This window comes from Alloalcanivorax xenomutans (assembly GCF_032810065.1).
Lineage (GTDB): Bacteria > Pseudomonadota > Gammaproteobacteria > Pseudomonadales > Alcanivoracaceae > Alloalcanivorax > Alloalcanivorax xenomutans.
The window spans coordinates 2,403,909-2,459,883 of record NZ_CP136538.1 but is presented as its reverse complement, the minus strand read 5'-3'; the positions used below and the strand labels follow the sequence as shown (position 1 = coordinate 2,459,883).

The window sequence follows — 55,975 nt, the reverse complement described above, 5'->3', positions numbered from 1 at the left end:
TGCTGGCTCAGGTGCCGGATATGGGGGCCGTTGATGCCCGTACCGCGGTGGAAGCGGCGGCCGTCGCCTTCAAGGACTGGCGCCGCCGTTCGGCCCGGGAACGCATGCTGATTCTGCGCCGCTGGTACCAGGAGATCGTTGATAATGCCGACGACCTGGCTTTGCTGCTTACCCTGGAGCAGGGCAAACCATTGGCGGAAGCCCGGGCGGAGGTGCTTTCCGGCGCCAATTTCGTCGATTGGTTCGCGGCGGAAGCGATGCGGGTGATGGGGGACATTCTGCCGCCGGCGGACAACAGCCGCCGTGAATGGGCAACGCGCCACCCTGTCGGTGTGGTGGCGGCGATTACCCCATGGAATTTCCCGTCCTCCATGGTTACCCGCAAAGTGGCGCCGGCTCTCGCGGCTGGCTGTACCGTGGTGCTCAAGCCCGCCGAGGACACGCCGCTGTCGGCATTGGCCTTGGCCACGCTGGCGGAGCGGGCCGGGGTGCCGGCGGGCGTTTTCAATGTGGTTACCGCTGCCCATGGCGCGGAAGTGGGCGGAGAGCTGACTTCCAATCCGCAGGTGCGCAAGCTGTCGTTTACCGGCTCCACCGCGGTGGGCAAATTGCTGATGGCCCAGTGCGCGGCCACGGTGAAGAAAGTGAGCCTGGAGCTGGGCGGCAACGCGCCGTTCCTGGTATTTGAAGACGCGGATCTGGACGAGGCGGTGCGTGGCGCCATCGCCATCAAATTCTATAACACTGGTCAGACCTGCATCTGCGCCAATCGCATCATGGTGCACGAGCGCGTCTACGATGCTTTCCTGGAACGGCTTGCCCGGGCGGTGGGAACCCTGGCGTTGGGCGAGGGGACCAGGGAGGGCGTGACCCAGGGGCCACTGATCAACCCGGCGGCGTTTGAAAAAGTTTCGGCTTTGGTGGACGACGCGGTTTCATCGGGCGCCACGGTGGTGACCGGCGGTGGTGGTGATGCCGGTCTGGGAGGAACCTTCTATCAGTTGACCGTGCTGGGTGACGTGACTCCGGCAATGAAGGTGTTCAATACCGAAATCTTCGGCCCGGTGGCGCCTGTATATCGGTTCAGTGACGAAGAGGAGGTGATCCGGCTCGCCAACGAAACCCCTTATGGCCTGGCGGCTTATGCCTACACCCGGGATCTGGGGCGGATTTTCCGGCTTAATGAGCAGCTCGAATACGGCATGGTCGGCGTGAACACGCCGCGTTTCGTGTCAGAGACGGTTCCCTTCGGTGGCGTCAAGGAATCGGGTATTGGCCGTGAAGGCTCGGTGTATGGCATCGATGAATTCCTGGAAATCCGTTACTTGTGTCTGGCCGGGTTGTAGAGGCGTGGCGGCTTGCCCGCCACTGTTTCTTCCGCCTCCCGGGGCGCTGTGCTAACCTCGAAAAACCCTCATTTCTTTTGGAGAAAACGCTTGTCAGCGGATAAAAAACGGGGCGCGAAGCAGACCTCGAACGGCGAGCAGTTGGCGGAAGCCGTGGTTGATGGCGTTCAGGATACGACACTGATTGAGACGCGCCGCAATCAGATTTGCGATGCCGCTCTGGAGCTGTTTCTGGAGAAGGGATTCGCCTCCACCACGATTCGCGATATTTGTGCCCGCTCCGGTGTCAATCAGGCCAGTATTTACGATTACATCGCCAATAAAAACGACATTCTGCGGCGGTTGCTGAACAAGCTGTGGTTCCGTCCGGATGTGCCGACCCTGGCCGAACGCCTGGATCATAGCGGCGACACGCCGTTCGCGGACACGGTGGCGGACTATCTGCACGACACCTGGACCAAGAAGCGCCGGGGGACTCTGCTGATCTACCGTTCGGTGCCGTACCTGCAGGAAGATGACCGGCGTGCCATGCGCGCTCGTGACCGGGCGGTAATTGAAGGGCTGGCGGCGCGTCTGCGGCAACGGGCGCGATTGTCCGAGGGGGATCCCCGCGCGGAAGTGCTGGCGAACCTGATTATTTTTCTCGGTGCTTTCGCGCCCATGCGGGATTGGCTCAACAAGGATGTGGATGACGAGGTCATCCTGCGTACGGTGTCCGCGGGGGTGACGGCCATGCTGGACCAGTTGGCGCGGGAGAATCCGGCGGGCAATCCGTCTGGCAAGGACAGCGCCTGACGCGGACACCAATCAACGCAGCACCGCTTGCAGCGGCCCGCCGCCCGGACAAGCTCCCACAGCGGCTTCGTAGCATGATCTGTGGGAGCCAGCCTGCTGGCGAATGGCGTGCGTGGCTCCTTCCGTGCCCGCGGCAAGAACGCCGCGGACGCTTTGGTTCTGGCTGTGGTGAATTACGCGGTCTGGGCCTGTCGACGATTATCGTTCCAGACCAGCGCGGCCAGCGCCGCCGAGGCGAGCCCACCGATAATGGTGGTCATCAGTCCTGGGAAGCTGAAAGCGAAACCCGCCGCGATCAACGGAAAGCGCAACCAGGGACGCACCCGGCCCGCACCCAGCAGATAGCCTTCCAGGCCCCCCGAGATCAGCATGATGCCGACGATAATCGAAGGTAGCACGTAGATCAGCGGCGTCAGATCGCCCTGCAGGACCAGTGCCGGTTGAAACAGGAAGAACAGGGGCACGAAGTAGATCACCACGCCCAGGCGCATGGCGGTGAAGGAGGTCTGCATCGGTTTGCCGCCGGCGATGGTGGCGGCAAGGAACGCGGCGGCACCCACCGGCGGTGTGATCACCGACAGCATGGCGTAGTAGACGATGAAGAAGTGCACCGCGATGGTGTTGAGGCCGCCAACGTCGATGATCGCCGGCGCCAGCGTCACCGCCAGGAAGATATAGGCAACGATGGCCAGGCCAGCCATGCCCATGACGAAGCAGGCCAGAACACCAAAGAAAATAATCAGAAAAATATTGCCGCCACCGAGACTGACCAGGCCCGAGGTGAGAGCGCCGGTGACGCCGGTGATGGTGAGCGCGCTGACCACGAAGGCGATCGGTAGAATGATGGCGGCGGTTTGCGTCACCAGGATGCCGATCTGCCTCAGGGTTTCATACAGCCGTCTGGGTGTCATGCGGGTCTCCTTCTGCAGGAAGGAGAGCGCCACCATGAGTACGCAGGCGTACCAGGGCGCATAGTATTCCCAGCGCATGTAGAGCAGGCCCCAGATCAGAAACACCAATACCGAAATAAACGGCCAGCCCCGTTTCAGCACGTCCCGGGCCGATGGCAATTGCTCGCGGGGTACGCCTTTCAGACCGGTCCGGGCGGCATAGGCGTCCACCTGTAACAGCAGGCCGAAATAGAACAGCAGAGAGGGAATGATCGCCGCCACCATGACGGTGGCGTAGTCCACGCCGATGGTAATTGCCATGACGAAGGCGATGGCTCCCATGACCGGAGGCATGAGCACGCCGCCAGTGGACGCGCAGGCTTCGATGGCGCCGGCATAGTGGGCGGGATAACCGACCTTTTTCATGGTCGGGATGGTGATCGATCCGGTGCCGGCGATGTTGGAGAAGATGGAGCCGGAGAGGCTGCCAAAGAAGGCGCTGGCGACCACGGACACCTTGGCCGGCCCGCCACGGTAGCGGCCAAAACCCGCGTTGGCCAGATCGATAAAGAAAGCGCCACCACCAGTGGCGATGAGCACACCGGCGAACACCAGGAAACCGAGAATGATTTCCGCCACGATCTTGGTGGTGATGCCCATCATGCCTTCGGCACGGAAGATGTGCGCCTCGATCATGCGATCAAAATCGTAGGGAATGCCCATCAACAGACCGGGAAGCCGGTCGGCGATCAATGGATACGATCCCAGCAACACCACCACCAGCAGGAATGGCAGGCCACCACTGCGTCGGGCTACTTCCAGCATCAACAGCCACATTACCGTGCCCATCGGTATGTGATTCCAGCCGGACTGCACCATGTCCCAGGCGTGGGTGGAAAAGAACACGCTGATGCCCAGTGCCACGGCGGCGGCGATCAGATCATAGAACGGGACCTTGTTTTGCCCGCGCCGGGCGGGCAGGGCAATGAAGGCGGCGGCGACGAACAGGCCTATGAACAGCCAGTAATACTGGCCTTCCAACAGGCGCTCGCCATTCCAGGTGATACCAAAGATGTACACCAGGCCGATGGCCAGGCCACCGACGACAAGCAGTACGAACAACAGACTTTGCCAGGAATACAAATCACCGAGGCGCGTGGCCTCGGAGGGCGGAGTGGCGTCTTCCGGCGGGGAAGTGGTCTGATTCATGAGGTTCGGCTCGCGTAAGGAGATGGACGGAAATGGCCGGTTCGGCGCCGGGCGAAGGATCGCCGCGACGCCGGGGCGCCATTACAGGCGGGAACGGAAGCCTTCGAGGCCCTGGGTGTGTTTGTCCAGGATGTCGAGGAAAGCCTGGTTCTGGAAGTCGGCTTTCACACCGGCCTTGGCGGCTTCTTCCATCGCCGCCTGGCGTGCCTTGACCCACTGATCCATTTTGGTTTTGGCGGCCTCGTTCCAGGCGTCGTCCTGTTCGGTCCAGGCGCCAATTTCACGCAGGTATTTCACCGTGCCTTCATGTATTGGCAAGGGGGTGCGGTCCAGATAGGCGCGGAACTGCTCCAGCGACATACGCGCGGCCATGGGATGAGAGCCCTTATAAGCGTCGTAGGATTCATGGAACCATTTGGCCATGTGGTAGGCGAAGTCCTCATCCGCGTCCGCCGGTACCGAGTAGACGAAGTTGGAGGTGGCACCGTCCACGCCACGGGCGGTGGAGACCCCCAGTTCGATCTTGGTGGGGATCAGCATGGGGCGATGTTGCAGATAACCGTCCCAGCCTTCCTGGTTGTCCTGGTTCAAGGGCAGCCAGCGGATACCACCGGGTGCACCTTCCATCTCCGACAACACGGAACTGACCGGGGCGCAGTACGCCACATCCGCTTTGCCTTCCACGACGGAGCGGCAGTTTTCCGCGTAGCTGCTGGCTGGCACGTATTTAATGGTCTTTTCCGCTTCCTCCTCGGAGAGGCCGATGAAAGCGGGCAGGGCACCGGTCACGGCGGCGATCATCGGCGGTGAAAACATCCCTTTGGCCACGCGATAGCCGCCTTTCTTGAGATCCTGCAGGGATTTCAGTTCAGAGTCACCGGCGACCACATAACCCCAGGGGGTATCGTTGTGGTGCCAGAGAACCCGTTGCGGTACCGGTTTGGTAGTCGCATAGCCGCCAATGCCTTCGATCTGAAAACGCATTTCGGCGGCGGACACGGAACTGATGGCGATATCCCGCCGGTCGGTGAGCCGTCGATAACGCATGGACTCGTTATCTTCCGGTACGGCGCGAACCACGGTGCCGGTTTGCTTTTGCAGAATCGGGGTCCAACCATTGGTGGAAGCGAAGCTGGCGGAAGACGTGCCCGCCGTGCCGATCACCAGCAGCCGGGGCCATTCGAAATCGCTGCCTTCGGCGGCGAAAGCCGCGCCGGATATCAGTAAAGCGGTGGACAGGGCAGGGGCGAGCACCCTGCTCAGGGTACGCTGTTTCATCGGTGACTCCTTATTGTTCTCTAATGGTTCACTTTTTAATGATCGAGTGCATTTTATTGAGCTATTTGTATATGGCGCCCGGCGGTTTGTGAGAGCTCTCCCGAGATGGCCGTCGCCGGTTGTTTGCCAGGGCTGTGTGCTCCTATGAATACCTTGTTTTAAAAGGGCTTTTTTACGCGGGCCCGGATTCGGGTTGTCCGCCTGACGTATGTCAGGTTAAACCGCCGATAATCGAAATTTCAAGCGATAAAAGCCCTGTTTTATTAAAAACCTACTAAAAAGAAGGTCGACTTTGTTTACCTGTTTTAAAAAATCGCCGGGAGCGATTTTTGACGTCGCGGTAGCGACGGCCCGAAGGGTGACACGCTTTTTTAAACCACCGGCCATCCCGGGGCCTGACTTGGGATCTCCCTGTGGAGGGCTATGGGCTTTCCGGAGAAAAAGGCGGCGGGAGACAGGGAGATGAAGATATAGCGGAAGATGCCGGATAAAGTCCGGCATGACGTGGTTGCTCTGACTTCATCTCCCCAAGGCCGGTAGCGGGCCTTGGGGGTGGCGTGGTGCGTGCCAGCGAGTTGGCACGCGGAGCGTGATGGTCGGTTACTGAATCAGCCGAGCGAGCGTGCTATCCGGGCGCCGACTTCCGCCACCCGGCGGGCCCGGGCGCCATCCCGGACCGGATCGGCGCTGGCGCTGCTGACATTGCCCTGGGCGGCGCGGGCCGCCACCCCTTGAATAATGGCGGCGCTACGGAAGCAGGAAAACGCCATGAAAATCGGCCATTCCGGAATGCCGTCCCGCCCGGTGCGTTCGCAATAGCGGTCCAGCAATTGTTGTTCCGGCGGCAGACCGGCTTCAAGCAGATCCCGGGCATCCGGCTCGCTGCCTGAGGTGTGGTAGGGCATGCACAGATAGGCGAGGTCCGCCAACGGGTGGCCCAGTGTGGACAATTCCCAGTCCAGCACCGCGATCACGCGAGGCTCTTCAGGGTGCAGGATCATGTTTCCAAGCCGGAAATCGCCGTGCACGATGGCGGTCTCGTTGCTCACATCGGTATGTTCCAGCAGCCAGTCCCGCAGCCAGTCCATCTGTGAATAGTCGAAGTCCGCTGGCAGCGCTTCCTTGGCGCCTTCGTACTGTCCCGCCCAGCGCGCGGTCTGACGTTTGAGATACCCTTCCGGCCGTCCGAAACGCTCAAGGCCGGCGGCCTTCCAGTCCACGCTATGCAGCTGCGCCAGAGTGTCGATCAGGGCATGAGCAATGGCCGGGCGCTCTTCCCGGGCCACCGGGTCCATGGAGGGCGGTGGAATGATACGGCCTTCCACGAACTCCATGACGAAGAACTCGGCGCCGATTACTTCCGGATCCTCGCAGTAGGCCAGCATGCGCGGCACCGGCACCCCGGTATCGGCCAGCGCATGCATGACCGCGTGCTCGCGATCCACCGCGTGGGCCTTGGGCAGCAGTTTGCCGGGGGGTTTCTTGCGCAATACGTAGCGTTTGCCGCTGGCGCTGGTGATCAGGTAAGTCGGGTTGGACATGCCGCCCTGGAATTGCTCGACAGTCAGGCCCTGGGCGGCCTCCGGCAAGGCGTCGCGCAGCCAGTTTGCCAGCGCCTCGGCGTCGATGCGGTGGGCGGGCAGGGGCGCGACCAGCTGCGGGCCCGCGGTGGTGGCGTTGTTATTCATATCCCTTTCCTTCCAATAGGGAGCCTTTGAATCGATAAGGCATCGAACGGCGATCGGGATTGAACGCCTGTGTCTCGATACCAAACGGCACCGTGCCGCCGGTCCGGCAACCACGGCTGACGTTTGTCAGGATGAGATACTAGAAACGGACGGCGCCTGGGTCAATGCATTCGGATGATTCTTCGGCCGGGTACAAGGGTCGCGCTTGACATCACCTTCGCATCCGCCGTAGCGTTTCCCTGACAAACGTCAGTCCGCGACCTTCGGGCCGCGGGATGCGGAAGGGCCCCTCCGGGAGAGCAGAGAGAGAACAACAAAATGTCAGGATGGGACAATAACCAGACCGTCGCCCAGGGGGCCCCGGGTACCGATACGCCGGCGCTGACTCTGGAGCAGGCGGTGGACCGTATCACCAGCACGGACCCACGTTTCGCCGTTACCGAAGCGGACATTCGCGGACAACGGTATCCGGTTTTCGCCAACGCGCCGGCGCACTTGCGCGAGGTGCTGCAATCGGTGGAGACGGTTTACGGCGACCGCGATGTGCTGGTCTATGGCGACGAACGCTGGGACTACCCGCGTCTGGTCAACGAGGTCAATCGGCTCGCCAGGGCCCTCAGTGAGCTTGGTGTGCGGCCCGGTGATCGAGTGGCGTTGGCCATGCGCAACTATCCGGAATTTCCATTGTTGCTATTGGCGATCACCGCCGTTGGCGCGGTGGTGGTGCCGATGAACGCCTGGTGGTCCGGTGAGGAGCTGGCGTTCGCGCTGGAGGATTGTGGCGCCCGGGTGGTGTTCGCCGACCACGACCGTTACCAGCGTATCGAGCCGTTCTCGAAACGCTTGGGGCTGTCGCTGTTCGCGGTTCGTGATGTGGAGGGTGAACACAACTATTCGGATCTGTTGGCGCGGGTACCGGAGGCGTCCTGGCCGACGGTGTCGATCGATACCGACGATGATTTCGCGGTGTTGTATTCGTCAGGTTCCACCGGCCGTCCCAAAGGAGTGGTGCTGACTCATCGGGGACTGGTGTCGGCGGTCTATTCATTGATCATGCTGCGGTTACTGCCGGCGTTGATGGATCCGGAGCAGCCGGCGCCGACGCGGCCGCCCTGTTCCCTGGTGGTGACGCCGCTGTTCCATGTCACCGCTCTGAATTCGAATCTGATTCAGGGGCTGGCCGCCGGTGCCACCCTGAACCTGATGTACAAATGGGATCCCGAGGAGGCGATTCGCATCATCAACGCCGAGCAGGTGACCCGTTTCGTCGGCGTGCCGACCCAGTCCGCGGAATTGATGGAGGCCGCCCGGCGTCTGAATCAACCGTTGCCGTCGCTGGAATTCATCGGCGGTGGTGGCGCCAAACGTCCGGCCGCCCAGGTGGGACGTTTGGCCAGTGCTTTTCCCGCGGCCAGCATTGCTTCCGGCTGGGGCATGACCGAGACCAACGCGCTCGGCATCATTATTTCCGGTGACCCCTATGTGGAGAACCCGGAAGCGGCCGGCCGCCTGACGCCGCCGTTGCAGGAGATGCGCATCGTCGATGAGCAGGATCGGCCGCTGCCGCCGGGCGAGGTGGGTGAGTTGCTGGTACGCAGCGCCGCCAACATGCGTTGTTATCTGAATCAGCCGGAAGCCACCGCCGCGGCCATGCGTGATGGCTGGCTGTACACCGGTGACATGGCCCGCGCCAATGAAGACGGGCTGGTCTATATCGTCGACCGCAAAAAAGACATCATCATTCGCGGCGGTGAGAATATCGCCTGCCTGGAAGTGGAAGACGCCTTGTATCAGCACCCCGAGGTCGCCGAAGCCTGCGTGTTCTCGGTACCGGACGAGCGCCTGGGCGAGATCGTCGGCGCCATGGTGGTATTGAAACAGGAGGGCTCAGTGGACGAGGCGGAATTGAAAGCCTGCGTCGCCGAACACCTTGCCCATTTCAAGGTGCCGGAACGGTTCTGGTGGCAGAGCGGTCCGTTGGCCCGTGGCGCCACCGACAAGATCGACCGGCGCGCGATTCGCGCCGCGTGCCTGTCCATGCAGGATAGCGGCCACTCCGATACCGATAAGTCTGATACCAACAAAAGTACGGCGGCGACCGCCGCTCAAGGAAACTGACATGGCTTATGAATTTGTCAAAACCGAACGCCGGGGCCCGATTCTGATCGTCACCATGAACCGGCCGGAAGTGTATAACGCCGTGCACGCGCCCATGCACAATGAGATGTCCCGAGTATGGGACGACTTCGCCGCCGACGATGATTTGTGGGTGGCGGTACTCACCGGGGCCGGCGACAAGGCGTTTTCCGCCGGTAACGATCTCAAGTACACCGCCCAGGGCGGCAAGGGCACGCCACCGCCCACGGGGTTCGCCGGCCTGTCGACGCGCTTCGATCTGGAAAAACCGTTGATCGCCGCGGTGAACGGGTTTGCCATGGGCGGAGGATTCGAAACCGCCTTGTGCTGTGACATTCTGCTTGCCGCCGACACCGCTCGCTTCGCTTTGCCGGAAGTCAAGGTCGGTTTGTTCGCCGCCGCCGGCGGTGTACAGCGCCTGAGTCGGCAGATCGGCCGTAAACAGGCGGTGGAGATGATGCTGTCCGGCCGTCAGGCGAGCGCCGCCGAGGGCAAGGAGCTGGGCTTCGTCAATGCGGTCTATCCGCAAAATGAACTGATGGACGCGGCCCTGGCCAAGGCCGAGGAAATCTGTGCCGTATCGCCGTCATCGGTGAAGGCGACCAAACGGGTTCTCAATCATCTGGATGAACTGGAACGTCTGCGGGAAAGTCTGGTGTACAGTCGCGAGGTGATCGAGGATTTGCGTCATACCGAGGACTTCAAGGAAGGCGTCAACGCCTTCGTGGAAAAGCGCCCGCCGCAGTGGAAGAACCGCTGAATTACATCGAGGAGTAAAACCATGGGTAACGATACCAATCTGAACAATCTCGCCATGTCCGAAGAGGCGCAGCCGCTGCTGGACGCGGTGAAAAAACATATTCGTGAGAATGTTGATCCGATCACCGAGGAATACCACCGTCTCGGCGAAGGCCGCGCCGAGCGTTTCAGCTATGCGCCGGGGCAGCTGGAGTTGCTGGAAGAAGCGAAAAGCAAAGCCAAGGCCAATGGTCTGTGGAACTTCTTCCTGCCGAACGCGGAAACCGGGGAAGGCCTGTCCAACCTGGATTACGCCTACATTGCTTTCGAACTGGGCAAAAACCCGCTGGCGTCCCAGACCCTGAACTGTTCCGCCCCGGATACCGGCAACATGGAAGTGCTCGAGCGCGTGGGCACTCCGGAGCAAAAAGAAAAATGGCTCAAGCCGTTGCTCAATGGCGAGATTCGCTCCTGTTTCGGCATGACCGAACCGAAAGTGGCGTCTTCCGATGCCCGCAACATCGAAACCAGTGCGGTTCTGGACGGTGATGAGTGGGTCATCAACGGTGAGAAATACTACATTTCCGGCGCCGGCGATCCGCGCTGCAAGATCATGATCTGTATGGTCAAAACCAGCCCCGACGCGCCGACGTTCCGTCAGCAGTCGCAGATCCTGGTGCCCATGGACACTCCCGGGGTGAACATCGTCGGACCGATGTGCGTGTTCGGCCATGACCACGCGCCGCACGGCCATATGCACATCAAACTGGAAAACGTGCGGGTGCCGAAGGAAAACATCCTGTGGGGCGAAGGCCGTGGCTTTGAGATCTCCCAGGTCCGTCTCGGCCCGGGTCGGATCCACCACTGCATGCGCTCCATCGGTTCGGCGGAGAAGGCCCTGGATCTGATGATGGAACGTGGCCTGAACCGCGAGGCGTTCGGCAAGAAGATCATTGATCTGGGCAAGAACATGGAAACCATTTCCCGCGCCCGCATCGAAATCGAGGCAATGCGCATGATGGTGCTCAAGGCGGCCAAGGCAATGGACGTGATGGGTAACAAGGAAGCGCGTATCTGGGTATCCATGGCCAAGGCGATGGTGCCGGAGAAATGCTGCCAGATCATCGATCAGGCCATGCAGATCCATGGTGCCACCGGTATCAGCCAATGGTCTCCGCTGTCCGAAATGTATATGCAGCAGCGCACTCTGCGTTTCGCCGATGGCCCGGATGAAGTGCATCACAACGTCATCGCCCGTAACGAGGTTACCCGCTACAACCAATCCGGGGGTTGATGCCATGGTCGATACCTCTCTGTTCGACCTGAGCGGCAAGGTGGCGCTGATGACCGGCGCCTCCAAGGGCATGGGCAAGGCGATGGCGCAAGCCCTCGCTGCCCACGGTGCCACCGTGGTGATCTCCGCGCGCAAGCAGGAGACTCTCGACCAGGCCGCCGCTGATATCAATCAGGCGGTGGGCGCGGAACGGGTGCACCCGGTGGCGGCCAACGCCGGCCGCAAGGAAGAACTGGAAGCGCTGGTGGAGAAAACCCACCAGCTTGCCGGGCCGGTGGACATTCTGGTCGGCAATGCCGGCGTCAATATTTTCTACGGCAAGATTTCCGAGATTCCCGACGACGCCTACGAAAAGACCATGAAAACCAACGTGCAGGCCAACCTCTGGCTGGCGCGTCTGGTGGCACCGGACATGGTCGCCAAGGGCAACGGTTCGATGATGTTCACCGCCAGCGTCGGCGCCTACAAACCTTCCGATACGCTGGGTTTGTACGGCACCTCGAAACTGGCGCTGATCGGCCTGGTGCGTAACCTGGCGCTGGAATATGGACCGCAAGGTATTCGCGCCAACGCCATTTGTCCGGGCCTGGTGCGCACCGATTTCGCCAAGGCGCTGTGGGACAACCCGGAAGCGGAAGCCCGCGCCAATTCGCAAATTCCTCTGCGCCGTTTGGGTGAGCCGGAGGATTTCAGTGGTCTGTCGGTGTTCCTCGCCTCCGATGCCAGCCGTTATATGACAGGGCAGGCGTTGACCGTCTGTGGCGGTACGCATATGTGGGCCTGAGGGTGAGTGGACCCGATTCCGGTCGGGTCCTTTCCAGATAACAAACAGCGAGCAAAGGCATGGAAATTAAAGACCGGATAGTCGTGGTCACCGGCGCCGCCGGTGGTATCGGCCGCGCGCTGGCGGAGTGTTTCGCCGAGGCCGGCGCCAAGCGTGTCATCTGCGCCGACCTGGACGGCGAAGGCGCCCAGGCCACCGCCGACGCCATCGGCGGTATCGGCCGGCGGGTCAATGTCGCCGAGGAAAGTGAGATCCAGGCATTGATCGACGAGGTGGAAGCCAACGAAGGGCCGATCGATCTGTTCTGCTCCAACGCTGGCATCTCCACCCGTGGCGGGCCGGAAGTGAGCAACGACGTATGGCAGAGAATCTGGGACATCAATGTCATGGCCCACGTCTACGCGGCGCGGCACCTGGTGCCGAGAATGACCGCCCGTGGCGGCGGCTATTTGCTTAACACCGCTTCCGCCGCCGGGCTGCTGTCCCAGGTGGGATCCGCTCCCTACGCGGTGACCAAACACGCCGCCGTGGGGCTGGCCGAATGGCTGGCGCTGACCTATGGCGATGACGGCATCAAGGTATCGGTGCTGTGCCCGCAGGCGGTGCGCACCGCCATGACCAAGGGCAAGGAAGATGGCGTCGCCAGTATCAATGGCATGATGGAGCCGGAACCGGTGGCGCGGGCTTGCCTGAAAGCGATCCAGGAGGAGACCTTCCTGGTTCTGCCGCACCCGGAAGTGCTGGAATACATGCGCAACAAAACCGCGGACTATGACCGCTGGATCGGTGGTATGCGCAAGCTGAACCGTCGCTTCAACAATCCGGCATAAACCGGACCAGGATGGGCGGCCGGGCCATGGCCTGGCCGCTTCCCGCCTCTCGTGATTCTGATTCGCCTGTCGGGGAATCATCGCGCATGGCCAGCTGCCTCTTCTGTCTTGGACAAAAAAGAGGCGCATCTTCATGTAACGTTTACTCCCGCCGTGCATCACTATAGTGTCGAAATCATGAACCGGACCATTCCGGGTCCCGGTGGTGTTTCGACTCCATCAGCGAATCAGGAGAAGATGACATGGCTAAAACCAATAAACTCAATCCTTTGGCGGCCACCGTTGGCGCTGCTTTTGTCGCATCGGCGATGTCCCTGCCGGTGACCGCGCAGGCGGTTGAAAATCCCTTCGCCGCCTCCGATCTCGGAGCCGGCTATCAACTTGCTGACAATCACGGAGAGAAAGGCGCTGAAGGGCGTTGCGGCGGTAAAAAAGCCGAGGGCAGCTGTGGCGGCAAGAAAGCGGAAGGCAGCTGTGGCGGTGACAAGAAAGCCGAAGGCAAGTGTGGCGAGGACAAGGAAAAAGGCGCCGAAGGTAAGTGTGGCGAAGGCAAGTGCGGCGGCGCCGCCTGATCTCCAACCCCTGCCTGACTGAGTGCCGTGATGAAAGCCCTTACTCCGGTCGAAGGGACCGGCCTGGGATTACGGCGGGCCCTGATGGGCCCGCTTTCCCAATGCGAGACCGTGCCGTTCCAGTTCATGGAGGTGGCGCCGGAAAACTGGATCCCCATGGGCGGTCGCCTGGGCCGGGAATTCCGTCGTTTCACCGAACGCTTCCCGTTCGTCTGCCACGGTCTGAGCCTGTCCCTGGGTGGACCCCATCCGCTGGATTTCGAGCTGCTGGCCGCGATCAAACGGTTTCTCGATGAACATCAAATCCGCTGTTATACCGAACATTTGAGCTACTGCAATGACGGTGGCCATCTTTATGATCTGATGCCGATACCGTTTACCGGTGAGGCGGTGCGTTACGTCGCCGATCGTATCCGGCGGGTGCAGGACTTTCTTGAACGCCCGATTGGTATTGAACACGTCAGTTATTACACGCCCCCCGGCGGTCCCGCGGAAATGACTGAGCTGGAGTTCATTCGCGCGGTGCTCGAGGAGGCCGATTGCGGTCTGTTGCTGGACGTCAACAACGCCTATGTGAACGGCATCAATCACGGTTACGACCCGTACAGCTTCATCGATGGCCTGCCCGGCGAGCGGATCTGCTATGTGCATATCGCCGGTCACTACGACGAGGCCGAGGATCTCAAGGTGGATACCCACGGCAGCGCCGTGATCGAGCCGGTGTGGTCATTGCTGGAACACGCTTATCGACGCTTTGGGGTGCTGCCGACGTTGCTGGAGCGGGATTTCAACTTTCCCGACAACGATACCCTGTTCGCGGAGTTGAGCCGTATCGGCGATACCCAGCGGCAGGTGGAAGATCAGGCCCGGAAGCCGGACAGGAGCTCCGCATGAGCGAGCCGGATTTTGTTGCCGTGCAGCGGCGTTTTGCCGCCCATCTGCGCGACCCGGACCGGCACGCGGCACCGGAGGGGCTGGAGGATCGCCGGCTCGCGGTATACCGCGACCTCTTTTTCAATAATGTGCAGGGCATCCTGAGCCAGGGCTTTCCGGTCCTGCACGGCGTCTTGCCGGAAGACCGCTGGCGGGCTCTGGTGCGCGCTTTTTTTCATCGCCACCGCAGCCATTCCCCCTATTTTCTGCAAATCCCCGGCGAATTCGTTGCTTTCCTGGCCGGGGAGTATCAGCCCGATCCCCAGGACCCGCCTTATCTGGCGGAACTGGCCCATTACGAGTGGATGGAGGTGGTCCTCGATACCGCCACCGAGGAGATTCCCCAGCGAGGCTATGATCCCGATGGCGATCTGCTCGCGGGGGTGCCGGTGCTCAATCCTCTGCATGTACTGCAGGGATATCGCTTCCCGGTCCACCGGATTGGTCCGGATTATCGTCCTGACCGGCCCCTGGCGGAACCGGTGTGGCTGCTTATTCACCGGGATCGGGACGATCGGGTCCGCTTCACCGAACTGAACCCGGCCACCGCCCGCATGCTGCAATTGATGGCGGCCAGCCCTGAAGAGCAGGGCGAGGCTGTGTTGACAAGACTGGCGGAAGAGTTGAACTTTGCCGACCAGAGTGCGCTGCATGGTTTCGCCGTTGAGTTGCTGGAGCAACTGCGCGGCAAGGACGTGATCCTGGGAGCACGCTGAATCGGGCTCCTGTCCGATGTGACTTCCCGGTGAAGGGGCTGTGATCAGATCCTGGGAGTGATAGCACGGACGTGCCTATAATGCGCTCACCAACGAACAGAGGATTGCTTGTGCGTAAATGGATTCTGCTGGCTTTCGCTGGCCTGGTGGTTGGGTGTGCGCAGACGCCCCGGGATGACAGTGAAGCCCGGGCGCCGTTGGCGCCGCCGGAGGCGGCGAGCGCCGCCGATGCCGAACGCGGTAATGTGGAACGCACGGTGGAAAGCGCCGTTGATGACGCTCCGGACGCCTTGCCCGCCCAGTCCGCCGCTGCGGATGGCGGAGACGACTGGGGGGAAAGCGCCCCGGCCGCGGATGATGACTGGGGCGACGGCGGCGATGACTGGGCCGGCTCCGGTTCCGGTGACCTGGATGATCCCTTTGCCGGCCCTGCCATGGACTGGGAGGAGATCGATCCCTGGGAGGGCTTCAACCGCAAAATGTTCGGCTTCAATGAGTTCGTGGACCGCTATGCGCTGAAGCCGGCGGCCAAGGGCTATCGATTCATTACTCCGCAATGGCTGGACGATACCTTCACGCGTTTTTTCGCCAACCTGCAGGATTTCCGCAGTGGCTTGAACAACGTGCTCCAGTGGCGCTGGGGACAGGCGCGGGATAATTTCGGCCGCTTCTCGGTGAATACCACGCTGGGGCTGGCCGGCCTGTTCGACGTGGCGTCGGAACTGGACATTCCGAAACACAAGACCGATCTGGGTTTGACGCTGGCGCGTTGGGGCGTGGACTCCGGTCCTTATCTGGTATTGCCGCTGTTCGGCCCGTCCACGGTCCGGGACGCCGCCACTATCTGGCCGGAAGACTATATGCGGCTGTCTCACTATTTGCTGGAAGACACCACGGACCGTCTCATCTTCAGCGCGGTTTACGCGGTGGATCTACGCGCCGATCTGCTTGACCTGGAGCGCAACATTATCGGTGACCGCTACACCTTCCTGCGTAATTTCTACATCACTCAGCGCATGAAGGGGGAAGGACTGAGCCGGGTGCCGGGACCGGCGCCGAAGGCCGAAGGGCAAGCGGCGCCGGCGGAGGAACAGGGGACGGAATCAGAACCGCAATGGTGATCCGCGCGGGTCACTATTCGCCGGTGGCGGCGAGTTTGGCTCGAATGTAATCGCCGTGAGACACGTAGAGCAGGTCCGCCACGCGGCGGATCAAATGCTCTTCGTACACGTCCACCTTGCCATCGGCGGCGGCCACGGCCCACATGTCCTCGATCAGACGGGCCCGGGGTTCCGGGCCCCAATGCTCGCGCAACGGACTGGTGAATTCATACAGATCGGTGGCGCCTTCCACCCGTTCATGCAGCTCGGCGACAATCTCTTCCAGTTCGTCGCTGTCCAATTGCCAGCGTTGGCGCACCGCCTTGAACAGGCTTTGTTTTTCGCGATCATCAATGCGGCCGTCGGTGCGCGCCACTTCCAGCAGCAGGGCGGCGGCGGCCCGGTGCAAATCCAGTTCCGTGACCGGTTCCCGGGTGGTCTGGGGTTCGAACAGGCGGGCAATCCAATTCACGCGGCACGTTCCTCCTCGCTTAACAGAGTTTCCAGGGCGACCTGATCCGCGGCGAAGCGGCGGATGCCGTCACTGAGCAGGTCGTTGGCCATGGGGTCCTGATTCAGCGCCCAGCGGAAGCCCGCTTCGCTGATCGGTGTCCAGTCTTCATCCGGTTCCACGTCGGCGGCGTCCAGAGCCTGGGTCAGCGGATTCTCATCGGCGGCCAGGGTTTCCAGCAGGGCCGGGCTGATGGTGAGACGGTCGCAGCCAGCCAGCGCGCGGATCTGATCGGCATTGCGGAAGCTGGCGCCCATGACGATGGTTTCCAGTCCACGAGCCTTGAGCGTGCGGAAAATGCCGCATACCGACTGCACGCCGGGATCGTCGTCGATGTGCTGGATGTCGAGGCCGCGTTTGACATGCCAGTCCTGGATCCGGCCGACGAACGGGGAGATCAGCGTGGTGCCGGCTTCGGCGGCGGCCAGGGCCTGGGCCAGGGAGAACACCAGGGTCAGATTGCAGCGGGTACCTTCCTCTTCGAGGGTACGGGCGGCCTCGATGCCTTCCCAAGTGGCGGCGATTTTGATCAGGATGCGATCCGGATCCACATCCAGTTCCCGGTACAGCGCCATCAGCCGCCGCGCCCGCTCCACCGTGGCGCGGGTGTCAAAGGACAGGCGGGCGTCGACCTCGGTGGAAACCAGGCCTGGAACATGCTCCAGCACCGCTTGCCCGGCGAGGCAGGCGTAGGCGTCGCTGCACCAGGTCAGGTCGTGGCCGCGGCCCATTTCCGTGGCCAGGCTCCGGGCCTGGGTCAGCAGGGACTGATAGCGGCTGTCCCGCGCCGCCGCCAACAGCAAAGAGGGATTGGTGGTGGCGTCACAGGGGGCGAGAGCGGCGATCATCTCCATATCGCCGGTGTCCGCCACCACGGTGGTCCATTGCTCCAGTTGCTGCCGCTGATTCGCCATGATCCGTCCCGTTAACCAAAAAAGTGAGTGAGCATTAGAGCCTGTTTACGATCTATTCGCCACCGCGTTGCTGCTGGAAAAGCCGCCAGAGGGCGTTGGGGACTGCAGGCTCTGGTGGTTCCAAAGTCAAAGGCCACAGCGTCCTCTGGCGGCTTTTCAAGCGCAACCCGAAGGGCCGGGTCCCTTTTTCCGCCAGGCCGCAATTACGCTTGTTTATGTAGATGACTACATTGCACAATCGGAATCACGGCCTGACGAAAAAATGAACTCCGGCGCGGCGGTGAATAGATCGTAAACAGGCTCTTAGAGCATAAGAACCCGGGAAGGTTCTTTCCAGTGCATTCCTTAGCTCACGAGGGCCAGCGCTTCCTCGAACACCTTTGGGGTGGTGTCCGCTTTGTGCATGTTCTCGCTCAGATGACGGCGGTAGGCGCGGGCTCCGGGCTGGCCCTGGAACAGGTTCAGGGCGTGGCGCAGCACGTGCTTGGGATGACAGCCTCCCGCGTAGCGCTGCTCCAGATAAGAGAGGAAGGCCCGTGCCACCTGATGACGATCCGGTTGGGGCGCGGGATCACCGAACACGGTGGCGTCCAGACCGGCCAGGCACCAGGGGTTGCCGTAGGCTTCCCGGCCTATCATCAGACCATCCACCTGATCCAGATGGTGCAGCACGGAAGGCAAATCGCGCAGGCCGCCATTGAGAATGACCTCGAGATGCGGGAACGCCTGCTTGATGGCGTAGGCCCGTTCATAGATCAGCGGGGGAATTTCCCGATTCTCCTTCGGCGACAGGCCGCTGAGGATGGCCTTGCGGGCGTGGATGGTCAGGCTGCGGCAGCCGGCGGCGTCCATGCGGGCGACGAAGCGTTGCAGGAACGGATAGTCGTCCTGATCATCGATACCAATGCGGGTCTTCACCGTGACCGGCACCGGGCTGACCCGGGCCATGGCCTCCACGCAGCGGGCCACCAGATCCGGCTCGGCCATCAGCACCGCGCCAATCTTGCCCTGCTGCACCCGGTCCGAGGGACAGCCCACGTTCAGATTGATCTCGTCGTAGCCGTAGTCGGCGCAGATCCGCGCGGCTTCCGCCAACTGGGCCGGATCGCTGCCGCCGAGCTGCACCGCCACCGGGTGCTCGGTGTCGTCAAAGCCCAGCAGCCGCTCGCGATCGCCATGGATCACCGCCTGGGCCACCACCATTTCCGTATACAGCAGCGTATGACGGCTGATCAGCCGTGCCAGATAACGGTAGTCGCGGGTGGTGTAGTCCATCATCGGCGCCACCGAAAGGCGCCGGTCGGGACCGGGGGCAAGGCGTGGGGATGTGGGCATGGGACGGTGGCAACGACTGCAGGGGGCGCATTATCGCACGGTGCCGGTGTGAGGCAAAATCGGATCCGAGGTGGGCATAGCTGGCGCGGGCTGGTAGACTGCGCCGCCTTCCATGACGGGTAATGTCTGATTTTCATGTTGCATTCGTATTCCCCCGCCATCCTTGATGGCCTGACTCCGCCCTAGCGCGCGGATCTTCCGACACCCGGCAGGTGCTTCTCGCGCCGGCCCGACGGTGTTCATCCCCGGAACTTTCTGGTTCCCGCGGGACCGTTGTCCCGTATTCGCGATTTATCGCCTGTTTTTATGCCCAAATTGCTTCAGGCAATTTTTGTTGCCGCCTTTTGTGATGTCTTTTTTTGCATAAGTACATAGGGTTTTCCGTTAATGATTGCTTCCCTTAAAGAGCATTGGTTCAGCAATGTTCGCGCGGACGTGCTCGCCGGCATTGTCGTGGCGCTGGCATTGATCCCCGAGGCCATCGCTTTTTCCATCATCGCCGAGGTAGACCCCAAAGTGGGTCTTTACGCATCGTTCTGTATTGCCGTGGTCACCGCCTTCGCCGGTGGCCGGCCCGGCATGATTTCCGCCGCTACCGGCGCCATGGCGCTGGTGATGGTGACTCTGGTCAAGGAACATGGCCTGCAGTATCTGCTGGCGGCGACGATTCTGGCCGGGGTGCTGCAAATCGTTGCTGGCTTTCTGAAGCTGGGACAATTGATGCGATTCGTGTCCCGGTCGGTGATCACCGGCTTCGTCAACGCCCTGGCGATCCTGATTTTCATGGCCCAGCTCAAGGAGCTGGTGGACGTGCCGTGGCTGGTCTATCCGTTGGTGATCGGCGGTCTGGGGATTATTTATCTGTTTCCGTTGTTGACCAAGGCGGTGCCTTCGCCTCTGATCTGCATCATCGGTCTTACCGTGTTGTGCGTGGCCATGGGCTGGAACGTCCCCACCGTGGGGGACAAGGGGGACCTGCCAGACAGCCTGCCGGTATTCCTGCTGCCGGACATCCCTTTGACCCTGGAAACCCTGAAGATCATTTTTCCGGTGTCCCTGACGCTGGCGATAGTGGGGCTGCTGGAGTCCATGATGACCGCCGCCATCATCGATGAACTGACCGACACCGAGAGCAATAAGAATCGCGAGTGTAAGGGGCAGGGCATTGCCAACATCGTCGCCGGTTTCTTCGGTGGCATGGCCGGCTGCGCGATGATCGGCCAGTCCATGATCAATGTGAAATCCGGTGGCCGTACCCGCTTGTCCACGCTGGTGGCCGGTGTGGTGTTGCTGATCCTGGTGGTGTTTCTTGGCGATCACGTGTCGCGGATTCCGATGGCCGCGCTGGTGGCGGTGATGATCATGGTGTCCATCGGTACTTTCAGTTGGGAATCGCTGGTGAACCTGCGCCGCCATCCGCCCAGCAGCACCATCGTCATGCTGGCCACCGTGGTGGTCACCGTGCTCACTCATAACCTGGCCCTGGGGGTTGCCGTTGGCGTGGTGCTGAGCGCGCTGTTCTACGCCAATAAAGTCGGGCGGGTGTTTTATGTGCGTTCGGAACAGGACGCTCCCGGCGAACGTACCTACCATGTGGTGGGGCAGGTATTTTTCACCTCATCGGAACAGTTCCTGGATGCTTTCGATTTTCGTGAGGCCCTGGAAAAAGTGGTCATCGATGTACATCGGGCCCATTTTTGGGATATCACCGCTATTGGCGCACTGGACAAGGCGATCATCAAATTCCGCCGCGAAGGCACCAATGTGGAACTGATCGGTCTTAATGAGGCTAGTGCCACTCTGGTGGACAAATACGCGGTACACGATAAGCCGGACGCCGTGGAAAAACTGATGGGTGGACATTGAGGAAAACAACATGAGCAAAGTCGTTGCCTGTATTGATGGGTCAGTGGCCGCCAGCGCGGTATGCGATGCCGGGGTTTGGGCCAGCCGGCGCCTGGATGCGCCGCTGAAGCTGCTGCATGTGCTGGACCAGCAACGTTATCCGAGCACGCCCACGGACTTGAGCGGGTCCTTGAGCCTGGGCGCCCGTGAACATCTGATGGAAGAGTTGGCCGACCTGGACGCCCGCCGTAACCGGGTGGCCATGGAACAGGGAAAGTTGATGCTGGACGCGGCCAAGGCCCGGGCGATGGACAAAGGCATCGACGATCCGGAGTTGCAACAACGCCATGGCGACCTGTTGGAAAGCCTGCTGGCGCTTCAGGACGAGACCCGGCTGCTGGTGATCGGACGGCAGGGCACCGAACATCAGGGGGCGTCCGCCAAAGTGGGGGACAACGTGGAGCGGGTGGTCCGGGCGGTCTACCGGCCGATACTGGTGGTGCCCGAGACGTTCTCCGAGCCCGGGGTGATCATGCTGGCTTTCGATGGCAGTGATACTTGCCGCAAGGGGGTGGAAATGCTGGCCGCCAGTCCGCTGTTCCGTGGTCTGGACTGTCATCTGGTGACCGTCGATGATGGCCAGCATGCCCGTCACGAAGAGCTGGCCTGGGCCGGGGAGCGCTTGTCCGATGGCGGTCACCAGGTCTTCACCGCCATCCTGGAAGGCGAAGTGGAACCGGCGTTGCATCGTTATCAGCAGGAGCATGGTATCGAGCTGCTGGTGATGGGCGCTTACGGCCATTCCCGTATCCGGGAATTCCTGCTGGGCAGTACCACCAATGAAATGCTGCGAGAGGCGAGGGTGCCGCACCTGCTGTTGCGCTGACCCCGGAGAAAGGAAAACAGCGGCGAGGTGGAGTGCCTCGCCGCGGCAGCGGTTTATTTCACCGTGATGGTGATTTTCTCGCTGGTGATGGAAGGCTCGAACGGCACGTGGCGGGCATCGCCCATGATCAGTTGCAGGGTATGTTCGCCCGGTGGCAGATCCAGCGTGGTTTCGGTCTGGCCGCCGCCGAAATGGCGCACGTTGTCATTGCTGGGCAGAGGTTGATCCTCGTTCACCGCCTCCTTCAGATCCACCAGGAGGTGGTGGTGCCCGGTGTTGTCCTGGGTGACGCCGGCGGGGGCCACGCCCATGCCTTTGAGACCGAATTTCACGGTGACCGGCCCGGAGACGGTGTCGCCGTCCTGCGGCGTGATGAAATACACTTCGGCTTCGGGCGGCGCGGGAGTACGCTCGATGGCGGTGGCGAACGGTGCCAGCACCAGCAGCGCGGCGGTCAGTAGTACTTTCATTTCAGGCCCTCCTTGATTACGGCGAAGAAAGTAACAGCGTCAAAGCCGGCCAGTATGGATTGAATATCAGACGGACCGGATACAAAAAGGTCCTCCTGTTGCCGTTTTTTGTCAAATGAGGAAGGCGCTGTTCGACCGGCCCGCGGCGGGCGAATAGCATGTCGGCGTGCCGGCAAATGCCGTATAATGCCGCCTTTTTCCGGCCGTGGAGTTGTCATGACCGTTCGTACCCGGGTAGCCCCGTCCCCCACCGGCGATCCCCATGTGGGCACCGCTTACATTGCCTTGTTCAATCGTTGTTTTGCCCGTCAGCACGGTGGTCAGTTCATTCTCAGGATCGAGGATACCGACCAGGTGCGTTCCACCGCGGAATCGGAGCAGGCGATCCTGGATTCCCTGCGCTGGCTGGGGCTGGATTGGGACGAAGGGCCGGACGTCGGTGGCCCTCACGCGCCTTACCGTCAAAGTGAGCGCGGCGATATCTACCGTCAGTACGCCGAGCAATTGGTTCAGGCCGGCCACGCCTTCAAGTGTTACCGCAGCGCCGAGGAACTGGACACATTACGTGCCCGGATCAAGGAGAGCGGTGAAAACCGGGCGTTGAAACCCCGTGACCTTGAGCTGGATGAAGCCGAGCAGGCCCGCCGCGAAGCGGAAGGGGCGCCTTACGTGATCCGCATGCGGGTGCCGGAGGATGGCCGCTGCGCCATCAAGGATATGCTGCGCGGCACCGTGGAGCTGGATTGGGCCCTGGCCGACGCGCAGGTCCTGCTGAAATCCGATGGGCTGCCTACCTATCATCTGGCCAATGTGGTGGATGACCATCTGATGGGTATCACTCATGTGCTGCGTGGTGAGGAATGGCTGAACTCCGCTCCGAAACACAAGCTGCTGTATGAGTATTTCGGCTGGGACATGCCGGTGCTGTGTCACATGCCGCTGCTGCGTAATCCGGACAAATCCAAACTCAGCAAGCGCAAGAACCCCACCAGTATCAATTTCTATCGCCGCATGGGCTTCCTGCCGGAAGCGCTGGTGAACTACCTCGGCCGCATGGGCTGGTCCATGCCCGATGAACGTGAGCGTTTCTCTCTGAGCGAGATGGAAGCGGCTTTCGACATCAACCGCGTGTCCCTGGGTGGACCGGTGTTCGATGTGGAAAAGCTGAGCTGGCTCAACGGCCAGTGGTTGCGGGACCTGTCCGATGAACAGTTTCTGCAACAACTGATGGGCTGGGCTTTCAATCGGGACTACGTGATGCAGGTGCTGCCGCACATCAAGCAGCGGGTGGAAACGCTGAGCGACGTGGTGGACAAGGCCGGCTTCTGTTTCTCCGGGATGCTCACCATCAGAGAACAGGATTTCGAGCATAAGCAGTACAGCACCGAGGATATGAAGGAATGGCTGCAGTTCTTCCTCTGGTCCTGTGAGGCTCAGCGCAGTTGGAACCGGGATAATCTGTTCGCCGATGCCAAGGCCCTGGCGGATGCCCTGGATGTGAAAATCCGTGACTTCCTGTTCCCGGTGTTCGTGGCCATCGCCGGCACCAGCGCCAGTTTTTCGGTGGTGGACAGCATGGCATTGCTGGGCGCCGATATCAGCCGGGCGCGATTGCGTCACGCGGTGGAGGTGCTGGGCGGGGTCTCCAAGAAGCAAACCAAGAAGCTGGAGAAGGCCTACGCCTCCTTGATTCGCCGGGCTGATTAAGATTGCAGCAATTTGACCAAGGGATGAACAGACGGGGCAAAAACCGTGAAAAACCGCCGCTAAGTGCTTGACAGGATAGGGCCCCTGGGTAGAATACGCCGCACCACACGGGACGCACATACCGGTGGTCACAATCTGGGGCTATAGCTCAGCTGGGAGAGCGCTACAATGGCATTGTAGAGGTCGGCGGTTCGATCCCGCCTAGCTCCACCAAATACGTCCCCTTCGTCTAGTGGCCTAGGACACCGCCCTTTCACGGCGGTAACAGGGGTTCGACTCCCCTAGGGGACGCCACTACAAAAACCCTCGCTCATTGAGCGGGGGTTTTTGCTTTGGGGCGGATACTCTTGCTGCCTCCTTAGCGAAAATCCCGCGACTTGATATTCAATTCCCGCAGCGCATCACCGGCGTCGATCAAGGCTCCCGCCATCAGGTGCACGATGCCTTCCGGACTGATTTCCAGAGTGCCTTTGACGATCACCAGAGGGCTGCGAAGCAGGGTTTTGCGGAACCGTTCCTGAATGGCATTCCAGATCACCACGTTGGTGTTGCCGGTCTCATCCTCCAGTGTCATGAACAGCGCGCCTTTGGCGGAGCCGGGTCTTTGCCGGTTGGTCACCAGCCCGGCGACCCGGATCAGTTGTCCCGGCCGGCCCCGCTTCAAGTCCCGTGCCCGGCGGCAGCCGCGAAAGCGAGGGAGATGGCGGACCAGGGCCATGGGATGCCGGCCCAGGGTCAGACCCAGGTGACGGTAATCCTGCAGCAGATCAGCGTGCTCCGAAGGGGCGTCGAGATAGACTCCGTCATGGTCCTTGCCGGCCCCGCGCTCCGTTTCAAGCAGTGGGCGCGGCGCTTCCAGTCCCTGGATTTCCCAGTGGCCCTGGTGGCGGTGGCCGCTGAGCGCGCGCAGTGCGTTACCGGCCACCAGCGCTTCCCGTTCCCGCTGATTAAGACGGGCCCGCCGACACAGATCACGCACGCTGCTGAAGGGGCGTTCGGCGCGGGCTTGTACCAGGCGCTCGGCGGCTTCCGGATTGAACCCTTTCAACTGACGAAATCCCAGCCGCAAGGCTGGCTGTACCCCGAGCTTTTGTCTTTGTGTCTCTTCCAGAGTGTGGTCCCAGTGGCTGTGCCGTACGTCCAGAGGGCGCAGTTCAATGGCGTGGCGGCGCGCATCCTGGAGAATTTGCGAGGGACTGTAAAAGCCCATCGGCAGGCTGTTGAGCAAGCCGCAGTAAAAGGCGCTGGTGTGATGGCGTTTGAGCCAGGCGGACACATACACCAGCAGGGCGAAACTGGCGGAGTGGGATTCCGGAAAACCGTAGCCGCCGAAGCCCTTCATTTGCTCGAACAGGCGCTGGGCATAATCCTCGCTGTAGCCGTTGGCGCGCATGCCCTGGATCACCTTGTCCTGGAACTGCATCAGTTCGCCGCTCTTGCCCCAGCGGGCCATGGCCCGGCGTAACTGATCCGCCTCGCCGCCGGAGAATTTCGCCGCCACCATGACCAGCTGGATCACCTGCTCCTGGAAGATGGGGATACCCAGGGTGCGTTTCAGTACCGCTTCCACTTTCGGGTCCGGGTAATCGGGTTCTTCCAGGCCATCGCGGCGGCGCAAATAGGGATGCACCATGTCGCCCTGAATCGGGCCGGGGCGGACGATGGCCACCTCGATAACCAGATCGTAGAACTTGCGTGGCCGCAGCCGCGGCAGCATGTTCATCTGCGCCCGGGACTCCACCTGGAAGACCCCCAGACTGTTGCCCTTGCAGAGCATGTCGTAGGTGGCGGGATCCTCGGTGGGGATGTCCTGCATGATCAGCGGCCGGCCGCGGTAGTGACTGACCAGATCCAGGGTTTTGCGGATCGCGGTGAGCATGCCCAGGGCCAGTACGTCCACCTTCATCAGCCCCAGGGCTTCCAGATCGTCCTTGTCCCATTGAATCACGGTGCGATCGGCCATGGCGGCGTTTTCCACCGGCACCAGCGTGGGCACCGGATCGCGGGTAATGACGAAACCGCCCACATGCTGGGACAGATGCCGGGGAAAGCCGACCAGTTCAAACACCAGCGCCCGGTACTGCCGTCCCAGGGCGGTATCGCCCAGACCCACTTCACGGAACCGCTCCTGCAGATCGGCGGGTTTGTCCCACCAGGCCAGATTGGCGCTGAGCCGCTCGATGATCGACAGATCCACGCCCAGCGCCCGGCCCACGTCGCGCACCGCCGAGCGGGTGCGGTAATGGATCACGGTAGCGGCCAGGGCGGCGCGGTCCCGGCCATATTTGCGGTACAGGTACTGCATCACCTCCTCGCGGCGCTCGTGCTCGAAGTCCACGTCGATGTCCGGTGGCTCCCGCCGTTCCTTGGAAATGAAGCGCTCGAACAGAAGCTGGCTGCGGTCGGGGTCCACTTCGGTGACGCCGAGGCAGTAACACACCGCGGAATTGGCGGCGGAACCGCGTCCTTGGCAAAGAATGCCCTGGCCACGGGCGAAGGCGACGATGTCGTGGACGGTGAGAAAGTAATGGGCGTATTCCAGTTCGCGGATCAGCGCCAGCTCCCGCTCCAGCAGGGCCTGTACGGAGGCGGGTACGCCATCGGGATAACGTCGCGCGGCGCCTTGATGGGTGAGGGCGGCCAGATAATCGTCGGCGTTCTGACCCGGCGGCACGACTTCTTCCGGATACTGGTAGCGGATGTCGTCCAGCTTGAACTCGCACTGATCGGCAATCCAGGCCGCCTCGCGAAGCAAGGGCTCTGGATAAATACCGGCCAGGGTCTCCAGCGAACGCAGGTGCCGCTGATCATTCTGGAACCGGCGACGGCCCAACTCGTACACCGAAGTGTTCAGCCGCAGCGCGGTGAGGACATCCTGCAGCCTTTGCCGCTCGGCGCGATGATAATGCACATCGTTGGCGGCGCTCATGGCCAGATCGAAACGTTGCGCCAAGGCCAGACAATATTGATAGTGCAGGGCGTCGTTACGATCCTGCAGCAGTTCGCAGGCAAGCCAGAAGCGATCGCCGAAATGGGCCTGGAGCAAGGAGGCATGATGGGGATCGCGGCCATCGCCGGCGGGGAACCACAGACACAGGGCATGGCGCTCCAGCCGTGTCAGATCCCGCCAGTGCAGTTGGTATTTTCCTTTTTCCGCCCGTCGCCGTCCCTGGGTGATCAAGGTGGCGATTTCACCGTAGGCACGCCGGTTCCTGGCCAGTAATACCAGATGCAGAGCGCCTTGATCGGTTTCCAGGTGGAAAGCGCTGCCAATGATCAGTTTCAGGGCGGTGCCGCTGCCGTCCCGCAATGCCTTGTGCGCCCGCCAGGCCCGCACTACTCCGGCCAGGGAGGCGTCATCGGTGATCGCCAGAGCCCGGTAGCCCAGTTCGTGGGCACGTTGCACCAATTCTTCCGGCTGGCTGGCGCCGGTGAGAAAGCTGAAGGCGCTGGTGCAGTGTAGTTCGGCGAAGGGCAGGGCATCCGGGGTCATGGGTGACTCCCCGGCACCTCTCGGTCCCGCCGTCGAGGGATGGACATCAACCTGACGTTAACGTTAACTGGAGTGCCCGTTTCATTCGTTTGCCTTGGGATACCACCATGACTCTGAATAACAAACGCTTTCCCATACCGGAAAGTCTGGACAACCTGCCGGAAGACATTCGCGAGGTGATTCTTGGCGTGCAGGAAAAAGCCGGCTTCGTGCCCAACGTGTTTCTCATGCTGGCCCGCCGTCCGGCGGAATTTCGAGCTTTTTTCGCCTATCACGATGCTCTCATGGAACGCGAGTCCGACACCCTGAGCAAAGCGGAAAAGGAAATGATCGTGGTCGCCACCAGTGCCCGGAATCACTGTCTGTACTGTGTGGTGGCCCATGGCGCTTTGCTGCGGATCTACAGCAAGAATCCGTTGGTGGCGGATCAAGTGGCGATCAACCACCGCACCGCGCCGATCAGCGAGCGTCATCGGGTGATGCTGGATTTCGCGTTTCATCTGGCGCTGGAACAGGGGGAGATGAACGATCAATGGGAGGCCCGCCTGGCGGAAGTGGGCTTCACCACCGAGGACATGTGGGATATTGGCGCCATCGCCGCGTTTTTCGGCATGTCCAATCGCATGGTCAATCTCACCGGAACACCGCCCAACGAGGAGTTCTACCTGATGGGACGGGTGCCACGGCAATAAAGGGAACAGGGCATCAGAAGAAACCATGCAGCCACCACTGCTGCCGGGCATCCTGGAACAGCCAGCAACATTCCCCCTGGGGATGATGCGCCAGCCGATAGTGGCGGGGCATCGTTCCCCGCCAGGGCTGGCTGAAACGCTCCTGTTGCGGAAACAGCCGCAGAGGCTGTCCCCGCCACACCGGCACCCCGTTGTCCTGGTGCAGTCTCAGCGGCGATTCCAATAACCACAAAGGGCGGTCCTGATCCGCCTGATCCTGTTCAGGCTCCCGTGGTTTCATGCCGAACGGCGGCTGACGGCATTCGCTGTATTCCGGCAGGTGGTCATCGGCCAGAGCCGGGCGATAAAGCGCCAGCCCCGGAGTGTCCACCAGCTTTTCCAGCAGGCCGCTCAGCGGAGCGCGGGCTCCGGGCTCCGGAAACAGGGCGGCAAGGCCGGGGTTCAATGGCCGTGGCCGGCTGGTATCCAAACCCAGTCCCAGCACCGCGCCGTCCAGAGGCTGGTGCTCCAGGCGCCGCAGGCTCAGATCGAGCCAGCCGGCGGCGTCATGGGCTGGCCGGGCCCGGCGCACCAGCAGGGTGTGCCGTTCGCGATTGTCCAGACGCAAATGCCAGCGTATCGCCAGCACCTGCTCCTGATAGCGCCTCAGGTGTTGCTCCATCTGCTCAAGCAGCGCCGCCATGGGGATTTTGAGCAGGGCCTGGTCGTTTATCGGATCATCGAATTGTTGTTGTTCCCGGAATGGTGCTGGGGCGGGAATCGCCCGGCGCACGTCCGCTTTCTCTCCGAGCAGGCGTTGCAGCCAGTCCAGAAAGGAAGCGCCGAATCGTTTGCCGAGCGCGGCCCGCGGCAGTGCGAACAGGTCGCCGAGGGTATGAAAGCCAGGGGCCCGCAGACGTTCTTTCACGGCGTCTTCCAGGGCCAGGGTGTCGATCGGCAAGGTCGCCAGCCAGGCCTGGAACCGGCTGCGTTCCGGCAGGTGTTCAAGAGTAGGCAGCTCGGTGAGATGCCAGGCCGCCAGCGGCGTGGGACCAAGGCCCAGATGGCTGGTTAGCGGGCAGTGCAGGCGGTATTGGTCCACTCGTGACAGCAATCCACTGAAACCGCCGAACAGGCTCAGGCAGCCGCCGACTTCCAGCAGCAGGGTATGGGGCGGCGCCAGGCACACTTGTGGCGTCATGACCAGCAAGTGACGGGCCTCCCGCAGCAAAGCCCGTTCCTCCCGCTGGGGATTGGCTTGTTGCACCTGGAGGTCGTCGCATAAAGCACGGGCCGTGCCCAGGCGTAATCCGGCGCTCACTCCGGCGCCACGGGCGGCGGCATTGGCCAGGGTGATCCGTTGCTGCCGCACCAGTACACGGGGCTCGGGGCTGGGGCCATCCACGGCTTCCAGAGCCAGCAAGGGAAAATGCAGGGCCAGCCACAAGGGGGGATTCATGGATGGACCTCCGATGTTGGCGCCGGCAGCGCCAGCGGAGAGGGCGCCGTCGCGGTCTCCGGGCGGCGGGTCCGGGTGGCCATGGTGGCGCAGGGCGGTGGGGGGTGGCGCAGGTGCTCGGGCAGCACCACCAACCGGCATTGCTGACCGTGGCGGCCACCGGGCTGCTTGCCAACGGTGACGCTCAGTTCGCCGGGCTGATCGACGTCCAGCAACAGACGCAGGGGCGCCGGGCTGGGCTGTTTCGAGGCCCGTCGCGGGCGCACCAGCAGAAACAGACAACGGCCCTGCTGCGCGGCCATGTGCAGGCGGCGCAGAGTCCCGGTGGGCAGGGCACCTCCCGGTGCCCACAACACCAGGCTGTCCAGAGTATCGCTGGAGGCGGCTTCCAGGCAGGCACGCAACAGCGTGGAGCGTTCCCGGGCCTGTAGCACCAGGATTTGCTCCAGCGGCAACCCGGCCCGCTTCAAGGCGGTGGCGGAAGGCCGGGCCGGGGGGTTGGCAATGATGCGGGCGCCGTCCTCTCGGCGACGCAACAGGGGCAACAGCAAGTGCAGCAATGACGGACAGGGCAGTGGACAGAGCAGTTCCACCAGCCCCTGGTTGGGCCAGCCACCTTGCCAGAGCAGGCGGTCCAGGGCCGGGAAACCGGTGTGCCGGCGTTCTTCGCGGGCCGCTCCCCGGCCGGGGCCTTGCCAGGTGTCCTGGCGACGAAGCAGTTGTTGCAGGGCGTCCATATTCTCGTTGAAACCGGCCATGAAGGTCTATCCGGGATACTGTTCTTATGTACAGTATCCCGGTGTGCCGATCGGGTCAATCCGTCCGCCGTTTGGTATACATGTTGTCTCCCTCTCCGGGGCTGACTATGTTGGGAGCTTGATTCCCTTCCGTGAGTGCGACCATGACACAACAATACAGCGCCCCGCCGGGGCCGGAATGGCTGCAACAGGGCTTGGCGCGCCGCCGTTTTCTCCAATGGACGCTGGCCGCCAGTGCCGTGATGGCGGGTGTCGCCGCGGGCGGATTTTTCTGGTTGCGCCGCTCCCCCCTGGACCAGCGGCGGATACCGGATTGGGCCGGCGAACTGAGTGCTCGGGAATTTCTGCTGTTCGATCGTTGCCGGCGGGTGCTATTGCCCACCGAAGGGCGGGATCTGCCGGATACCGAAACCGTGCCGGTGGTGGCCAACGTGCAGCGCACACTGTCGTTGCTGGCGCCGGCACCGCGCCAGCAACTGTCGCAGGGACTGGGATTGTTCGATAACGCCGCGGTGTTCCGCCATGGCCGCCGCTTTGTCGATCTCGACGACGAAACGGCGCGGGATTATTTCGATCGTTGGGGGCGGGGTCTGGTGTTGCAACGGACCCTGGCCACAGTGATCAAGCAACTGGTGTACAGCGCTTATTGGCGCGACGAACGTACCTGGCCGGCTCTGGAATTCGACGGTCCGGTTTCGGATCGCTGGGGATTGGCATATCTGGGGAACGCGCCGATGCCGGAGGAGCAGGGGAATGTACAGACGGGAGTGCCGGAATGACAACGGCACTTTGGCGGGACTCCGGTCTGGCGGTAACCCAGGCGAAGGACATCCATGAGCCGCGATTGAATTTGCAGGCGGATGTGGTGGTGGTCGGCTCCGGCGCCGGCGGTGCCGTGGTGGCCTATGAACTGGCACGGCGCGGCAAACGGGTACTGGTGCTGGAAGCGGGGCCCTATGTGCCGTCGCGGGATTTCAGCGAACGCTTCCCGGAGGCCATGGAGCAGCTTTATCAGGACCACGGAGGACAGACCAATCGCAGTGGCGATCTGCTGATCCTGCAGGGGGCCTGTGTCGGCGGCTCCACCGTGGTCAATGCGGGCGTCTGTTTCCGTACTCCAGACTTCATTCTGCGCGACTGGCGGCGGGATTTCGGACTCACCGGTCTCACCAGCGACAGCATGAGGCCCTATTTCGAGCGGGTGGAAAAACACCTGGGCGTGCATGAAAACGGTGAACATGAGATTGCCGCCCATGCCCGTCTGATCCAGACCGGTGCCGACAAGCTGGGCTGGTCGGTGAAGCCGTTCCAGCGCAATATCCGCGATTGCGCGCTCACCGGGCACTGCCTGTCCGGCTGCAAGACCGAGCGCAAGCAATCCATGTTGGTCAGTTATCTGCCCTGGGCGGTGGCCCACGGCGCGCGCATTTTCTCCGACACTCGCGTCACCGGAATTCTCTCCGATAATGGTCGCGCCACCGGCGTCCGTGCCCAGATCACCGGCATCGATGGTGAACCGGTGGCAGAGATGACGGTGATGGCGCCACGGGTGGTGCTGGCCGCCGGGGCGGTACAAACGCCGCTATTGTTGCTGCGCAGCGAATTGGCCAATGGCTCCGATCAGGTCGGGCGTCACTTCGCCTGCCATCCGTCGCTGTACGTCAGCGCCCGTTATCCGCAACCGGTGCACGCCTGGCGCGGTGCCATGCTCGGGGTCTACGTGGACCAATTCATGGCCCCGGAGGACGGCGGTTTCGTGCTTGAGGACGGTGGTGCCGGGATCGTGGAACTGTCGATGACGGCGGAGCCGGGCACCGGCGCGCCGTTCATGGATTTCATGGGAGAGGCCCGTTATCTGGCCGGGCTGGTGACCCTGATTCACGATCACAATGTGGGCCGGGTGCACTGGGACGGGGACAATAAGGTCATCGATTACCAACTGGACGATATTGACTTCCCGTCCATGAAGAAGGCGCTGAAAGCCGCGGCACGCCTGCATCTGGCCGCCGGGGCGGAGCAGGTCCATGTGCCCACCAGTGAACCGCTGATAATACGTCGGGAAACGGACATCGATCCGATGGTGGAGGGCCTGGAGAACCAGCCGCACCATCTGCGCATGGTCAGCTATCATCCCCAGGGCAGTTGCCGCATGGGCGCGGATCCTGCCACCAGCGTAGTGGCGGAAAGTGGAGAAACCCATGAAGTGTCCGGGCTCTACATCGCCGATGCCAGCCTGCTTCCGACCTCGATCATCGTCAATCCGCAGATCACGGTTTACGCTCTGGCGACCCGCATCGCCGAGGCTATTGCTGCATCAGCCTGACGCGGTGCACGGTGCCGGGCACCTTGTAGTCGAGAACGTCCTGTTCCCGGAGCATGCACACGCCATGTTGGGGGTTGAGGCGGCACCAGCGGGTCTGGTCGCCGCCACCGGGCACCACGCTGAAACGGGTGGCGTAACCGCTTTCCTCATTCAGGCCCACCCACAGCTGGTTGAAACGCCAGCCGCATAAAGGGTCATCGAAGCGGTCCAGATAGACCGTCATGCGATAATTCAATCCTTGCGGTTCCAACGGCACATCGGTGCCCACCTGACGCAGGGGACACTCCGGTTTGCTGGGCACATACAAGGCTTCCACCCGCACCTCGCTGGCCGGCAGCGCCGGTTCGATATCCAAGAGATAGAACCAGGTCTGGGCGGGGGCGGTGTTCAATTTCGGAGTATGGGGGGCAACGGTGACACAGGCGCCGAGCAGGGCGCTCAGTGTCAGCGGCAGGATGATGCGGAGGCCGGAACGAACGGTGGAGGAAGCGGCGCTTTCCATGGCTTTCCCTGTGCGATGATCGTGACAACGCGGTGACGTAAAGATCTTGAATGGGCTGTTAGGCTATCATTGCCATTCGCGGCTGTCGCGCCGCAAATCCACACAGGAGAAACCATGACTGACGCGAACACACGTCCGCTGCGGGACGCTTTTGGTTACCTTTGCCCCCTGGATACCCGTTGGTCCGACAACGATCTGTACGGCCATGTCAATAACGTCACCTACTACAGCTACTTCGATTCCACCATCAACCGCTACCTGATCGAGCAGGGCGGTCTGGATATTCATCAGGGTGATGTGATCGCCTATGTGGTCAGCTCCGGCTGTGAGTATTTCGAGGCGGCGGCTTATCCGGAGTCCTTGGCGGTGGGCATGCGCGTGGACAAGTTGGGTAACAGCTCGGTGCGTTATGGCCTGGCGGTGTTCGGCGCCGAGGGCGCGGCCAAGGCCCTGGGCCATGTGGTGCATGTGTTCGTCAATCGTGAAAGCGGCCGCCCCGTGCCGATTCCGGAACCGCTGCGTAAAGCGCTGGAAAAGCTGGCGTAAGAGACTGGACGGGAAGGGGCTGGGGGCCTCTTGCCAAGGAAGGAGAGCCGGGGGGCAGCGTCCCAGGACACGGGAGAAGCACGGTCCTGGGACGCTACCCCCCGGCTCTCCACGAGCTCTGAAATCGTTCGCTTCGAATCACCCCCGGCTACGAAACCGCTGTGGGAAGAGGCCCGGGCGGCGCTCCGTTTGGCAGCGAAGGGACGTGAAGGTAGGCCAGCGTGTCGCACAATGAACGGACTGATCCGCAATTATGGGGCAAGCGGAGGTTCACGGACCGGGTTTGATTATGCCCGACGGGATAAGGATGTGACGTTGATGAGAGCGAGAAAGCTGGGAAGCGCGTTGTTCAAGCTGCTGTTCGCGCTGGTGTGCGCGGCGTTGGTGGTTCATCAAACGTGGGAATGGATTGAACTGTCGCGTCACGGACGGCAGGTGACGGGCACGGTGATGGACTATCGGCTGTGGACGCACGGACGATTCGAAAGATACGAAAGTCACCGGCACACTATCGAGTACGCGGGCCACGAAAAGCAGTTCGATTTACCTGAACCACTGGCCGAGGGAACACCGGTGACAGTGCTTTATTCGGTCAGGGAACCGGACGTGGCCAGGGCAAGAACGGCGACAGCGCCGGCGCCGCTGTGGCGTTACATATTGCACAGCGATGACGATGGGGGCTGGGTGATCTTGTTGTTCGTCGGCATGGCCTTGGCGGGCGGGTACTGGGGAACGCGGGAGCTGCTGTCGCTGCGGCGGCGCTGAGCGTCCGCGAATGACCTGGTATCACGGCAAGGCGGAAGAGAACCACAGTTCGGCGATGACGTAATACTCCTGCCCGAATGGCAGATCCTTCAGTAAAAAGCCCACTTCCGGCTCCTGGCCGGGAAACCGTTCCGGCGGGTCGGGCCGCTGCATATCATCCTCGTAAATAAACCGTACCGGTGTGTCGAAACCGTCCAGAAAGCGTAATCGGGCGCGCAGGGCAAAGCCCTTTCCGGTATCAAACCATAGGGTGTTGTTCCGTGGCACTGTGCTGCCACGCATGGCCTGCTCCGCGTCATTGAGTACGCCGTCCACCACCGCTTCCCGCGCGCCGGTCCAACTGGTACGCAGGCGCGCCCCTTGCAGCCGATAGCCATCCACCGTGATCCGGGCGCTGGGTTCGCGCAACACGGTGGCGGCCACGGCCGGCAGGGTAAAGCGGCTGTGTACCACCACGCTGTCGGCGCCGACGATGAAATAGTTATGCACGGTGAGCACACGCAATCCCGCTACCCGTACCCGGGTGGTGGCGTATACCAGCGTCGCCAGCGGGCCGGTGATGACCTGCCGGATCACCGGGTCCAGGTTGTCGTTGTCCAGAGTGACCCGCGCGTTACGTAACAACAGGCCAGCGCTGAGTCTCAACTTCAGGCCATCCAGTAAGGTGCCTTCACCGTTCCAGCCTTGATAAGTGAAATCACCCCAGCGGAACAGATTGTCGTCAACAAAGGAGAGCCGGAAGCGGTCGCCCCTGATCGCCAAGGGTGCGCGTTCGAGCGTGGCCGCCGGAGCGAAAGTGGCGCGGGGCCGGGCTCGCAGAACATAGAAAACGCCGTCGCCGTGGGCAATGGGCAGCGTGGCAAGCACCTCCGCCGGCAAGGGCATGGGATGAACCTCTCCGGCGTCCCCGGAGCGCAACAGCAAACGGTCTCCGGCGGCGACCCGGTCTACCGGAATATCCCGGCGCGCGTCATGATCTTCCTGGAAATAGGGTTGATGGCCCAGGGTCCAGGGCAGCCACTGATGCCGCACTTCATGAAAAGCGCCGTCCCGGTAGTGGACCAGCATCAACTGATCCCGGGCCGCTCCAATCAGTGGACTGTGTTCATCGATGGGTAGAGTAAGCAGGGCGGCGTGGGCGGGAAGGGAGAAAAGAAATAACAGCAGGCAAGCCAGCCCGCGCCGCCCGCATTGCCCACATAAAAACAGCAACGCGGACGGCGTGGAGGCTGGCAACGGCTTATTCCGCCAGTTCCGGCCGGTTGGCGAAATGCGCCAGCGCATCCGGATTGGCCAGGGCGTTGCGGTTGCGGACTTCGCGTCCATGGACGATGTCCCTGACCGCCAGTTCCACGATCTTGCCACTGACCGTGCGGGGAATCTCCGGCACTTCCAGGATCACCGCCGGCACATGGCGCGGGCTGGCGCCGTCGCGAATGGTCTGGCGAAGAGTTTGTTTGAGATCGTCATCCAGGACCGCGTCCCCGGCCATCACCACGAACAGCACCACGCGCACATCGCCCTGCCATTGCTGGCCGATCACCACCGCCTCGCGAATCTGTGGCAGGGTTTCCACCTGGCGGTAGATCTCGGCGGTGCCGATGCGTACGCCGCCGGGGTTGAGCACGGCGTCGGAGCGGCCATGGATGATCAGGCCGTCGTGACCTTCGTGGGCAACGGTTTCGGCATAGTCGCCATGGGCCCAGATGTCCATGCCAAGGGAGGCGAAACGCTCGAAGTAAGCATCCTGGAAACGCTGGCCGTCCGGGTCGTTCCAGAACGCCACCGGACAGCATGGGAACGGTGTGCGGCACACCAGCTCGCCTTTTTCTCCGCTGACCGCCTGGCCGTCGTCGTCGAACACCGCCACATCCATGCCCAGCCCCAGACACTGCAGTTCACCGCGATAGACCGGCAGCATGGGGTTGCCGAGCGCGAAGGTGGAGATGATGTCGGTGCCGCCGGAAATCGAGCTGACCAGCAAATCCGGTTTCACTTTCTGGTAGAGGAAATCATAACTTTCGTGAAGTAACGGAGAGCCGGTGGAATACAGTACCCGCAAGGTTTCCAGACTATGGCTCTTGATCGGTTCAATGCCGGCCTTTTCCACCGCCTGCACGAATTTGGCGCTGGTGCCGAAGTGGGTGACGCCCTCGGTGTCGATCAGATCGAACAGCCGGGAAGCGTCCGGGTAGGCCGGGTTACCGTCGTACAACACCAGGGTGGCGCCGCTCTGCAGACCGCCCACCAGCCAGTTCCACATCATCCAGCCGCAGGTGGTGAAGTAGAACAATACGTCATCGGCGCCCAGGTCGCCGTGCAGCCGGTGCTCCTTGGCGTGCTGGATCAGCGTGCCGCCGGCGCCATGGACGATGCACTTGGGGGCGCCGGTGGTGCCGGAGGAATAGAGAATGTACAGCGGATGGTCAAAGGGCAGGGCGGCAAATGCCGGCGCCGGCCCGGCGGCGTCCAGCCACTCACTCCAGGGCAGGGCCGCATGCACATTGCTGGCCTTGCCGCGGCCGGGAATCACCACCAGCAATTCCGGTTTCAGTTGTTCGCGCAGGGTTTGCAGGCGCTCGCCCAGGTCGATCCACTTGCCGTTGTACTGATAGCCGTCGCAGGCGAACAGCACCTTCGGTTCGATCTGGCCGAAACGGTCGAGCACGCCCTGGACGCCGAAATCCGGAGAGCAGGACGACCAGATCGCGCCAATCCAGGCGGCACCGAGCGCGGCGATGATGGTCTCGATGCGGTTGGGCATATAGCCGGCCACCCGGTCGCCGGGACGCACGCCAGCATCGTGCAACTGAGCCGCCACCTGGCCGGCGGCCACGCGCAATTCGCTGTAGCTGATTTGGTGCCGCTGGCCGGCCTCGTCCACGCTGATCAGAGCGGTGTGATCGTCATGACGGGGCAACAGATTTTCCGCTGCATTCAGGCGGGCCTGGGGAAACCAGCGGTGGTCACGGAAGCGTTCGGCCCGCTCCAGCACCTCGGCGCCTTTTTCGCCTTGCAGTGCGGAGAAGTCCCAAACCAGATTCCAGAACGCTTCCGGTTCGTTCACCGACCATTGGTGCAGGGCCCGATAGTCCGGCAGGGGCAGGCCGGACAGGGCACGGGCTTGCTGCCAGAAACGGTTCAGCGCACTGTGTTGCAGGCGCTGTTGATCCGGTTGCCAAAGCGGTTGTTGATCAAGGGTTGTCATTCTTGCTCCACTTCAAACTCCACCAGCAGGGTGCCCTCGCTGACACTATCACCGGCGCCCACGTTGAAACCATGAACGATGCCGTTGCCGCCGGCGCGCAGGGTGTGCTCCATCTTCATGGCTTCCAGTGTAATCACCGCGTCACCGGCGGCAACGCGGTCACCGGGGTTCACATGCAGGGCGACGATGGTGCCGCTCATGGGGGCGGTGAAATCGCCGTGTCCGGCATCGTGCCCGCTTTCCCGCGCCGGATGCAGGTCTACCGCATAGTCCTGACCGGCCACGAACAACCACAACCGTTCTCCTTGGTCGACGAAGCGTCCGGAAAAGGTCATATCGCCAATGGCCACATCGTCAACGAGTGTGCCGCCATCGATGCCGAGATGGAAGCGCCCGCCATCGATGCCGAGATGGAAGCGCCCGCCATCGATGCCGAGATGGAAGCGCCCGCCATCGCTGTGGAACTGGAAGGGCAGAGGGACGCCGTTCACGCTGGCCTGATTGTCCTCAAGGATCACGATCAGATTCTCGTCCAGCACTTTGAGCGGCACCAGAGTCTGGCGCCGGCCTAACGGCCGCCAGCCGTTCAAGGCCTGCCAGGGATCGCTGCCGGTTGCCGGCCGTTGTACCACCAGCGCCGCGGCGGCCACCGCCAGAGCCGGTACCGGCACGCTCACCGGTTCCAGCAGATGCGGATGTTTTTCCAGCAGGCGGGTGTCCAGCTCCGCCTGGCTGAACGGCTCGCTGCTCAGCACCCGGTGCAGAAAGGCACCGTTATGGTGAATGCCTCCGAGCATCAGGTTTTCCAGGCCGAGCACCAGACGGCGGCGGGCCTGTTCCCGGTCGGCACCGTGGCAGATCAGCTTGGCGATCATCGGATCATAGTGATCACTGACCGTGTCGCCGGCCTCGAAGCCGGCGTCCACCCGCACGCCTTCCGGCCACACCAGGGGCTGCAGAGTGCCGGAAGAAGGCAGGAAATGCTGATAGGGGTTTTCCGCGTAGAGACGCACTTCCATGGCGGCACCGTGCCGCTGGATCTGGTCCTGGCGTTTCGGCAGCGCGCGCCCTTCGGCCACGGCGATCTGCCAGGCCACCAGATCCTCGCCGGTGATCATCTCGGTAACCGGATGCTCCACTTGCAAGCGGGTGTTCATCTCCATGAAGAAGAACTCGCCGTTGGGCGCCAACAGAAATTCCACGGTGCCGGCGCCGACATAGTCGATGGCGCGGGCGGCCTGCACCGCCGCTTCGCCGAGCCGTTCACGCAGCGCCTCGTCCAGCCCCGGGGCGGGAGCCTCCTCGATGATTTTCTGGTGACGGCGCTGTACCGAGCAGTCCCGCTCGAACAGATGCACGGCGTTGCCGTGTTGGTCGGCGAACACCTGCACTTCCACGTGACGGGCGGTGGGCAGGTAGCGTTCCAGCAGCACCCGGTCGTCGCCGAAGGCGCCGCTGGCCTCGCGGCGAGCGGAGGCCAGCGCTTCGTCGAAGCGATCCGCGCTTTCCACCACGCGCATGCCTTTGCCGCCGCCGCCGGCCACCGCTTTGATCAGCAATGGGAAACCGACCCGTTCCGCTTCGCTCGCCAGAGTGGCATCGTCGGCGCTTTCCTGATCGAATCCGGGCAGCACCGGCACTTTGTTTTCACTCATTAACTGCCGGGCGGCGGCCTTGTCACCCATCACCCGGATGGCGTTGGCGCCGGGGCCGATGAAGATCAGGCCGGCCTCGTCGCAGGCGGCGGCGAACCCGGTGTTCTCCGACAAAAAGCCGTAACCGGGGTGCACCGCCTGGGCGCCGGTGGCGCGGGCGGCGTCGATCACCTTGCCGATATCCAGATAACTGTCCCGGGCCGGCGCCGGCCCGAGACAAACGGACTGATCCGCTTCACGGACATGGGGCAGCTCGGCGTCGGCTTCGGAATAGACCGCCACGGTACGGATACCTTGTTCGCGACAGGTTCGGATAATGCGGCGGGCGATCTCTCCGCGGTTGGCGATCAGCAGTGTGGTGATGTTGGTCATTCTTATATCAGCCCTTTCATGGATCTCTTTATGACACTCCCGGGATTCGACAACCCCCGGGGTTCCGTGGTCACCAACGAATCAGGAGGCGCTCCAGGCCGGCGCGCGTTTTTCGAGGAAGGCGGCGAGCCCTTCCTGGCCCTCGTCTCCGGTGCGCAGGCGGGCGATCAGTTCGGCGGTGTAACCGATCAAGTCCTCGGCCAGTGGCTGCTCGTCGCTGCGCCGTACCAGATCGCGGGCCTCCAGCTGAGCTCCCGGAGCACCTTTCAAGAGGGCGTCAACCAATGCCTCCACGGTGGTATCGAGCTGATCCTCGGCCACCACTTCATGGACGATGCCCAGTTCCCTGGCGCGCGGCGCGGCGATTACTTCGGCGGTCATGAAGTAGCGGCGTGCCTGACGGGGGCCCAGCGCGCGTACCACATAAGGGGCGATTACCGCGGGCAGAATGCCGAGCTTGACCTCGCTCAGACAGAAGCGCGCGTTGTCCGCCGCCACCGCCATATCGGCGGCGCAAATCAATCCCAGCGCGCCACCGAAGGCCGCGCCCTGGACCCGGGCTATGACCGGCTTGCCGGCCTGATCGATGCGCGCCATCAGCGCCGCCAGCCTTAACGCATCGCGCTGATTCTCTTCATGGTCCAGTTGGCCCATGGCTCGCATCCAATTGAGATCGGCGCCGGCGGAGAAGTGTTTGCCGGCGGCATCGAGCACGATGACTCGGGCCTGGTCGTCGGCACCGGCCCGGTCGAAAGCGTCGATCAGGGACTCGATGACGGTGTTGTCGAAAGCGTTGCTTTTTTCCGGCCGGTTCAGGGTGATGCGGGCCACCGGCGCTTGCAGGGTCAGTTCTACACTCATGATTACATCCGGAATACGCCGTAGCGGGTGTCTTCAATGGGAGCGTTGAGGCTGGCGGACAGCGCCAGCCCCAACACGTCGCGGGTGTCCACCGGGTCGATGACGCCGTCGTCCCAGAGCCGGGCGCTGGCGTACCAGGGCGTGGCCATGGACTCATATTGAGCGGTCATCTCTTCCTGGAAGGCTTGCGCCTGTTCCTCGCTCCAGCTCTCGCCTTTCTTTTTCAGCGAAGCCACCTTGACCTGTGTAAGCACGCTGGCGGCCTGTTCGCCGCCCATCACCGAGATGCGGGCATTGGGCCACATGAACATGAAGCGTGGGTCGTAGGCACGGCCGCACATGCCGTAGTTGCCGGCGCCGAAACTGCCGCCGGTGATCACGGTGAATTTCGGTACCCGGGCGCAAGCCACCGCATTGACCATCTTGGCGCCGTGCTTGGCGATTCCTTCCGCTTCGTATTTCTTGCCGACCATGAAGCCGGTGATGTTCTGCAGAAACAACAACGGAATCTTGCGTTGGTTGCACAGCTCGACGAAGTGAGCGCCTTTCAGCGCTGACTCGGAATAGAGCACGCCATCGTTGGCGAGAATGCCCACCGGTATGCCATGAATACGGGCGAAGCCGGTGACCAGAGTGGTGCCGTAGCTGGCCTTGAACTCGTCCAGTTCGGAACCGTCGACGATGCGCGCGATCAACTCCCGTGCCGGCATCGGCGAGCGGGTGGTGGGCGGGATCAGTCCGTAGAGTTCCTGGGGATCATAGGCCGGCGCGCGGCTTTCGCGAATGTCGAGTTGCTCCGGTTTGCGCCAGTTGAGCCGGGCAATGCAACGCCGCGCCAGATCCAGCGCGTGGGGTTCGTCCTCGGCCAGGTGATCGGCGACGCCGGATTGCTCGGCGTGCAGCGCGGCGCCGCCCAGCTCCTCGGCGCTCACTACCTCGCCGGTGGCGGCCTTGACCAGCGGCGGGCCGGCCAGAAACACGGTGGAATGATTACGCACCATGATCACTTCGTCGGCCATGGCCGGCACATAGGCGCCGCCGGCGGTGCAGGAACCCAGCACCACGCTGATTTGCGGGATGCCGCTGGCGGACATGTTGGCCATGTTGAAGAAGATGCGGCCGAAGTGATCCCGGTCCGGGAACACCTCATCCTGGCGCGGCAGATTGGCGCCGCCGGAATCCACCAGATAGACGCAGGGCAAGCGGTTTTCCGCGGCAATGGCCTGACAGCGCAGGTGCTTCTTCACCGTCAGCGGATAATAGCTACCCCCTTTCACGGTGGGATCGTTGGCGACGATCATGCATTCCACGCCGCTGATACGGCCGATGCCGCCAACACAGCCGGCGGCGGGAACGTCCTCACCGGGGTAAACCCCGTCGGCGGCCAGCGCGGACAGCTCCAGGAAGGGGGAACCGGGGTCCAGCAAGTACTGGATGCGTTCCCGCACCGGCAGCTTGCCTCTTTCCCGTAATCGAGTCTCCGCCGCTTCACCGCCGCCGTGGGCGATGTGCGCGAGCTTTTCCCGCAACTCCCCGCGCAGCTTCAGATTGTGCTCGCGGTATTGGTCAAACTCCGGCGCGCTCTTATTAAGATGACTGATGATTTTGGGCATATGCGATCCTCGGAAGAATCGCGGCTGGTGAGCCGCTCCGGCGGTAAAAGAACAGTGTGGGAGCGGGCGGCCGCGATATCAGGCGCTCTCGTTGAACAATTCCCGGCCGATCAACATGCGGCGGATTTCGCTGGTGCCGGCGCCGATTTCATAAAGCTTGGCATCGCGCAGCAAACGACCGGTGGGGTATTCATTGATATAGCCATTGCCGCCGAGACACTGAATGGCGTCGAGAGCCATCTTGGTGGCGTTCTCCGCGCAATACAAAATGACACCGGCGGCGTCCTTGCGGGTGGTCTGGCCGGCATCGCAGCAACGGGCCACCTGATAAAGATAGGCGCGGCTGGCATTGAGGGTGACGTACATGTCGGCGAGTTTGCCCTGCATCAACTGGAATTCGCCGATGGCCTTGCCGAACTGCTTGCGTTCATGCACGTAGGGTACCACCACATCCAGACAGGCCTGCATGATGCCGGTGGAACCGCCGGAGAGCACGGTGCGCTCATAATCCAGGCCGCTCATCAAAACGCGAACGCCTTCGTTCAGTTTGCCGAGGATGTTCTCCTCCGGCACTTCGCAGTTCTCGAACACCAGCTCGCAGGTATTGGAGCCGCGCATGCCCAGCTTGTCGAGCTTCTGTGCGCGTGAGAAACCGGGGAAATCCCGTTCCACCAGGAAAGCGGTGATGCCGCGCGGTCCGGCGTTGATATCGGTTTTGGCGTAGATCACATAGGTGTTGGCGTCCGGCCCGTTGGTGATCCACATCTTGTTGCCGTTGAGGACGTAACGGTCACCTTTCTTCTCCGCGCGCAGGCTCATGCTCACCACGTCGGAGCCGGCGCCGGGCTCGCTCATGGCGAGGGCGCCAATATGCTCACCGCTCACCAGCTTGGGCAGGTATTTGGCTTTTTGCGCTTCGTTACCATTGAGAAAAATCTGGTTCACGCAGAGATTGGAATGGGCACCGTAGGACAGGCCAATGGACGCGGAGGCGCGGGAAATCTCTTCCATCACCAGGGTATGGGCCAGATAACCCAGGCCGGCACCGCCATACTCCTCGGAAACAGTGATGCCAAGCACACCGAGATCACCGAGTTTTTTCCATAGTTCATTGGGGAACAGATTGTCGCTGTCCACCTGGGCGGCAATGGGCGCGATTTCGCGCCGGGCAAAGGCGCGCACGCTGTCGCGCAGGGCATTCAGGGTTTCGTCGAAGTGAAAGTCCAATCCACCGTCAAACATTATTGTTCTCCAATTGCATCATGGCCTCACGGGCCCGTTGTTCAGCCTCATCCATTTCCTGCTGCATGGCCTGGATGTCCTTGAGTTGCTGCTCGAGCATGGCCCGCTTTTCGGCGATTTTGTCGAGCAGGGCCTGTAATTGATGGCGGTTGTCCCCGGCGGGGATGTACAGCTGGATCAGCTCGCGGGACTCGGCCAGGGACAACCCCAGACGCTTCCCGCGCAAAATCAGTTTGAGCGCGACGCGGTCGGAAGGTAGATAGATCCGGGTCTGACCGCGCCGTTGTGGGTGCAGCAGGCCCTGATCCTCATAAAAGCGGATGGTGCGCGTGGTGATCTGGAATTCGCGGGCCAACTCGCCGATGCTGTAGGTCTTTTGTGTTGTCATGGTGGCAGCATAGGGGAAGTTTACGTAAACGTAAAGATGCTGTGAGTGCCTGATGGCGAACCTTCTTTGACGCGCGCGTCATTACGGTTGAATTTAATGACGGCAAGGCCTAACTTACGCCTGATCCGTATGTCGGCAGAATGACGGTGATATACAGAAAAGATCGCAAGGTCCTCAAGCGAGTGGATTACGGGGCCGCCAAGAACTCCCTGATGGGGGTGTTGGCGGCCCTTCTGGTTTATGCCCTGGTGACGGCCTGGGGCGGGGTATACCGGGCCCACGAACTGGAAACATTGATCGCCGGCGGCGCTGTGGTGTTGGTCACGGCCTTCCGATTGTGGCTGATCGCCCGGTTCGACGCTCTGTACGGCGCCGGTCCGGCGCGCTGGCGCAAGCTGTTCGGCGCCGGGCTGATTCTGCACGCCCTGGTCTGGGGCGTGATGCCGGTGTGGCTGCTGTGGCGCACCGGCGCCGGCTTCAACTTCTTCGTGGTTATTCTCTATAACGTTGGTGTCACCACCGCCCTGGGCAGTTCCTGGATGGCGGGATTGCGCGTGCGCCAGCTCTATATCGTGCTGATGTTCGTGCCGATCCTGCTCGGACTGTTTTTCTATGGCGGCATGAAAGAGTGGCTGCTGGTGGTCCTGGTCGGTGCCTACACCTTCTATTTATTCCGTCTTTACCGGGGCCAGTATGAACTGTTCTGGCACGCGGTGACCCGTGAACGGCGCGGCGAACAGCATGACCGGCGGCGGGATCATCATGCCGGTACCGACATCCAATTGAGTCTGGTCTACCGCCTGGCCCATGAGCTGCGCACACCGATGAACTCGGTGATGGGCATGATGTCGCTGCTGGAAGAAACCAAACTTTCCGGTGAGCAGCGTGAATATCTGCAAGCGGCGGGGCAGAGCGGAAAACTGATGCTGGCGCTGATCGACGACGTGCTGGATTACTCCCGTATCCTCACCGGCCGCATCGTGCTCAGCCCGGACTATTTCGATCTGCGTGGCACCCTGGAACAGGCATTGGAAGCGTTCGGTCCCATGGCGCAGAGCAAGGGGCTGGAATTGTCCGCGGTAGTGGATCGCATGCTGCCCCGGCGGGTCCGTGGCGACCGTGACCGTTTCATGCAGGTGCTGACCAATCTGCTCAGTAACGCGGTGAAGTTCAGCGACAAAGGCGAGATCCGCCTGGACGTGGATTTCACCGAAGAAAGCGACAATGAAGGGGTGCTGCGCGTCAGAGTCAGCGACCAGGGCAGAGGCATGGATACCGATACGCTGCGCACCCTGTTCCAGGATCACTTCCTGGACGGCGCCCAGGACGCCTTCGCCGCCAAGCACATCGGTTTCGGTTTGCTGGTATGCAAGGGGCTCACCGAGGCCATGGGCGGCTCTATTGGGGCGGAAAGCGTGGAAGGCGAGGGCGCCACTTTCTGGTTCACGGTTCGCCTTGGCATGCAGACCAACATGAATGAGCCGCAGAAACTGCTGAGCGCCATGGACGGTTTGCAGGCGCTGGTGGTGGGTAGCGCGGGCGGTGCGCTGGCCGGTTTGCAGGAAGAATTCGAGGCACTCGGCTGCCAGTGTCAGGGTGCCCGGGATTATGACCATGCGTTGCAGGCGTTACGGGCCGGACAGCGCGAACAATCCGAGTTCCATTTGTTACTGGTGGACACCCGGGAACGGCAGGAACTGGCCCTGAACTTGTGCCACAACGTGCTGGTGGATCCGGCCCTGAGACCGGTCAAACTGATTCTGATGTGCACCATCGAGGAACGGGCCCAGCCAGCGATCCAGCGTCTGGTGGAGCGCCACGGCCTGGTGGTGCTGGTGAAGCCGGTGCATCGCAGCGTGCTGCGCGGGGCTCTGGAGCGTCTGCTGGGAGTGCCAAGGGCGGTGCCGGTACGGGATCTGCCGCTGGAAAACGCGGAAGCTCTGGAGCGCCGCAGACATTTCCGATTGCTGTTGGTGGAAGACAACGAGGTCAACCAACTGGTCACCAAGGGCATGCTGGCGAAGCTGGGATATCAGGTAAAGACCTTCAGCAACGCACCGGCGGCGTTGTCCTTGTTGCAACGCGAGACCTATGACCTGGTGTTGATGGATTGCATGTTGCCGGGCATGGACGGGTTCGAGGCGACCAGGGTGATGCGCGAAAGTGAACGCCAGGAAGGCCGTCCGCGCACGCCGATCATCGCGATTACCGCCAACACCGCCGAGGGCGTTCAGGCCCGCTGTCTTGCCGCTGGAATGGATGACTTTCTCGCCAAACCGGTGCATCTTGAAGAGATGGAAACGGTATTGCGCCGCTGGCTGCCGCTGGGATCGGCGAGCGACGATCATGAAGAAGGCGAAGGAGAATAATAATGACCCGACGTGCTCTGGTGCTGGGCGCCACCGGGCTGGTGGGCCGGCACTGTCTGAGGCTGCTGCTGGGCTGCAAGGCCTATGATGAAGTGCGGGTGCTGACCCGGCGTGAGGTGGAGGTGGAACACCCCCGCCTGCGGGAAAAAGTCATTGATCCGGAGCAGTTGGAGCAGGAAGGCGATTTCTTCAAGGTGGACGACGTGTTCTGCTGTTTGGGCACCACAATGAAAGAGGCCGGCTCCCGGGAAGCCTTTGAACATGTGGACCATGAATTGGTGGTGCGCTGCGGGCACATGGCCAAGCAAGCCGGTGTGCAGCGTTTCATGGTGGTATCCACGGTCAACGCCAATGCCCGCTCCTCGTTTTTCTATGCGCGGGTAAAAGGGCGCATGGAACAGGATCTGGAGGCGCTTGGCCTGCCGCTGCTGGCCTTGATTCAGCCGTCCTTGCTGCGTGGCTATCGGCGGGAGAAGCGGCTGGCGGAAGACGTGGGCAACCTGATTTCCCGGCTGCTGGAACCGGTGACCCGCTGGACCGACGCGCATTGGTTGCCGGTGCCGGCGGAACGGGTGGCGCAGGCCATGGTGGGCATGGCCCTGATGGGGCCGGACACCGGCGTCTACCGGGTGCGGTACCGGGATTTTCAGGTGTTCGCCGGTAAATTCCAGGGCCAGTTCCCGGCTTTGGCCTGACCTTACAGTGGCGGGAAATTAAGGTAAAACACGCGCGGCTTCGGCCGCGCGTCTCGTCTTGTTAATTGTTGATTCGCCCGCTGGTGGTTCCGCCGCCGCGGGCCTGACAAGGAGTGAATATGACGTTCGTAACCTGCGATCTGTGTGACGAGCATGCCGACAAAGTGTCCGTGGTCACCGGGCTCAACTGGTTCAGCTACGGTGGCCGCCAGGCGTTTGGCGGCGAGATCGTAACGGTAAAGTGTTTCGAGGATAACTCCCGTGTGAAGGAGCATCTGGCCACCGACGGTAAAGGCAAGGTGCTGGTGGTGGACGGCGGCGGCAGCCTGCGCAATGCCCTGATCGGCGACATGATCGCTGAAAACGCGGTGAGCAATGGCTGGGAAGGCGTGATCATTTACGGCGCCTGCCGTGACGTGCGGGAACTGGCCAAACTGGACCTCGGCGTGGTCACCCTGGGGTGTGTGCCGATCAAATCGGTGCGCCGCGGTGAAGGTCAGTTGAACATCGATGTTACCTTCGGCGGCGTTACTTTCCGTCCTGGTGATTTCGTCTACGCCGACGCCAATGGCGTGATCAGTTCCACCGAAGCACTGCTGTGAATTGAGACCGCCCAGGGGGGGAGGTCGTCTTTATCAAGGGAATGAAATCATGTGGAAAACAATGAAAGTAACGGACTACATGAAATGGGGTCCGCTTACGCTGGATCCGGGTGTCACCCTGTTCGATGCCATGGGGCTGCTGTTGGAAAATCGTATTTCCGGGGCGCCGGTGGTGGAGCGGGGGAGGCTGGTGGGGATGTTCTCTGAATCCGATTGTTTGCGCGGCATGCTCGAAGCCCGTTACCACGGTATCGATATCGGTGTGGTGGCGGATTATATGAGCCGTGAATTACAGGTGCTGCCGGCCCAGACCACGGTATTGGAGGCGATGGAAGTTTTCCTGCGCCATCATCGGCGCCGTCTCCCGGTGGTGGAGAACGGAAAACTCGTAGGACAAATCAGCCGGCACGATATTCTGCGTGCCATGATGGAGATGGCCGCGGAGAACGGCATCGTGTCGGAAGCGTGATGACCGGTTAACCGGACCCGCGAGCGCGGGTCCGGTTAACACCGGAAGGCGATTACGGCAGCAGGTGGCTTACCGCGTCGCGCTCTTCGGCCAGTTCCTGCTCGGTGGCCTGCATCTTGGCTTTGGAGAACTCGTTGTTTTCCAGGCCCTGGACGATGCTCCAGTCGCCATCCTTGCAGGTGCAGGGGAAGGAGTAGATCAGGCCTTCCTGGATACCATAGGAACCGTCGCTGTAGATCCCCATGGAAACCCAGTCGCCTTCATCGGTGCCCAGCGCCCAGGAGCGCATGTGGTCGATGGCGGCGTTGGCGGCGGAAGCGGCGGAGGAAGCACCCCGGGCCTTGATGATGGCGGCGCCACGCTGCTGCACGGTGGGGATGTAGTCCGCTTCGTACCAGTCCTGCTCGATCTGATCGATGGCCACTTTACCGTCCACTTCGCAGTGATGCAGATCCGGGTACTGGGTGGAGGAGTGGTTGCCCCAGATGGTCATCTTCTTCACGTCGTTGACGGTCTTGCCCAGTTTGTTGGCCAGCTGCGCCATGGCACGGTTGTGGTCCAGACGGGTCATGGCGGTGAACTGACGCGGGTCGATGTCCGGCGCGTTACGCTGGGCGATCAGAGCGTTGGTGTTGGCCGGGTTACCCACCACCAGCACTTTGATACCTTTGCTGGCGTTGTCGTTGATGGCTTTGCCTTGGGCGGAGAAGATCGCCGCGTTGGCTTCCAGCAGGTCCTTACGCTCCATGCCCGGGCCACGGGGACGGGCACCTACCAGCAGGGCGTAGTCGGCGTCCTTGAAGGCCACATTGGCGTCGTCGGTTTGCACGATACCGGCCACCAGCGGGAAGGCGCAGTCTTCCAGTTCCATCACCACCCCTTTCAGGGCTTCCAGAGCGGGGGTGATTTCCAGCAGTTGCAGGATTACCGGCTGATCCTTGCCGAGCATGTCGCCGGAAGCGATGCGGAACAGCAGGGAGTAGCTGATTTGGCCAGCGGCGCCAGTCACCGCCACGCGTACAGGTGCTTTCATGAAGGTCTCCTAGATCGTGGGGAGATGAAGTCGGCGCGCATTATAGAGGACCGCGCCGCCAAGCGCACGGACGGAAGGAAAAGAGGGAGGCAAAGAAAGGGGCGATGCGAAAAGACATCGCGGTCCTCTTCCTCGTGGAAAAGGGCCGCGATGCTTTTTCCGGTGGATCAGCCGGCGGCTTTCTGCTCGCGGGCCATTTTGTTGACCTTGCGGCTGATGCGGTCCAGCTTTTTGCCCAGCGCGTCCATTTCGTCGCGAGTGGGCAGGCCAAGCACATGGGCCAGATTGGCACGCCAGTCCTGCGGGACCACGGCCTTGGCTTTGTCGCCAGCCTTGCCGCGCAGCGCTTCACCGGTTTCCACCAGCTCATTCAGCAGGCGCTCGCCGTTTTCGGTAATCCGATTCACGATTCCCCGGGCGGCTTTGTTAAGCTTGTCCGTTGTGGCGGACAGGCGCGTGCGCAAGCCGGTGGCTTCGGTTTGGGCTTCTGCTACGTCATGTTCACTCATTGAATGGCTCCTGTGCCAAGTCGTAAGCGTCGTGATAACGGCTACAAGTGTACGTTGAGTACATGCGGGGCTCTTTTTTTCTGTCGAACAATTCGACAACCAGCCAAATGCTAAGGAGAACAAGGTGGCGAATGAACAGACCGTGACCCTGTCGCAGGGCCGCTATCAGGGCGTACCGGGGGAGGGTGTCCACGAATTCCGCGGCGTGCCTTATGCATTGCCACCGCTGGGCGAGCGCCGTTTCAAAGCGCCCCAGCCGCTGCCCGACAGTGATCAGGTACAGCGGGCCGATCGCTATCCGCTGCCTTCCTTGCAGCGCCGCAACCCGCTGATGGGCGTGGAGGAATCCGGCGAGGATTGCCTGTATCTGAATATCTGGGTTCCCGAAGGCGAGGGGCCCTTTCCGGTGATGCTGTGGTATCACGGTGGCGGCTACACCGCCGGATCGGTTTCGCAGATGCTGTATAACGGCGCCGAACTGGCCCGGAATGGCAAGGTGGTGGTGGTCAACGCCGCCTATCGGCTGGGCGCCCATGGTTTCGCCGATTTCGCCTCGGTGCTGCCGGAAGCGGACAGCAACCTGGGGTTGCGCGATCAAATCGCCGCCCTGGAATGGGTGAATCGTCACATCGAGGCGTTCGGCGGCCGGGCTGACCAGGTGACCATTTTCGGTGAATCCGCCGGTGGTTTCAGTGTCGCCTCGCTGATGGCGGCGCCACGGGCGCGGCCACTGTTCCAGCGCGCCATCATCCAGTCCGGTGGCGCCGATTTCGTGCTATCGCCGGAGGAGTCGCGGCGCGTCACCGAGGCGTTCCTGGCGGCGCTACCCGGCGAGGGTGATGTCGCCGACCGTTTGCGGCAGGCCGACGGTGAAGCCTGGCTGTCGGCCCAGGGGGAGGCCCTGCGTACGTCGGTGGCGCGGGGATTGCGGGATTCCACTCCCCAGTTCGGGATGAATTTCCTGCCGATGGTGGACGGTGACCTGCTGCCGCGGGTTCCGGTCCAGGCCATGGCCGATGGTGCCTGCGCGGATATCGAGCTGCTCGCCGGGGTGTGCCGGGACGAGTGGAACTTCTTTCAATATTCCGGGCCGTTGGCCGGCTTCCCAACGGTTGAGCAGATGCGCGCCATGGACGATGCCGAGATTCTGCGCCGCTTCGAACGTGCCGCGCCGGGCAACGGCCAGCGCCTGTTCGACTACTATCGCGCCCACGTTACCCCGCACCCGCAGCGCAGCAACATGGACTGGTTCTCCGCCATGGAGAGCGACCGTCTTTTCCGGGTGCCGACGTTGCGTTTGCTGGACGCTCAGGCTGCCCGGCAGCCGCGCACCTGGGGGTTCCAGTTCACCTGGCCGAGCACCCAGTTCGGCATCCCCATGGGGGCCTGTCACGTGGTCGACGTGCCGTTCGTGTTTGGCATTACCGATACGCCGGTGGGGCAGTACTTCACCGGTGGCGGCGAACAGCCGAAACAGCTGGCCCGCCGGGTACAACAGGTGTGGAGCGACTTTGCCCACGGCCGTGGCGCTGACTGGGCCGCCTGGGGCGAAAGCCGCCGGGTGCACCAGTTCGGGCCCGGCGACAGTGAAACCGAGCTGCTGGACCAGGAAGGCGAAGCCCTGTGGGAGAGGGTTATTCCGCGCCCGGAGACTGCAAAATGATCACTAAAACCGTAGAATAGCGTCCCCAAACCCGATTCCACGGAGAGCAGTATGAGCGTGGCTCAAGCCATTGAGCGCAAAATCCGCGACGCCATGCCGGTCGTCCATGTCACGGTGGAGAACGAAAGCCACCGTCACAACGTGCCGGCCAACTCGGAAACCCACTTCAAACTGACGGTGGTGTCCGAGTCGTTCGCCGGCAAGATGCCGGTGCGCCGGCACCAGGCGATCTACGCGGTGTTGTCCGAGGAATTGGCCGGTCCGGTGCATGCACTGGCCCTGCATTTGTTTACCCCTGAGGAATGGAACGCCCGCGATGGCGAGGTGGCGGCCTCGCCGGATTGCCGTGGCGGCAGCAAACATGATCCGGAGTTCAGTCGATGAACGATGTCATCGTGGTGGCGGCGTTGTACCGCTTTACCCGTCTCGACGATTACCAGAACCTGCGTGAGCCATTGCTGGCGTGCATGACCGAAGCCGGCGTGCGCGGCACCCTGCTGCTGGCCCGCGAAGGCATCAACGGCACCATCGCCGGCAGCCGGGAAGGCATCGACGCGGTGCTGGCCTGGCTGGCGGCGGACGGTCGTTTTCAGGGGCTGGAGTACAAGGAATCCTATACCCACGAGCCGCCGTTCCTGCGCACCAAGGTGAAACTGAAGAAAGAGATCGTCACCATGGGCGTGGAGGATCTGGACCCCGACGCTGAACGTGGCACCTACCTGGAGGCGGAGGACTGGAACCGGGTCATCGCCGATCCGGAAACCCTGGTCATCGACACCCGCAACGACTACGAGTACGAAGTGGGCACCTTCGCCGGCGCGATCAATCCGCACACCAAGGCGTTCCGTGAGTTTCCGGATTATGTGCGTGAGAATCTGGACCCGGCCCGCCACAAACGGGTGGCAATGTTCTGCACCGGCGGGATCCGCTGTGAAAAATCCACCGCCTATCTGCGCCAGCAGGGCTTCGAGGAGGTGTATCACCTCAAAGGCGGGATCCTCAAATACCTGGAAGACGTGCCCAAGGACGAGTCATTGTGGCAGGGTGAATGCTTCGTGTTCGATGAGCGGGTTACCGTCGATCACGACCTCAAACCCGGCAAGTATCAGCAGTGCCACGCCTGCCGCCGGCCGATTTCCGATCAGGACAAGCTGTCGCCCATGTACGAGCCCGGTGTGTCCTGCCCGCGTTGTTACCATGAGTCCACGGCGGATCAGAAGGCCCGCTTCGCCGAGCGGCAGCGCCAGATCGAACTGTCCCGTCAGCGCGGCGAGGCCCACCTCGGACAAAACCCCCGGGAGTCCGGATCACGCTAACGGAGACCGGCATGTTCCGCTTCGCCTGCTGTGCTTTGCTGATGGCGCTCCCGCTGCTGGCGTGGCCGGAAGCGCCGGTGCGGGTGGCGGTGGCCGCCAATTTCGCCGGCCCCATGCGGCAACTGGTGGCGGATTACCAGTCCCGGCATAACGGGGCCGAGGTGGCGGTCAGCGTGGGATCCACCGGCAAACTCTATGCGCAGATACGGCAGGGCGCGCCGCTGGACCTGTTCCTCGCCGCTGATGAGGCCCGCCCGCGTCAGTTGGAGCAGCAGCAGCGGATTGTCGCCGGTAGCCGCCGCACCTACGCCCTGGGTGTGCTGGCTCTGTGGAGCCGGGAGCCGGGGCTGGCGCTGGGGGCGGCGCTTTTGAATGGCGGTGAACTGACGCCACTGGCGCTGGCCAATGCCCGCACCGCGCCCTACGGCGCCGCCGCCGAAGCGGTGCTGGCCACTCTGGCGTTGCCGGAGTCCGTCACCCTGGTGCGTGGTGAAAACGTGGGGCAGACCTTTCAATTCATCCAAAGCGGCGCCGCTCGGGCCGGGTTCGTTGCGCTGTCCCAGGTGCGCGAAGCCGGCGGCAGCCTCTGGCTGCCACCGGCGGAATCCTATCCGCCGATTCGCCAACAGGCGGTGCTGTTGGATGACCGGCCGGCGGCCCGCGCCTTCTATGATTTCCTGTTCAGTGACGCCGCCCGGCAACGGATCGAGGCGGCGGGATATCGGCTGGAGACGCCTTGATGCTGGCGGCCGGTGACACTCTGGCGTTATGGGTGAGTGTCAAACTGGCGCTGATCACCACCGTGATCCTGTTGCTGCTGTGCACGCCGCTGGCCTGGTGGCTGGCCCGCCGCGTCCGGCCCGGCCAGGCCCTGCTGGAAGCGCTGCTGGCGTTGCCGCTGGTGCTGCCGCCCACGGTGCTGGGCTTTTACCTGTTGCTGTTTCTTGGCCCGGACGGCCCCGGCGGCTGGCTGGGTTCCCTGCTGGAGCGGCCGGGGCTGGCGTTTTCCTTCGCCGGTCTGGTGATCGGCTCGGTGGTCTATTCACTGCCGTTCGTGCTGCAGCCGTTAAAGAACGCTTTCGCCGCCATCGACAAGGATGTCCTGGACATGGCCGCCGCCGCCGGCGCCGGCCCTCTCGACCGGTTCTTCTCCGTGGTGCTGCCATTGGCGCGCCCGGGCTATCTGTCCGCGGCGGTGCTCGGCTTCGCCCATACCCTGGGGGAGTTCGGTGTGGTGCTGATGATCGGCGGCAGCATCGCCGGCGAGACCCGGGTCGCCTCGGTGGCGCTGTATGAGCATGTGGAGGCGGGCGATTACGCCAGTGCCCAGCGCTTGGCGCTGGTGCTGGTGGTGCTGTCGCTGGTGCTGCTGTGGGCGGTGTTTCGCTGGCAAAAGAAAGCACGGGGGCCGCTATGAGTCTGTCCCTGGATATCGTCCTTCGTCGCGGCGCTTTTGAGCTTTCCGTGCAGGGAACGTTGCCGGAACGGGGCGTGACCATCCTGTTCGGTGAGTCCGGGGCTGGCAAAAGCAGTCTGCTGCGGGCGGTGGCGGGTCTTGAGCCTTGCCAGGGGCGCATTGAATTCGACGGTGAACGCTGGCAGGGCCGTGCCGGAATGCTGCCGGCCCATCGCCGGCCGGTGGGCCTGATGCTGCAGAAACCGACGTTGTTTCCTCATCTGGATGTGATCGGCAATCTCCGCTATGCCGCGCGGCGGGCGCCGGGGTCGGCGCAACGGTGGGAAGAAGTGCTGGAGCTGCTGTCGTTGACGCCCTTGTTGTCGCGCCGGGTGCGGGGGCTTTCCGGTGGCGAGGCCAGCCGTGTGGCATTGGGGCGGGCCTTGTTGAGCGCGCCGCGACTGCTGCTGCTGGACGAGCCGCTGGCGGCCCTGGATCAGGCCCGGCGCCAGGCGCTGATGGAGGTGATCGGCCGGGTGGCGAAGACCATTCCGGTGTTGTATGTCAGCCACCATCTGGATGAGGTACTGACATTGGGGGAGCATCTTTGGTGGTTGCGTGACGGCGCCCTGGCGGCGCAAGGCGAGGTCAATGATGTGCTGGCCGGCCCCGGCTCACCGCTGGCGGCGCATCGGGATGCGGCGGTGGTGCTGCGCACCCGCCATCTGCGTTACGAGCAGGACCATCATTTGCTGGTGCTGGCTCTGGGCGCCTGTGAGGTGAGAGTACCGGCCTCCGGGCCCGGCGGTGACACACCGCGTCTGCGGGTAGCGGCACGGGACGTGAGCCTGACATTGTCGCCGGCCACGGATTCCAGCGTGCTGAATATCCTTCCGGCGGTCGTTGACGACGTCCGCTCCCTGCCCCAAGGGCAATGCCTGGTGCGGCTGCGGTGCGAACAGCAATGGCTGTTGGCGCGCCTGTCCAGCTATTCCCGGGACCGGCTGGGGCTGGCCCCGGGAATCCGGGTCCATGCCCAGATCAAGGCCGCCGCGCTGGTGTAGCCAGCGGCGGCTCGGCCTCGCTATCGCAACCGGCCTGTCCGCGCCAGTCCGGCGCCAGCCCGAAGCGCAGCTCCCCGGTGGTGATGGTGCTGGTGCCGGAAAACAGGAACATGCCCACCGTCACTAACTGCAGGCAGAGAATCATACCCGGCTGCCACAGGGTGGTCAGACCGGCGCTCAACACCGGCACAACAGTGTCGCCGCCCGGTAGCAGCGCGCTGATCAGCAGGCCGTAGAGCGCCGCCAGGCTGGCCATGGTCTGGTAAACCGTAAAGCGCTTGCCGCCACGGAAATCCGCCCGTAAAAACTCCGAGTACACCCGCCACAATTGTCCGCCGGTCAGTGTCAGAGCGAAGGCGATGGCATAGAGTCCGTGGAAGTACAAGGCCATGCCCGCCAATGCCAGCAGGGTGTAGAACACGCAGGTGAGGGCCTGGATCGGAATCACCCGCACCGCTTCCATGTTCCCGGCGAAGGCGATCTTCTTGGTGAAGCCGTGAAAGACATGGTGCAAGCCGGCGAAACAACGCTGGGCCCAGGCCGGCGCCTGCTCCAGTGATTTGCCGTAACAGCAGCCGAAACTGATACAGGCGAGCCGGCCGACTCCCTCACCAAGCACATAAGCGATGGTCATGGCGGCCAGCAGCGGCATCACCGGCAACGGCTCTTGCCACCATTGCCGGGATAATTCATCGGCGCCCCACAGTAACAGCGGCGCCAGCAGGATACCGACGAAACTGGCACCGCCGACGGTAAAGCCGTGACGATTCTTTTCCACCACCGTGGCGATCAACTTGGCCGCCGGCAGACACACAGCCAGAATGCCGGCGGTGAGTCCCAGGGCGATGCCCAGAGGGACACCGGAGGCGGCGGTAAGCAATACGAACGCGGCCACGCCGAAGCCGCCGGCCAGACCGGTGAACAGTCCGTAATAAGTGAGGTTGAGCGTGCGCCAGGTGCCGTCACGGTTTTTCGCCAACGGCAGGCAGGCAACGAATTGCCAGCGTTCCCGTGGCAGTACCCGGA

At 62.4% G+C, this 55,975-nt stretch carries 50 protein-coding genes and 2 tRNA genes (2 of these 52 only partly in view); 31 read left to right on the top strand and 21 right to left on the bottom strand.

Translation table 11 applies throughout. The annotated features are described in order from the left end of the window. Together RYH70_RS11405 and RYH70_RS11400 are read left to right on the top strand one after the other, a co-directional pair. On the top strand, window positions 1-1,346 hold the 3' portion of the coding sequence (locus RYH70_RS11405) for an NAD-dependent succinate-semialdehyde dehydrogenase (protein WP_055099943.1). Its footprint begins 118 nt before the window's first position; 1,346 of the gene's 1,464 nt are visible here — the last part of the coding sequence; its start codon lies off the left edge, out of view; it ends in the stop codon at window positions 1,344-1,346. Between the two features lie 90 nt (window positions 1,347-1,436). After that, window positions 1,437-2,141 carry a TetR/AcrR family transcriptional regulator gene (locus tag RYH70_RS11400; RefSeq protein ID WP_317009137.1) on the top strand — a complete coding sequence of 235 codons (705 nt, stop codon included), beginning with the start codon at window positions 1,437-1,439 and terminating at the stop codon, window positions 2,139-2,141. 173 nt (window positions 2,142-2,314) lie between these two features. Here the strand turns inward: RYH70_RS11400 and RYH70_RS11395 are convergent, their stop codons facing one another. The 3 genes from RYH70_RS11395 to RYH70_RS11385 form a co-directional block, all read right to left on the bottom strand. Continuing rightward, on the bottom strand, window positions 2,315-4,240 hold the full coding sequence (locus tag RYH70_RS11395) for a TRAP transporter permease (protein WP_080531032.1): 1,926 nt from the start codon (window positions 4,238-4,240) through the stop codon (window positions 2,315-2,317). An 81-nt stretch (window positions 4,241-4,321) separates the two neighbouring features. Next, window positions 4,322-5,518, bottom strand: coding sequence for a TAXI family TRAP transporter solute-binding subunit (locus RYH70_RS11390; protein ID WP_022994272.1), 1,197 nt, complete (start codon window positions 5,516-5,518; stop codon window positions 4,322-4,324). 608 nt (window positions 5,519-6,126) lie between these two features. After that, window positions 6,127-7,206 carry a phosphotransferase family protein gene (locus tag RYH70_RS11385; RefSeq protein ID WP_022994271.1) on the bottom strand — a complete coding sequence of 360 codons (1,080 nt, stop codon included), beginning with the start codon at window positions 7,204-7,206 and terminating at the stop codon, window positions 6,127-6,129. 318 nt (window positions 7,207-7,524) lie between these two features. On the opposite strand from RYH70_RS11385, the gene RYH70_RS11380 reads away from it, so the two are divergent. From RYH70_RS11380 to RYH70_RS11340, 9 genes are all read left to right on the top strand, one after another. Beyond that, entirely contained in the window at window positions 7,525-9,324 is a 1,800-nt protein-coding gene (locus tag RYH70_RS11380) for a class I adenylate-forming enzyme family protein (RefSeq protein ID WP_080531031.1), read from the top strand. 1 nt (window position 9,325) lies between these two features. Beyond that, entirely contained in the window at window positions 9,326-10,102 is a 777-nt protein-coding gene (locus RYH70_RS11375) for an enoyl-CoA hydratase-related protein (RefSeq protein ID WP_284455602.1), read from the top strand. A 21-nt stretch (window positions 10,103-10,123) separates the two neighbouring features. Continuing rightward, a complete protein-coding gene (locus tag RYH70_RS11370) occupies window positions 10,124-11,374 on the top strand; it encodes an acyl-CoA dehydrogenase family protein (protein ID WP_022994268.1) in 1,251 nt (416 codons plus the stop codon). A gap of 4 nt (window positions 11,375-11,378) precedes the next feature. Further along, on the top strand, window positions 11,379-12,158 hold the full coding sequence (locus tag RYH70_RS11365) for an SDR family NAD(P)-dependent oxidoreductase (protein ID WP_284455603.1): 780 nt from the start codon (window positions 11,379-11,381) through the stop codon (window positions 12,156-12,158). A gap of 59 nt (window positions 12,159-12,217) precedes the next feature. Continuing rightward, entirely contained in the window at window positions 12,218-12,988 is a 771-nt protein-coding gene (locus RYH70_RS11360) for an SDR family NAD(P)-dependent oxidoreductase (RefSeq protein WP_063140053.1), read from the top strand. A 242-nt stretch (window positions 12,989-13,230) separates the two neighbouring features. Then, window positions 13,231-13,560: an HvfA family oxazolone/thioamide-modified RiPP metallophore gene (locus tag RYH70_RS11355; RefSeq protein WP_022994263.1), complete on the top strand. Its 330-nt coding sequence runs from the start codon at window positions 13,231-13,233 to the stop codon at window positions 13,558-13,560. Window positions 13,561-13,590: 30 nt separating this feature from the next. Beyond that, entirely contained in the window at window positions 13,591-14,454 is an 864-nt protein-coding gene (locus tag RYH70_RS11350; protein ID WP_284455604.1) for an HvfB family MNIO-type RiPP peptide maturase, read from the top strand. Then, the gene (locus RYH70_RS11345; RefSeq protein ID WP_022994261.1) at window positions 14,451-15,209 is read left to right on the top strand and encodes an HvfC family RiPP maturation protein; all 759 of its coding nucleotides are present in this window, start codon (window positions 14,451-14,453) and stop codon (window positions 15,207-15,209) included. The genes RYH70_RS11350 and RYH70_RS11345 overlap by 4 nt, the downstream gene beginning before the upstream one ends. Window positions 15,210-15,319: 110 nt before the next feature. Then, window positions 15,320-16,330, top strand: coding sequence for an MlaA family lipoprotein (locus RYH70_RS11340; protein WP_063140052.1), 1,011 nt, complete (start codon window positions 15,320-15,322; stop codon window positions 16,328-16,330). A gap of 13 nt (window positions 16,331-16,343) precedes the next feature. Here the strand turns inward: RYH70_RS11340 and RYH70_RS11335 are convergent, their stop codons facing one another. From RYH70_RS11335 to dusA, 3 genes are all read right to left on the bottom strand, one after another. After that, window positions 16,344-16,781, bottom strand: a complete 438-nt coding sequence (locus RYH70_RS11335) for a tellurite resistance TerB family protein (RefSeq protein WP_026949223.1) — start codon at window positions 16,779-16,781, stop codon at window positions 16,344-16,346. After that, the gene (locus RYH70_RS11330) at window positions 16,778-17,734 is read right to left on the bottom strand and encodes a transaldolase family protein (protein WP_317009136.1); all 957 of its coding nucleotides are present in this window, start codon (window positions 17,732-17,734) and stop codon (window positions 16,778-16,780) included. Before RYH70_RS11330 ends, RYH70_RS11335 begins: the two co-directional genes overlap by 4 nt. A gap of 345 nt (window positions 17,735-18,079) precedes the next feature. Beyond that, window positions 18,080-19,069, bottom strand: coding sequence for a tRNA dihydrouridine(20/20a) synthase DusA (gene dusA, locus RYH70_RS11325; RefSeq protein ID WP_317009135.1), 990 nt, complete (start codon window positions 19,067-19,069; stop codon window positions 18,080-18,082). 387 nt (window positions 19,070-19,456) lie between these two features. Here dusA and RYH70_RS11320 point away from each other — a divergent pair, with 387 nt between their 5' ends. Further along, a complete protein-coding gene (locus RYH70_RS11320) occupies window positions 19,457-20,935 on the top strand; it encodes a SulP family inorganic anion transporter (RefSeq protein ID WP_022994254.1) in 1,479 nt (492 codons plus the stop codon). A gap of 10 nt (window positions 20,936-20,945) precedes the next feature. After that, the gene (locus RYH70_RS11315; RefSeq protein ID WP_026949226.1) at window positions 20,946-21,800 is read left to right on the top strand and encodes a universal stress protein; all 855 of its coding nucleotides are present in this window, start codon (window positions 20,946-20,948) and stop codon (window positions 21,798-21,800) included. 53 nt (window positions 21,801-21,853) lie between these two features. Here the strand turns inward: RYH70_RS11315 and RYH70_RS11310 are convergent, their stop codons facing one another. Next, window positions 21,854-22,270, bottom strand: coding sequence for a DUF4399 domain-containing protein (locus RYH70_RS11310; RefSeq protein ID WP_055099953.1), 417 nt, complete (start codon window positions 22,268-22,270; stop codon window positions 21,854-21,856). A gap of 216 nt (window positions 22,271-22,486) precedes the next feature. On the opposite strand from RYH70_RS11310, the gene gltX reads away from it, so the two are divergent. From gltX to RYH70_RS11295, 3 genes are all read left to right on the top strand, one after another. Continuing rightward, window positions 22,487-23,977: a glutamate--tRNA ligase gene (gltX, locus tag RYH70_RS11305; protein WP_317009134.1), complete on the top strand. Its 1,491-nt coding sequence runs from the start codon at window positions 22,487-22,489 to the stop codon at window positions 23,975-23,977. 137 nt (window positions 23,978-24,114) lie between these two features. Further along, window positions 24,115-24,190: transfer RNA gene (locus tag RYH70_RS11300), tRNA-Ala, on the top strand. 5 nt (window positions 24,191-24,195) lie between these two features. Further along, window positions 24,196-24,271 (top strand) — tRNA-Glu (locus tag RYH70_RS11295). 64 nt (window positions 24,272-24,335) lie between these two features. Here the strand turns inward: RYH70_RS11295 and RYH70_RS11290 are convergent. Continuing rightward, the gene (locus tag RYH70_RS11290; protein WP_179746573.1) at window positions 24,336-27,470 is read right to left on the bottom strand and encodes an error-prone DNA polymerase; all 3,135 of its coding nucleotides are present in this window, start codon (window positions 27,468-27,470) and stop codon (window positions 24,336-24,338) included. Window positions 27,471-27,577: 107 nt separating this feature from the next. On the opposite strand from RYH70_RS11290, the gene RYH70_RS11285 reads away from it, so the two are divergent. Then, window positions 27,578-28,162: a peroxidase-related enzyme gene (locus RYH70_RS11285; protein WP_022994249.1), complete on the top strand. Its 585-nt coding sequence runs from the start codon at window positions 27,578-27,580 to the stop codon at window positions 28,160-28,162. Window positions 28,163-28,175: 13 nt separating this feature from the next. Here RYH70_RS11285 and RYH70_RS11280 read toward each other — a convergent pair whose 3' ends face one another. Both RYH70_RS11280 and RYH70_RS11275 read right to left on the bottom strand, forming a co-directional pair. Beyond that, window positions 28,176-29,600, bottom strand: a complete 1,425-nt coding sequence (locus RYH70_RS11280) for a Y-family DNA polymerase (protein ID WP_022994248.1) — start codon at window positions 29,598-29,600, stop codon at window positions 28,176-28,178. Next, on the bottom strand, window positions 29,597-30,358 hold the full coding sequence (locus RYH70_RS11275; RefSeq protein ID WP_158549043.1) for a hypothetical protein: 762 nt from the start codon (window positions 30,356-30,358) through the stop codon (window positions 29,597-29,599). Before RYH70_RS11275 ends, RYH70_RS11280 begins: the two co-directional genes overlap by 4 nt. Before the next feature lie 143 nt (window positions 30,359-30,501). Between RYH70_RS11275 and RYH70_RS11270 the strand changes: the two genes are divergently transcribed. Both RYH70_RS11270 and RYH70_RS11265 read left to right on the top strand, forming a co-directional pair. Continuing rightward, window positions 30,502-31,137, top strand: coding sequence for a gluconate 2-dehydrogenase subunit 3 family protein (locus tag RYH70_RS11270; RefSeq protein WP_026949229.1), 636 nt, complete (start codon window positions 30,502-30,504; stop codon window positions 31,135-31,137). Then, window positions 31,134-32,681 carry a GMC family oxidoreductase gene (locus tag RYH70_RS11265; protein ID WP_317009133.1) on the top strand — a complete coding sequence of 516 codons (1,548 nt, stop codon included), beginning with the start codon at window positions 31,134-31,136 and terminating at the stop codon, window positions 32,679-32,681. The genes RYH70_RS11270 and RYH70_RS11265 overlap by 4 nt, the downstream gene beginning before the upstream one ends. Here the strand turns inward: RYH70_RS11265 and RYH70_RS11260 are convergent. Next, window positions 32,662-33,183 (bottom strand): hypothetical protein, encoded by a 522-nt coding sequence (locus RYH70_RS11260; protein WP_022994244.1) that lies wholly within the window; start codon window positions 33,181-33,183, stop codon window positions 32,662-32,664. The two genes, RYH70_RS11265 and RYH70_RS11260, sit on opposite strands and share 20 nt — an antisense overlap. A gap of 114 nt (window positions 33,184-33,297) precedes the next feature. Between RYH70_RS11260 and RYH70_RS11255 the strand changes: the two genes are divergently transcribed. Together RYH70_RS11255 and RYH70_RS11250 are read left to right on the top strand one after the other, a co-directional pair. Further along, entirely contained in the window at window positions 33,298-33,729 is a 432-nt protein-coding gene (locus tag RYH70_RS11255; protein ID WP_022994243.1) for an acyl-CoA thioesterase, read from the top strand. Window positions 33,730-33,960: 231 nt separating this feature from the next. Beyond that, window positions 33,961-34,494 (top strand): DUF3592 domain-containing protein, encoded by a 534-nt coding sequence (locus tag RYH70_RS11250; RefSeq protein WP_317009132.1) that lies wholly within the window; start codon window positions 33,961-33,963, stop codon window positions 34,492-34,494. Window positions 34,495-34,515: 21 nt separating this feature from the next. Here RYH70_RS11250 and RYH70_RS11245 read toward each other — a convergent pair whose 3' ends face one another. The 7 genes from RYH70_RS11245 to RYH70_RS11215 form a co-directional block, all read right to left on the bottom strand. Further along, the gene (locus RYH70_RS11245; RefSeq protein ID WP_317009131.1) at window positions 34,516-35,730 is read right to left on the bottom strand and encodes a hypothetical protein; all 1,215 of its coding nucleotides are present in this window, start codon (window positions 35,728-35,730) and stop codon (window positions 34,516-34,518) included. 4 nt (window positions 35,731-35,734) lie between these two features. Continuing rightward, window positions 35,735-37,702 carry an acetoacetate--CoA ligase gene (locus tag RYH70_RS11240; protein ID WP_163127699.1) on the bottom strand — a complete coding sequence of 656 codons (1,968 nt, stop codon included), beginning with the start codon at window positions 37,700-37,702 and terminating at the stop codon, window positions 35,735-35,737. Beyond that, entirely contained in the window at window positions 37,699-39,729 is a 2,031-nt protein-coding gene (locus RYH70_RS11235; protein ID WP_317009130.1) for an ATP-binding protein, read from the bottom strand. Before RYH70_RS11235 ends, RYH70_RS11240 begins: the two co-directional genes overlap by 4 nt. Window positions 39,730-39,810: 81 nt before the next feature. Then, window positions 39,811-40,590: an enoyl-CoA hydratase/isomerase family protein gene (locus RYH70_RS11230; protein WP_080531021.1), complete on the bottom strand. Its 780-nt coding sequence runs from the start codon at window positions 40,588-40,590 to the stop codon at window positions 39,811-39,813. Window positions 40,591-40,592: 2 nt separating this feature from the next. Next, a complete protein-coding gene (locus tag RYH70_RS11225; RefSeq protein WP_022994237.1) occupies window positions 40,593-42,203 on the bottom strand; it encodes a carboxyl transferase domain-containing protein in 1,611 nt (536 codons plus the stop codon). A gap of 78 nt (window positions 42,204-42,281) precedes the next feature. Next, entirely contained in the window at window positions 42,282-43,445 is a 1,164-nt protein-coding gene (locus tag RYH70_RS11220) for an isovaleryl-CoA dehydrogenase (RefSeq protein WP_022994236.1), read from the bottom strand. Further along, entirely contained in the window at window positions 43,438-43,833 is a 396-nt protein-coding gene (locus tag RYH70_RS11215) for a MerR family transcriptional regulator (RefSeq protein ID WP_022994235.1), read from the bottom strand. The genes RYH70_RS11220 and RYH70_RS11215 overlap by 8 nt, the downstream gene beginning before the upstream one ends. Before the next feature lie 140 nt (window positions 43,834-43,973). On the opposite strand from RYH70_RS11215, the gene RYH70_RS11210 reads away from it, so the two are divergent. The 4 genes from RYH70_RS11210 to RYH70_RS11195 all read left to right on the top strand — a co-directional run bounded on the left by RYH70_RS11210 (window position 43,974) and on the right by RYH70_RS11195 (window position 47,968). Next, window positions 43,974-46,202: a response regulator gene (locus RYH70_RS11210; protein WP_316308085.1), complete on the top strand. Its 2,229-nt coding sequence runs from the start codon at window positions 43,974-43,976 to the stop codon at window positions 46,200-46,202. A gap of 2 nt (window positions 46,203-46,204) precedes the next feature. Then, entirely contained in the window at window positions 46,205-46,897 is a 693-nt protein-coding gene (locus RYH70_RS11205) for an NAD(P)H-binding protein (protein ID WP_022994233.1), read from the top strand. Between the two features lie 119 nt (window positions 46,898-47,016). Next, the gene (gene rraA, locus RYH70_RS11200) at window positions 47,017-47,499 is read left to right on the top strand and encodes a ribonuclease E activity regulator RraA (protein WP_022994232.1); all 483 of its coding nucleotides are present in this window, start codon (window positions 47,017-47,019) and stop codon (window positions 47,497-47,499) included. 61 nt (window positions 47,500-47,560) lie between these two features. Continuing rightward, window positions 47,561-47,968 carry a CBS domain-containing protein gene (locus RYH70_RS11195; protein WP_233925740.1) on the top strand — a complete coding sequence of 136 codons (408 nt, stop codon included), beginning with the start codon at window positions 47,561-47,563 and terminating at the stop codon, window positions 47,966-47,968. Window positions 47,969-48,020: 52 nt separating this feature from the next. Here RYH70_RS11195 and RYH70_RS11190 read toward each other — a convergent pair whose 3' ends face one another. Both RYH70_RS11190 and RYH70_RS11185 read right to left on the bottom strand, forming a co-directional pair. Further along, window positions 48,021-49,001 (bottom strand): malate dehydrogenase, encoded by a 981-nt coding sequence (locus RYH70_RS11190; RefSeq protein ID WP_022994230.1) that lies wholly within the window; start codon window positions 48,999-49,001, stop codon window positions 48,021-48,023. A gap of 167 nt (window positions 49,002-49,168) precedes the next feature. Next, a complete protein-coding gene (locus RYH70_RS11185) occupies window positions 49,169-49,510 on the bottom strand; it encodes a hypothetical protein (protein WP_063140041.1) in 342 nt (113 codons plus the stop codon). Window positions 49,511-49,634: 124 nt separating this feature from the next. Here RYH70_RS11185 and RYH70_RS11180 point away from each other — a divergent pair, with 124 nt between their 5' ends. The 6 genes from RYH70_RS11180 to modC are packed head-to-tail and all read left to right on the top strand — an operon-like array spanning window position 49,635 to window position 54,949. Beyond that, complete coding sequence (locus RYH70_RS11180; RefSeq protein ID WP_317009129.1) at window positions 49,635-51,173, top strand: carboxylesterase/lipase family protein; 1,539 nt, start codon at window positions 49,635-49,637, stop codon at window positions 51,171-51,173. A gap of 51 nt (window positions 51,174-51,224) precedes the next feature. Then, entirely contained in the window at window positions 51,225-51,557 is a 333-nt protein-coding gene (locus tag RYH70_RS11175; protein ID WP_022994227.1) for a BolA family protein, read from the top strand. Further along, window positions 51,554-52,489 (top strand): oxygen-dependent tRNA uridine(34) hydroxylase TrhO, encoded by a 936-nt coding sequence (trhO, locus tag RYH70_RS11170; RefSeq protein ID WP_022994226.1) that lies wholly within the window; start codon window positions 51,554-51,556, stop codon window positions 52,487-52,489. Before RYH70_RS11175 ends, trhO begins: the two co-directional genes overlap by 4 nt. A gap of 11 nt (window positions 52,490-52,500) precedes the next feature. Beyond that, complete coding sequence (modA, locus tag RYH70_RS11165; RefSeq protein ID WP_097058454.1) at window positions 52,501-53,229, top strand: molybdate ABC transporter substrate-binding protein; 729 nt, start codon at window positions 52,501-52,503, stop codon at window positions 53,227-53,229. Further along, window positions 53,229-53,906, top strand: a complete 678-nt coding sequence (modB, locus tag RYH70_RS11160) for a molybdate ABC transporter permease subunit (protein ID WP_055099969.1) — start codon at window positions 53,229-53,231, stop codon at window positions 53,904-53,906. The genes modA and modB overlap by 1 nt, the downstream gene beginning before the upstream one ends. Next, window positions 53,903-54,949 (top strand): molybdenum ABC transporter ATP-binding protein, encoded by a 1,047-nt coding sequence (modC, locus tag RYH70_RS11155; protein WP_317009128.1) that lies wholly within the window; start codon window positions 53,903-53,905, stop codon window positions 54,947-54,949. The genes modB and modC overlap by 4 nt, the downstream gene beginning before the upstream one ends. On the opposite strand, the gene RYH70_RS11150 is transcribed toward modC, so the two are convergent. Beyond that, window positions 54,927-55,975, bottom strand: partial view of a hypothetical protein gene (locus RYH70_RS11150; RefSeq protein WP_317009127.1) — the 3' portion only. The gene runs 64 nt beyond the window's last position; only the last 1,049 of its 1,113 coding nucleotides appear in the window; its start codon lies beyond the right edge, outside the window; its stop codon occupies window positions 54,927-54,929. The genes modC and RYH70_RS11150 overlap by 23 nt on opposite strands.

What these genes read in the sequence shown, in the direction of transcription:
- RYH70_RS11355 (WP_022994263.1), top strand. Translation starts at nt 13,231, where the DNA reads ATGGCTAAAACCAATAAACTCAATCCTTTGGCGGCCACCGTTGGCGCT.
- modA (WP_097058454.1), top strand. Translation starts at nt 52,501, where the DNA reads ATGTTCCGCTTCGCCTGCTGTGCTTTGCTGATGGCGCTCCCGCTGCTG.
- gltX (WP_317009134.1), top strand. Translation starts at nt 22,487, where the DNA reads ATGACCGTTCGTACCCGGGTAGCCCCGTCCCCCACCGGCGATCCCCAT.
- RYH70_RS11380 (WP_080531031.1), top strand. Translation starts at nt 7,525, where the DNA reads ATGTCAGGATGGGACAATAACCAGACCGTCGCCCAGGGGGCCCCGGGT.
- RYH70_RS11205 (WP_022994233.1), top strand. Translation starts at nt 46,205, where the DNA reads ATGACCCGACGTGCTCTGGTGCTGGGCGCCACCGGGCTGGTGGGCCGG.
- RYH70_RS11390 (WP_022994272.1), bottom strand. Translation starts at nt 5,518, where the DNA reads ATGAAACAGCGTACCCTGAGCAGGGTGCTCGCCCCTGCCCTGTCCACC.
- RYH70_RS11395 (WP_080531032.1), bottom strand. Translation starts at nt 4,240, where the DNA reads ATGAATCAGACCACTTCCCCGCCGGAAGACGCCACTCCGCCCTCCGAG.
- RYH70_RS11265 (WP_317009133.1), top strand. Translation starts at nt 31,134, where the DNA reads ATGACAACGGCACTTTGGCGGGACTCCGGTCTGGCGGTAACCCAGGCG.
- RYH70_RS11290 (WP_179746573.1), bottom strand. Translation starts at nt 27,470, where the DNA reads ATGACCCCGGATGCCCTGCCCTTCGCCGAACTACACTGCACCAGCGCC.
- RYH70_RS11330 (WP_317009136.1), bottom strand. Translation starts at nt 17,734, where the DNA reads ATGGCGAATCAGCGGCAGCAACTGGAGCAATGGACCACCGTGGTGGCG.
- RYH70_RS11230 (WP_080531021.1), bottom strand. Translation starts at nt 40,590, where the DNA reads ATGAGTGTAGAACTGACCCTGCAAGCGCCGGTGGCCCGCATCACCCTG.
- RYH70_RS11240 (WP_163127699.1), bottom strand. Translation starts at nt 37,702, where the DNA reads ATGACAACCCTTGATCAACAACCGCTTTGGCAACCGGATCAACAGCGC.
- modB (WP_055099969.1), top strand. Translation starts at nt 53,229, where the DNA reads ATGCTGGCGGCCGGTGACACTCTGGCGTTATGGGTGAGTGTCAAACTG.
- rraA (WP_022994232.1), top strand. Translation starts at nt 47,017, where the DNA reads ATGACGTTCGTAACCTGCGATCTGTGTGACGAGCATGCCGACAAAGTG.
- RYH70_RS11365 (WP_284455603.1), top strand. Translation starts at nt 11,379, where the DNA reads ATGGTCGATACCTCTCTGTTCGACCTGAGCGGCAAGGTGGCGCTGATG.
- RYH70_RS11285 (WP_022994249.1), top strand. Translation starts at nt 27,578, where the DNA reads ATGACTCTGAATAACAAACGCTTTCCCATACCGGAAAGTCTGGACAAC.
- RYH70_RS11225 (WP_022994237.1), bottom strand. Translation starts at nt 42,203, where the DNA reads ATGCCCAAAATCATCAGTCATCTTAATAAGAGCGCGCCGGAGTTTGAC.
- RYH70_RS11210 (WP_316308085.1), top strand. Translation starts at nt 43,974, where the DNA reads ATGACGGTGATATACAGAAAAGATCGCAAGGTCCTCAAGCGAGTGGAT.
- RYH70_RS11255 (WP_022994243.1), top strand. Translation starts at nt 33,298, where the DNA reads ATGACTGACGCGAACACACGTCCGCTGCGGGACGCTTTTGGTTACCTT.
- RYH70_RS11270 (WP_026949229.1), top strand. Translation starts at nt 30,502, where the DNA reads ATGACACAACAATACAGCGCCCCGCCGGGGCCGGAATGGCTGCAACAG.
- RYH70_RS11350 (WP_284455604.1), top strand. Translation starts at nt 13,591, where the DNA reads ATGAAAGCCCTTACTCCGGTCGAAGGGACCGGCCTGGGATTACGGCGG.
- RYH70_RS11375 (WP_284455602.1), top strand. Translation starts at nt 9,326, where the DNA reads ATGGCTTATGAATTTGTCAAAACCGAACGCCGGGGCCCGATTCTGATC.
- RYH70_RS11250 (WP_317009132.1), top strand. Translation starts at nt 33,961, where the DNA reads ATGAACGGACTGATCCGCAATTATGGGGCAAGCGGAGGTTCACGGACC.
- modC (WP_317009128.1), top strand. Translation starts at nt 53,903, where the DNA reads ATGAGTCTGTCCCTGGATATCGTCCTTCGTCGCGGCGCTTTTGAGCTT.
- RYH70_RS11275 (WP_158549043.1), bottom strand. Translation starts at nt 30,358, where the DNA reads ATGGCCGGTTTCAACGAGAATATGGACGCCCTGCAACAACTGCTTCGT.
- RYH70_RS11310 (WP_055099953.1), bottom strand. Translation starts at nt 22,270, where the DNA reads ATGAAAGTACTACTGACCGCCGCGCTGCTGGTGCTGGCACCGTTCGCC.
- RYH70_RS11345 (WP_022994261.1), top strand. Translation starts at nt 14,451, where the DNA reads ATGAGCGAGCCGGATTTTGTTGCCGTGCAGCGGCGTTTTGCCGCCCAT.
- RYH70_RS11360 (WP_063140053.1), top strand. Translation starts at nt 12,218, where the DNA reads ATGGAAATTAAAGACCGGATAGTCGTGGTCACCGGCGCCGCCGGTGGT.
- RYH70_RS11280 (WP_022994248.1), bottom strand. Translation starts at nt 29,600, where the DNA reads ATGAATCCCCCCTTGTGGCTGGCCCTGCATTTTCCCTTGCTGGCTCTG.
- RYH70_RS11185 (WP_063140041.1), bottom strand. Translation starts at nt 49,510, where the DNA reads ATGAGTGAACATGACGTAGCAGAAGCCCAAACCGAAGCCACCGGCTTG.
- RYH70_RS11370 (WP_022994268.1), top strand. Translation starts at nt 10,124, where the DNA reads ATGGGTAACGATACCAATCTGAACAATCTCGCCATGTCCGAAGAGGCG.
- RYH70_RS11320 (WP_022994254.1), top strand. Translation starts at nt 19,457, where the DNA reads ATGATTGCTTCCCTTAAAGAGCATTGGTTCAGCAATGTTCGCGCGGAC.
- RYH70_RS11385 (WP_022994271.1), bottom strand. Translation starts at nt 7,206, where the DNA reads ATGAATAACAACGCCACCACCGCGGGCCCGCAGCTGGTCGCGCCCCTG.
- RYH70_RS11315 (WP_026949226.1), top strand. Translation starts at nt 20,946, where the DNA reads ATGAGCAAAGTCGTTGCCTGTATTGATGGGTCAGTGGCCGCCAGCGCG.
- RYH70_RS11235 (WP_317009130.1), bottom strand. Translation starts at nt 39,729, where the DNA reads ATGACCAACATCACCACACTGCTGATCGCCAACCGCGGAGAGATCGCC.
- RYH70_RS11260 (WP_022994244.1), bottom strand. Translation starts at nt 33,183, where the DNA reads ATGGAAAGCGCCGCTTCCTCCACCGTTCGTTCCGGCCTCCGCATCATC.
- RYH70_RS11195 (WP_233925740.1), top strand. Translation starts at nt 47,561, where the DNA reads ATGAAAGTAACGGACTACATGAAATGGGGTCCGCTTACGCTGGATCCG.
- RYH70_RS11215 (WP_022994235.1), bottom strand. Translation starts at nt 43,833, where the DNA reads ATGACAACACAAAAGACCTACAGCATCGGCGAGTTGGCCCGCGAATTC.
- RYH70_RS11220 (WP_022994236.1), bottom strand. Translation starts at nt 43,445, where the DNA reads ATGTTTGACGGTGGATTGGACTTTCACTTCGACGAAACCCTGAATGCC.
- RYH70_RS11175 (WP_022994227.1), top strand. Translation starts at nt 51,225, where the DNA reads ATGAGCGTGGCTCAAGCCATTGAGCGCAAAATCCGCGACGCCATGCCG.
- RYH70_RS11190 (WP_022994230.1), bottom strand. Translation starts at nt 49,001, where the DNA reads ATGAAAGCACCTGTACGCGTGGCGGTGACTGGCGCCGCTGGCCAAATC.
- trhO (WP_022994226.1), top strand. Translation starts at nt 51,554, where the DNA reads ATGAACGATGTCATCGTGGTGGCGGCGTTGTACCGCTTTACCCGTCTC.
- dusA (WP_317009135.1), bottom strand. Translation starts at nt 19,069, where the DNA reads ATGCCCACATCCCCACGCCTTGCCCCCGGTCCCGACCGGCGCCTTTCG.